Consider the following 55,364-nt stretch of genomic DNA (forward strand, 5'->3'; position numbering starts at 1 on the left):
TTGTGTCTGGTGGGCTGTTTTTTTTTTATAAGAGACGGGGCGACCACGGCCTGCGGGGGGGTCCCCCGGGCCGCCGGGCTCCCGCGCCCCGGGGCGCGGAAGCCGGGCGGTGACGGTTCAGGCGTCGCCCGGTGTGCCGGGGCCACCGCCCGTGTCACCGCCGTTGTCTCCTCCCCTCCCGTGTCGCCGCCGGTGCCGCCTCCGCTCGAGCCGCCGTCGGCGAGGTCCGGGGTCTGCCAGTCCCGCCAAGCGGAGAGGTCACCGAACCTGGCCGGGGAGATCCTGAACATCCCCGAGGAACTGCCAGACTTCAGCAGGAAATTCTGGATGTGCTGCCGCGGCGTGCGCCGCACCGGCCGGGTCGCGCAGTCGGCACCGTCGTCCTCGGCACCGGGTTCCGCCGCCGCGGGAACAAGGGTCTCGGCGGTACCCGGCTGCGGAAGGAGAGCGGCGACGGCCGGGCTCACGGCCACCGCGAGGACCGCGGCCGCCCAGGCCCAGGTCCGGTGTCGGGGGGAGCGCATCGGTACCCCCGAGGGGATGGGAGCACTCCCGGACTGGAAATACTTTCAGGGACATGACAATAACACCGACACGCCCGCTCGAGATTGACTCTTTCGAACTTCTACCGAAAGCCGGAAGCCGCGCGCGATCTGCCCCGATGCCGAAGACCTCGCCGCAGAACACCCCGTCCGTCCAGGGCGTCGCGAGCGAAACTTTCACTCGCCTTGCGACCGTGCTGTCGCCCCGACCCGCGGCAGGACACGGATCCGGTCACGGACGCACGCCTGCGGCACGGCCGAGCCGCGGCGCCGTCGCCCCGCCCCGGCCCCGGTCAGGCCACGCGGGCGCGTTCCCGTGCCGGGCGCACCGGCTCGGGCCGGGCGCGGGGGGCCGGTTCGGGACGTGCAGCCGGCTGGGCGCGGGCGGCGGGGCGGACGCGGTACGTCGTGCGGTTGGGGTCCACGACGGGATCGCCGAGGGTGATCCGCCCGGCCGCGTGCAACGCGTCGCATTCGGCGGTGGGCAGGGCGGCGTAACAGCCCCCCGTGCCGTTGGCCGAGTCGAGCGGGCGCCAGTAGCTGTACCTGCGGCGGCCGTTGGCGTACTCGGTGACGTACGTGGGAGTACGCGGGTCGGAGATGATGCGCAGCACGTCGGTGCGGGTGGTGTCGGCCGGGACGCGCGGCCGGGAAGGGACGGCCGGGGTGCGCGGCCGGGAGGGGGCGGCCGGGAACTCGGTCGTTATCGGTCCGCCACGACGGTGATCCGGTCGGCGGCGCGCGGTCGGCAGGGCGACCAGGGTGTTCGGACGGTCGACGGTGGCGAGCATCAGCAGAACCTTTCCGGAGCCGGGATACGAGACCGTCTACCCAGCGCGGCGCCGGAGTTGATCTCCTTTTCCGATCATTGTGCAACCTCGCACCGACAACGCGCAGACGCCACGCCCGGTTCCCGGCGGCATATTCACCCCGGCCGGTCAGACGCCCGGTCCCGGATCCGGGCGGACCGCCGCGTCGATGCCGGCGCGCGCCGCTTCGAGCTGGGCCGCGAAGGCGATGCCGAGCAAAAGGGCGACGGCGGTGAGGTAGGCCCACAGCAGCAGCGCGATGAAGGCGGTGAGCGGCCCGTACAGGGCGCCGAACGCCCCGCTGCCCTCGACGTACAGGGCGAGCAGCCACGTCGCCGCGACCCACAGCAGCAGATGCACGGCCGAGCCGAAGGCCAGCCAGGTGTAGCCGGGCTGGGCACGCCGGGGCGACCAGCGGAAAATCACCGCCGAGGCGATCCACGCCAGCGCCAGTCCCACCGGCAGCTCCAGCACGGTCCACCACCCCGCGCCGCCGCCGGATCCCCCGGCCACCCGGACCACCGCGTCGCTCACCGCGTCGCCGGCGACGAGCACGACGAACCCGAGGACCAGCGACAGGCCCGCGGTGAGCGCGAGGAGGACGGCCCGGCCGTACTTGCGGAGGAAGGGGCGGTCGCGTTCGATCCCGTAGATGCGGTTGGCGCCCCGCTCGATCTGGGCCATGGCCGAGGCGAGGTTCAGCAGGGCGAAGCCCAGGCCGAGCCAGAGCGCCAGCGCGCTGCCGAAGCCGTCGTGGGCGCTGTGCCGGGTCCCCTCGAAGGCGTCCTCGACGATGTCGGCACTGGCGCCGGGCACGATCCGGCCGAGGGTGAGTTCGATGACCCGGCTCACGCTCTCGGTGTGCACGGAGGTCGCCAGGCCGACCAGCGCCACGGTGAACGGCACCAGGCCGAGGACGACTTGAAAGGCGAGCGCCCTCGCGTTGGAGAAGCCGTCCGCGTAGCGGAAGCGGGCGAAGGAGTCGGTCAGCAGCCGCAGGCCCCCGTAGTGCCGCAGCGCGGCGAACGCCTCGTCTCCGGAGAGTTCCTCTCCGATCATGTCCCGGGTCTGCGGGACGTGGACGACGGTTCCCATACGCGGACACTCCTCGCGTCGAGTGGCTCTGCTCCACTCATTGATGGCCCGTTTCCCCGATGTCACACCTGCGGCGCTGCCGCTGCCCGCGGTGGTGGTCGTCGTGACGAGTGCGGTGAGGGCAACACGGCGACGGAACACGGTGGTTGTGCTCACCGGCCGGCCCCACCGGGACGGGTGTCGCGCGGGTGCGGGCCTCCCGGGGTTCCCCGGGAGGCCCGCCGGTGGTGGTGTCAGGAGCCGTCGCCGAGCGGGTCGTGTCCCCAGTTCATCAGCGAATGGCGCCAGCGGGTGTCGTGTACGTCGCCGGACGGGCGCTGGGCGAGGTGGCGGCGGATGTAGCCGACGACCTTGCGCATGTGCTCGTAGTCGTCGTCGGAGAGGTCCTTCCTGCCGGCGCGGAGGATGCCGGCGATGCGGCGGCCGGACGCGTGCCCGGTCGACTCGCCGCCGTCCCCGTGCTGCCCCGCGCTGCGGGACTCGTCGGTTTCCAGCCACTTCTCGAGGTCGGCCGGCTTCATGTTGACCAGCTCGCGGAACGCGTCCCAGGTCTCGTCCTTGCGGTCCGGTTCCACGGCGCTCACTCCTTCTTCTTCAGCGCGGAGGGCTTGTGGACCGCCGGCTTGCCCGACTTCTCGCTGCGCACCTCGTACTGCGGTTCCTCCTCCGAGGCGGCGACCGTGCGCCCGGCCGCCTCGGTACGCCCGGTGATCTTCTTCTCGACCTTGCCCGTCGTCTCGCTGCCGTGGCTGCTCCAGGCGACCTCGTCGCCCTTGTCGAGATCCTTGCCGCGGCCGGTGCCCTTGCTCATGTCCAGCGCCTCCTTCGGTGGCGGTCGGCTCGCTTCCACCCTGGTGGCACGGCGGCCCGCACGCATCTCAAAGGCGGCACACGTCCGGGCCGGCCCCGGAGGGCCGGCCCGGATCGGCGGGACGAAGGGATCAGACGAGGTCGAACCGGTCGAGGTTCATGACCTTGTCCCACGCCTTGACGAAGTCCTTCACGAACTTCTCCTTGGCGTCGTCGCTCGCGTAGACCTCCGCGAGCGCGCGCAGCTCGGAGTTCGATCCGAACACGAGGTCGGCACGGGTACCGGTCCACCTGACCTCGCCGGTGGCCGCGTCGCGGCCCTCGAACACGGCCTGGTCCCCGGACGTCGACTTCCACGTCGTGCCCAGGTCGAGCAGGTTGACGAAGAAGTCGTTGGTCAGGGTGCCGGGGGCCGTGGTGAACACGCCGAGCGGGGACTGCTGGTGGTTCGCGCCCAGGACCCGCAGGCCGCCGACGAGGACGGTCATCTCGGGGGCGCTCAGCGTCAGCAGGTTGGCCCTGTCCAGCAGCAGGAACTCGGCGGGCAGGCGGTTGCCCTTGCCCAGGTAGTTGCGGAAACCGTCGGCGGTCGGTTCGAGCGCGGCGAACGACTCCGTGTCCGTCTGCTCCTGCGAGGCGTCCACGCGGCCCGGCGTGAACGGGACCTCGATGTCGAAGCCGGCGTCCTTGGCGGCCTTCTCGACGCCCGCGGCACCGGCCAGCACGATCAGGTCGGCGAGCGAGACCTGCTTGCCGCCGGACTGCGCGGCGTTGAAGGACTCCTGGACGCCCTCCAGGGTGCGCAGCACCGTCGCCAGCCGGTCGGGGTCGTTGGCCTCCCAGCCGCGCTGCGGCTCCAGGCGGACGCGCGCGCCGTTGGCGCCGCCGCGCTTGTCGCTGCCGCGGAAGGACGAGGCCGACGCCCACGCCGTCGACACCAGCTCGGACACCGACAGGCCCGAGGCGAGGATCCGCTCCTTGAGAGCGGCGGCGTCCGCGGCGTCGATCAGGTCGTACGTGCGCTCCGGCAGCGGGTCCTGCCACAGCAGGGTCTCGGCGGGCACCTCCGGGCCGAGGTACAGCGACCTGGGGCCCATGTCGCGGTGGGTGAGCTTGAACCAGGCGCGGGCGAAGGCGTCCGCGAACTCGTCCGGGTTCTCCAGGAAGCGCCGGGAGATCGGGCCGTAGACGGGGTCGAAGCGGAGCGCGAGGTCGGTGGTCAGCATCGTCGGCTGGTGGCTCTTCGACGGATCGTGGGCGTCGGGCACGGTGCCCGCCCCCGCGCCGTCCTTCGGCCGCCACTGATGGGCGCCGGCGGGGCTCTTGAACAGCTCCCACTCATAGCCGAAGAGGATCTCGAAGAAGCTGTTGTCCCAGGTCGTCGGGGTGTTGGTCCACGTCACCTCGAGACCGCTGGTGATCGTGTCACCGCCCTTGCCGGTGCCGAAGGTGCTCTTCCAGCCCAGGCCCTGCTCCTCGAATCCGGCGGCCTCCGGGTCGGCGCCGACGTGGTCGGCCGGGCCCGCGCCGTGGGTCTTGCCGAAGGTGTGGCCGCCCGCGATCAGGGCGACGGTCTCCTCGTCGTTCATCGCCATGCGGCGGAACGTCTCGCGGATGTCGCGGGCCGAGGCGATCGGGTCCGGGTTGCCGCCCGGGCCCTCGGGGTTGACGTAGATGAGGCCCATCTGGACGGCGCCGAGCGGGTTCTCCAGCTCGCGGTCGCCGGTGTAGCGCTCGTCGCCGAGCCAGGTGGACTCGGGGCCCCAGTAGACGTCCTCCTCCGGCTCCCAGACGTCGGCGCGGCCGCCGGCGAAGCCGAAGGTCGTGAAGCCCATCGACTCCAGGGCGACGTTGCCGGAGAGGATCAGCAGGTCGGCCCAGGACAGGCTCTTGCCGTACTTCTTCTTGACCGGCCACAGCAGGCGGCGGGCCTTGTCGAGGTTGGCGTTGTCCGGCCAGCTGTTGAGCGGGGCGAAGCGCTGCTGGCCGGCCCCGGCGCCGCCGCGGCCGTCGCTGATGCGGTAGGTGCCCGCGCTGTGCCAGGCCATCCGGACGATGAGCGGGCCGTAGTGGCCGAAGTCGGCGGGCCACCAGTCCTGCGAGGTGGTCAGCACCTCGGCGATGTCCCGCTTCACCGCCGGAAGGTCCAGGGCCCCGAACGCCTCGGCGTAGTCGAAGTCCTCGCCGAGCGGGTTCGCCACGGCCGGGTTCTTGGCGAGGATCTTCAGGTTGAGGCGCTCGGGCCACCAGCGGTGGTTTCCGCCGCCCTGGGTGGGGTGCGGGGCGCGCCCGTGCGCGACCGGGCAGCCACCTGCCTCCTCCGTCTTGGGGTCGGTGACGATCGCGTCATGGTTCTCGGTCATGGGAGTCCTTCCGGGCGAAAATCTTCGCGCAGTTCAGATACTGCGGGAGGTGGAACAGTCGGGGCACAGGCCCCAGAAGACGACCTCGGCCTCGTCGATCACGAAGCCCTGGGCGTCGGACGCGGTCAGACAGGGCGCCTCACCGACCGCGCAGTCGACGTCGGCGACAACACCGCAGGAACGGCACACCAGATGGTGGTGGTTGTCCCCGACGCGCCCTCCGTAGCGGGCGGGGCCGCCGGCCGGTGCGATACGCCGCACCAGCCCTGCCTCGGTGAGCGCGTTGAGGGCCTCGTACACCGCCTGCAGGGAGACATGCCCTGTACGCCGGCGCACTTCGGAGGCGATCGCCTCGACTCCGAGGTGGCCGCCCTGGCGGACGGTGTCGAGGAGGGCGACGCGTGCGGCCGTCGCGCGCAGGCCCGCACCGCGGAGCTCCTCGGCGGTGGTCGACGGCCGGGATGCGGTCATGCGCCGAACCTATAGGCCCAGACACGAATAATTCCAGAGAACGAACCAGTCCAGTCTTGGGTCGTGTCCGGTAACTGCGGGTGACTCCCGGGTTGCGTGGCGCCGGCTACGCCGACGCGGCGGCGGTGTCGTCGTAGACGAGCAGTCCGTCGTCGCGCAGGCGTGCGCCGGGTGTGGGGCTGTGCCGTGTGTGGCGCCCGTCGTGCATCAGGTGACGTACCGGCACGTGGCGGGCGAGGAGGGCGAAGTCGGCGATGAGCCGCCGGTGGCACCGCCACCACACGGATTCGCCGCACATCACCGCGGTCGGCTCGCGGGCGACCTGCTCCAGCAGGGCGTCCATGGCGGCGCCGAACTCGGGGGTGCGGGTATGGGCGGCGTAGCCGCGGAAGGAGTCGTTGCGCCAGACGGTGTCGGGCGAGTCGGGCGGCGGTTTGCGGAAGCCCCCCAGGTCCCGTTCCCAGCGGTAGGCGATGCCCGCGTCGGGCAGCCATTCGGCCAGCCGTGCTCGCGCCAGGTCGGGATCGCGGCGGCTGCCGGGGCCGATCCGGACGTCCACGACGGCGGCGATCCCCGCGTCGCGCAGCAGCCGGGCCAGGGCGTCCCGGCCGGCGGTGCCGTGGCCGAAGGTCGACAACTCGCGCGGGGTCATGGCGCGCCTCCTCGTACCGGGGTCAGGCGGCGGGCTCCAGGCGGACGCAGCACCGGCCCGGTTCCGGCGCCGGACAGGCCTCGAGCCCCGTTTCGCCGAGTCCTTCGAGGACTCCGCGCATCAGGTGCAGGTTCATGCCGCACACCGTCCGCGCGTGCGCGCGGGCCAGTGCGTGGAAGGGGCAGTTGCCCAGGACGACGGACTCGCCGTCGTGCCGCGGCTCGAAGCCGTGCCGCTCCAGTAGGCGGAAGACCTCCGTCCCGTCGCCGTCCGTTCCCAGTCGTACGCCCAGTTCCCGCGCCCTGCGGTGCAGTACCTCGCGCACGGGTTCCCCGCCGGCGGCGGATTCCTCCACGGCCTGGGCGAGCAGCCGGCCGGCGAGTTCGTAGCGCCGGTCCGGCAGGCTGACGGCGATCTGCGCGGCCGAACGGCGGTAGAGCTTGGCCGGGCGGCCCGCGCCCGGTCCGGTGCGTCCGCTGCGCCGGACGTGGAGCACGTCGAGCAGGTTCTCCGCGGCCAGGCGGTCCAGGTGGAAGGCCGCGGTCTGCCGGGCCAGCCCCAGGGCCTCGGCCGCCTCGTCCCGGCCGACCGGGTGGCGCCGGCCCACCACGTAGTCGTAGAGCCGCCGGCGGGTGGGCTCGTCGAGGGCGGCGATGGCGGAGATCGCCGCGCTGCCCTTGTCGCGTACTTCTTCCGTGTCGTCCACGAACACCAGTGTAAAAGCAACAGCCATTGACTAAAGAACGGAACCGCGCTTCTATCATTAATGAGAGTTGTCGATAGAAGAAAGGTGCAGGCCATGGCCTCCACAACCACAAGCGGCACATCGGTCACGCCTCGGCGGGCTGCGCTCACCGACCCCGGATACCAGGCGTACGTCATCCTGCGCACCGGCTTCACCGTGGCGCCGGTCCTGTTCGGTCTGGACAAGTTCGCGAACCTCCTCGTCGACTGGCCCGCCTATCTCGCGCCGTGGATCGACGGCATCGTCCCGGGCGGCGCGCAGTCGGCGATGTACGCGGTGGGGGTGGTCGAGATCGTGGCCGGTGTCGTCGTGGGCATCGCGCCGCGCTTCGGGGGCTGGCTGGTCGCCGGCTGGCTCGCGGGCATCATCTTCAATCTGCTCACGCTGTCCGGCTACTACGACGTCGCGCTGCGCGACTTCGGACTGCTGCTCGGCGCGGTGGCGCTCGCCCGGCTGGCCCAGCGCTACCACGGCACCGAGTCCTGACCGGCGGTCAGTGCAGGACGCGCAGGGCTCCGGGCAGGACCCTGACCGTGACGGGGAGGACGGCGTCGACCTCCCCGTCGGTGCCGTAGGGGATCTCCCGGTCGGCCTCGATGCGGATCTCGCCGCCCCGCAGGATCCGCACCTGGGGCCGGCGCACGTGGGCGCCGGTCCTGAGCTCGTTCATCAGGGCGAAGAACAGCCGCCGGGGCGCCTCCTCGATCATCACGATGTCCAGCAGGCCGTCGTCGACGCGGGCGCCGGGGGCGATGGCGCGGCCGGAGCCGTAGAAGCCGGAGTTGGCGGCCACCACCGTGTACCCGGTGTGCGGGTGCTCGGCGCCGTCGACGGTGACACGGTAGCGGGCGGGCCGCCAGGTCGTGACGGCCCGCAGGCCGCCCGCGTAGTAGGACGCGGAGCCCTTCAGCAGCCGGGACCGGTTGGCGTGGCGGTTGGCCAGCGCGTCCACTCCGGCGTACACGCTGCCGAGGACGGCGGTGCGGTCGTGGACGGCCGAGGTGACCTCGATCGTGTCGACCCGCCGTGGCTCGGCGTGGAGCAGGATGCGGGCCAGGTCCGCCGGATCGCGGGGCAGTCCCAGCGCGCGGGCGAAGTCGTTGCCGCGGCCGGCCGGGACGATGCCGAGGGTCGCGCCGGTGCCGCTGAGGGCGCCGCCGACACCTCCCGCGATGCCGTCCCCGCCGACGGCGAGGACGATCCGCCCCCGCCGCCCGGCCTCGCGGGCCAGTTCCCGGGCGTGGGCCAGGCTGCGGCTGTACTCGGTCCGCAGATCGGCGCCCGCCTCGCGGAGGTGCCGGGCCAGGGCGAGCAGGGCCGCCGCTCCGTCGGCCGCGCCCGCGGTGGGGTTGACGACGGCGGTGAACTGTCGCATCGGGGTGCCTCCGGGCGGGCCGACGGGATGGGGACGAGCGGTTCAGGGGTTCCGGGTCAGTCGGCGGGCAGCAGGACACCGGGGTTGAGCAGCCCCGCCGGGTCCAGCCGCCGCTTCACGGCACGCAGGGCGTCGACGCCGAGCGGGCCCGCCTCGCGGACGTACCAGTCCCGGTGGTCGGTGCCGACCCCGTGGTGGTGGCTGATCGTGCCGCCGGCGGCGAGGATCGCCTCGCCCGCGGCGTGCTTGGCACGCGTCCAGTGCGCCACGGGATCCTCGCCCCGGGCGCAGACCACGGTGAAGTAGAGCGAGGCGCCGTTCTCGTAGACGTGCGAGATGTGGCACATGACCAGGGGCGGGGTGCCGGCCCCGGTGAGGGTGGCGGTGAGCGCGTCGCGGACGGAGGCGTACAGCGCGGGGACGCGGGACCAGAACGTCGCGGTCTCCAGCGTCTCCGCGAAGGCCCCGGCGTCGAGGAGCGCGTCGCGCAGGTACGGGGCCGAATAGCGGCCGTGTGCCCAGCGCCGGCCCGGCTCCTCGCCGAGCGGTGTGCCGCCGCACTCGCGCAGGACGGCCGCGGCGCGCTCCCTGCGGTACCCGGTGTCCTCGGCCGTGCCCTCGTAACCGGCGACGGCCGTGCAGCCGGCGGCCTGCCGCGCTCCGGAGCCGATCGCGCCGAGGTCCGCCAGGCCGATCAGCGTCTCGGTCTCGTCGGACAGGCGCAGCACGGTGGGCCGCGGTCCGTCCTGGGCGAGCCGGCGCAGGGCGGTGGTCCCCTCCTCGAAGGAGGGGAAGTGCCAGCCTTCGTAGCGGCGGGTCCGCGGGACGGGCCGGACGCGCACGGTCACGGAGGTGATGACGCCGAACGCGCCCTCCGATCCGAGGACCAGCTGGCGCAGGTCGGGTCCGGCGGCCGAGCGGGGGGCGCGGCCGGTGTCGAGGGTGCCCTCGGGGGTGGCGAGGGTGAGGGAGAGCACCATCTCGTCGAAGCGGCCGTATCCGGCGGACGCCTGGCCGCTGGAGCGGGTGGCGGCGAAGCCGCCGATGGTGGCCCACTCGTAGGACTGGGGGAAGTGGCCGAGGGTGAAGCCGTGTTCGGCGAGGAGCGCCTCCGCCCGCGGGGCACGCAGGCCGGGTTGCAGGGTGGCGGTGCGGGAGACCGGGTCGAGGCCGAGCAGGCCGTCCATGCGCCGCAGGTCGAGGGCGGCGAAGGCACCGCGCCGTTCGGGGGCGAGACCGCCGACGACGGAGGTGCCCCCGCCGAACGGCACCAGCGGCAGGCCGTGTTCGGCGCACACCCGCAGGACGGCGAGCACCTCGTCGTGACCGCCGGGCAGGAGCACGACGGCCGGGACGGCGGCGATGTCGCCCTCGCGGATGCGCAGCAGGTCGGGGGTGGACTTGCCGCGCGTGTGCCGGACGCGGGTCTCGGCGTCGGTGCGCACGTGGGCCTCGTCGCCCAGAGCGGCGGCCAGGGCGCGGTGCGCGGCCGGCGCCAGCGGGCTCTTGGGGACGGTCAGGTCCTCGAGGGCGAGGGGGCCGGCCTCGCGCGGCTCGACGCCGAGCAGATCGCGCAGCAGCCCGATCACCGTGTCGGGCAGCGGTGTCGCCTCGGCCGGGTCCCCCCAGCCGCTCCACAGCATGTCCATGACTGTCGTCCTCATCGGTCGGTCGGGAATGAACGGGGCCGTCGAGGTCGCCTGGCGGCCGCCATGGCGTTACACTGTGACACATGACGCCTATTCGTCACAACGGTTCCGGCGGTTCGGACAACGACGCGGTGCTCGACGCGGTGCGGGACTGCGTCCTGGCCGTCGGGGTCCGCCGCACCACGCTCACCGACGTGGCCCGCCGCGCCGGGGTCTCCCGGATGACGCTGTACCGGCGGTGGCCCGACGTGCGGACGCTGGTCGGCGACCTGATGACCCGGGAGTGGGTCGCGGTCGCCACCGGGGCGCTCCCCGAGCACCGGCCGGGCGTGCCCGCGCGTGCGGTGATCACCGAAGGGCTGGTGGCGGCGGTCCGCGCCTTCGGCGCCCATCCGCTCTTCCGGAAGATCCTCGACGTGGACCCCGAACTGCTCCTCCCCTACGTGCTGGACCGTCGCGGGGCGAGCCAGGAAGCCCTGCTGGAACTGCTGGCCGGCTCCCTGCGCGAGGGGCACGCCGACGGCTCGGTGCGCGCCGCCCACCCCGAACGGCAGGCACGGTCGGTGCTGCTGATCGTGCAGTCCTTCACCCTGTCCCTGCGGACCATGACCGACGAGGACGACCCCGAGCTCGCCCCCGAGGCGTTCCTCGGCGAGCTGCGCGGCATCCTGGAGAGGACCCTCACGCCATGAACTCCCCCGGTGGCCCCGCCTCCGCCTCGTCCCTGTCCGCCGGCCGGCGCGTGCGTGAGCTGGCCGATTCCGTCGGCGGCCCCGTCGTCGACGTGCTGGTCGTCGGTCTCGGCGCCACGGGCGCCGGGGCGGCGCTGGACGCCGCGGCGCGCGGGCTGGGCGTGGTCGCCGTCGACGCCCACGACCTGGCCTTCGGCACGTCCCGGTTCAGCAGCAAGCTCATCCACGGCGGGCTGCGCTATCTCGCCTCCGGACGACTGGGCGTCGCCCGTGAGAGCGCGGTCGAACGCGGGGTGCTGATGGAGCGCACCGCACCCCACCTCGTGGGGGCCCAGCCGTTCGTGCTGCCCCTCACCCCGCTGGTCTCGCGCGGTCAGGCCGCCCTGGCGCGGGCCGGGTTCCGGGCCGGCGACACGCTGCGCCTGGCCGCCCGCACGGCCCGGGCCACCCTGCCCCCGCCGCGCCGGCTCTCCGCGACGGAGACCCTCCACCTCGCCCCCGCGCTGCGGCGCGACGGTCTGCGCGGCGGTCTGCTGTCCTGGGACGGCCGGCTCACCGACGACGCCCGTCTGGTGACCGCCCTCGCCCGTACGGCCGCGGGGCGCGGGGCGCGGATCCTGACCCGGGTCCGGGCCCTGGAGCTGACCTCCACGGGCGCCCGCGTCCGTGACGAACTCACCGGCGAGGAGGGCGAGATCCGCGCCCGCGCGGTGATCAACGCGTCCGGTGTCTGGGCGGGCGGCCTCGTCGACGGCGTCCGGATACGGCCCTCCCGGGGCACCCACCTCGTCCTGCGCCCCGAGAGCCTCGGCCCCCTGACCACGGGCCTGCACATCCCGATCCCCGGGGAGAGCGACCGCTTCGTCCTCGTCCTGCCCCAGGACGACGGCCGGGTCTACGTCGGCCTCACCGACGAACCCGTGGCCGGCGACATCCCCGACGTCCCCCGGGCGCCCGAGACGGACATCGGCTTCCTCCTCGACGTCCTGTGCTCCGTCCTGGACGCGCCGGTCCGCCGTGCCGACGTGGCCGGCGCCTTCGCCGGGCTGCGGCCGCTGCTGGACACCGCGGGGGCGCACTCCGGTACGGCACTGCGGACCGCCGACCTCTCACGGCGGCACGCGGTGCTCATCTCGTCCGAAGGCGTCGTCACCGTCGTCGGCGGCAAGCTCACCACCTACCGGCGGATGGCCGAGGACGCCGTCGACACCGCCGTCCGCGTCCGGGGCCTGCCGGCCGGCCCGTCCCCCACCGCGTCCCTGCCCCTGGTGGGCGCCGCGCCGCCGCGCGTCCTCGCCGAACTGCCCGCGCCGCGCCGCCTCGTCCGGCTCTACGGCACCGAGGCCCCGGCCGTGCACGCGCTCGGCGCGCGGGACCCCCGGCTGGGCGAGCCGGTGCTGCCCGGGTATCCGGTCACCGGCGCCGAGCTGCTCTGGTCCCTGCGCCACGAGGGAGCGCTCGACGAGGAGGACGTGCTCGACCGCCGTACCCGCATCGGACTCGTCCCCGCCGACCGGGCCACGGCACTCGACGCGGTGCGCGCGCTCGTGAACGGGGCTTTGTCACAAGGGGGTTGAGCACGGGGTCAGCGCTCGTGGACGCCGACCTCGCGGAGCGAGTACCCCCACTCGGTCCCCCGGTCCAGGAACCGCACGCGCACGTGGCGGGTCGGTGAGGCGGCGAACGTGGCCGTGTCCAGCCCGCCGTCGCCGGAGGTGGTGGACCAGGCGGTGCGCCAGTTCGTGCCGTCGGTGGAGAGGTCGACGCGGTACGCCGTGCCGTACGCGCGTTCCCAGTCCAGGGTGACGCGCCCGACCCGGTGGGTGGCGCCGAGGTCGATGCGGAGCCACTGGTCGTCGCTCCAGTCGCTCGCCCAGCGGGTGCCCCGGTCGCCGTCCACGGCCCGGCCGGGCGCGTAGTCGGTGAACGGGTTCCATTCCGTCGAACCGGCCGTGGCGGGTGCGCCGGCGGCGAGGTTCACCCCGGCCCGGTGCCGCTCGGAGGCGCCCCAGGTGTCGAGGTAGGACTCGGCGCCCCTGAAGAGGTCGTCCACCACGTGCTGTCCGCCGACGCGCCGGATGTCCTCGATCCAGTCGGGGACGAGGCCGTAGTGCGCGGCTCCGTCGGTGTTCAGGTCCCAGGTGCGCTCGCCGGTGGTCTGCCGGTCGAGCACGGAGCCGCCGTCGACGCTGCGGAAGGGATAGGTGACGGCGTCGGGCGCGTCCGCGCCGCGCGGGGCCGGCCAGCCGCCGACGCCGTTCATGTCCGTGCCGTAGCCGTAGCCGACGCCGTACTCGTCGCGCAGTGCCCCGGTGCGGTCCGCCTCGGCGACGAAGCCCTCCGAGCCGTGCATGTACTGGGCGACGAACCCGCCGAGGCCGTAGACCCGCTCGGTCCAGTCCAGGTCCATCCAGCTGTGCGACGAGAGCACGCCGGGGTAGGACTCGGACTCGAAGATGTCGAGCACCCGGCCGGTGGCCCTGACGCTCATGTGGTCGATCTCGAGCATCATGTTGCGTTCCATCATGCCGCGCACGGCGTACTCGCCGAGTTCGGTGAGCCCGCGGACGTTGCACCGCGCGTCCTCGTCGTACGACGGGACCTCGACGCCCGCGGGGAGCTCCTTCTCGGCGCCGGGTGCGGAGGCGAGGCCGATGGGATTGTCGGCCTGCGGGCCGGTGCACTTCCCGGTCCGCCAGAAGGTACCGGTGGACAGGAACTGCCCGACGTTGATCGCGGTGCCGAGCGCGCCCTCGTCGAAGCGCACCCCGCACAGCGCGTTGTCGAACTTGTGGCACAGGAACATGCTGCGCACGCCGAGTGCGTACAGCTCGTCCAGTCCGGCGTCGATGTCGGCCCGGTCGCACTGCGCGACGTCCAGGACCTGTTTGCACCCGAACGGTTCGGAGGTCTCGACGCCGAGGACGACCGCGAGCTTGCCCTGTGCGACGACGTCGCGGGCCTGCGCACTGTCGGTGACGATCCGGAACCAGCCCTTGCCCGGCCCGCCGTACATCCCGTCGATGTGGGCCTGCAGGTCGTACGTCAGCTTCGCCTGCAGCCGGATGGACGTCATCTCGTCGCAGCCGCGGTCCTTGAAGAAGTACACGGAGCAGATCACGCCGTTGGTGACGAGGTCGTTGACCAGCACCCGCTGTCCGCCGCGCCAGGCGCGTTCGATCCAGGCGTAGTAGTTCTGCTGGTGGGTCAGGGAGTCGTGCGCGGGCCAGTCCCTGAAGGTGGGCCAGCCGACCGGATCGTGCCTGCCGTCACCGCCGCCCGTGATGAAGTCGAAGAGGGCGAGCGAACCGTCGGGGTAGTGCTCGGGGCAGTCCTTGAGCGCGTCGGCGATCCCCTTCGCGGAGAAGGCCTTACCGCAGATGAGCCGGCCGCCGAACGCCTCGTTGGACATGATGTGGTTGTGCGCGTCGACGAACCCGCGCACCTCGCCCGCGGCGTTCGTGCCCTTGAACGGCTCCCCGGTGACGCCGATCCCGGAGTCGGGCGCGGGCCGTGCGACCGGATCCCACCAGTCGCCGCCGGCGGCGGAACTGGACGTGGGCACGAGGGCCGCGGCCAGCACGAGGAGGAGCAGCGATACGACCCCGAGGTGTCGTCGGGTGCGGTACGTGGTCATTACGCACGTCCCTCCGTCACGGAGTTGTCATGACCGGTGCAAAGATATGGGGCGAGGATCGCTACTGGCGCGTACGGCGTCAAGGGCGCGCGCGTCACCCGTCCGCTTCGGGCCCCTCACGGGAAGCCGCGGGACCGCGGCATCGCCCTGTGGTTCCCGGCCTCTTCGCCGGCCTCCCGGCCGACGGCCACCCCGGTGCCCCGGTGTGGTGCGAGCGGCTGCCCGGTTCTCCCCCGGCCTGTGCGGCGAGTGACACCGAGGCCGTGTGGGAGCTCGCGGACCACCGGCCGGTCGTCGTGGAGCACCCTCCCGAGCACGCGGGTCACGCCCCGCGCACCGTCTTCGTCGACGACTTCGACGACCGGGTCGCCCGGATCGCCGCGCGAGGGCTCGAACCCGTACGGCGGGAGACCTGCGCGAACGGCGTCCGCAGGGCCACGTACCGGGACCCCGGCGGGAACGCGTCCGGCTCCGGCGGGGCACCCGCTCGAGCGCTGTCTCCCGGCACGGGACAGCCGGCCGGAACTACCCCTTGCCGCCCGTCTCGTAGTGCAGGGAGATGGAGCGCAGGACGTCGGTGGAGGAGACGTCGGTGCGGCCCTCGTCGTGGATCTCGGCGAGCTGGACGAAGGCGAGGGTGAGCGCGGAGGTGATCTGCACGATGGCGGGGCCCAGCTTCTCGGTGACGATGTCCGCCATCTCGCGCGCGCTCGCGTCGGCCGGCAGCTGGATCCGCGGCAGCATCTCCTCCAGGAGCTGGGCGACGGCTCCGCTCCCCGTCACATCGGCATCCGGGTTCGCGCGGAGCCGCCGCCGCATCTCGAGGGCCTCGGTCAGGATCCCCACACCCCGCTGCATGATCTCCCGCTGCTCCATGGGCACAGCCTAGACATGGACTGGCCCGGCCGAACCGCTTCTGACTATCATCCTTTGCATATACGAGGGAGAGTTTCGTCCAACGAGGGCGGCTGCTGTGCGCGGGTGTCCTCGCCCGAGTGAGTGATCCATGTCCCGCACCGGCTCCACGGACGACGGCGACGAGCTTCTGGTCAGGCTCGGAACGCTGACGGCACAGGCGCGTGCGCAGGCCGAGGTGCAACGCTCCCGGGTCGAACTGGCCATCGCCCTGCAGCGCGGCATGCTGCCGAGAGGGCTGCCCGTCGCCGACGGGGTGCGGCTGGCCGTGCGGTACGCGCCCGCGTACCGGGGTCTCAATGTCGGCGGTGACTGGTACGACGCCTTCACCATGTCCGACGGCCGGATCGGTCTGTCGATCGGTGACGTCCAGGGGCACAACATCGAGGCGGCCGCCTTCATGGGGCAGGTCCGGGTCGGGCTCCGGGCGCTCGCCTCCGTCGACAGCGAACCGGGCGAGCTCCTCGCCCGGACCAATGAACTGCTGTTGTCCCTCAGCTCGGACCTCTTCGCCACCTGCACCTTCATGCGGCTCGATCCGGCCACCCGGCTGCTGGAGAGCGCGCGGGCCGGGCATCTGCCGTGTGTGTGGGCCACCGCGGACGGCCGGTCCGGGGTGACCGAGGACGAGGGTGGTCCTCCGCTGGGCGTCCAGCACGGGGTGGTCTATCCCGTCACCCGCTACCGGCTCGACACGGGCGGTGTCTTCGTGATGCTCACCGACGGGGTCGTGGAGGGCCCGTCCATGCACCTCGACGAGGGACTGGACCAGGTGGTGCGGCTCGCGGGCGTCGCCGCGGTCGCACGCCTGGACACGGACGCGCTCGCCGCCGCCGTGATCAAGCAGGCCGAGCGGGTGGGACACGACGACGACGCGGCCGTCATGGTGATCGGGCACGACGGACTGGCCACTCGGCCATAGGGCCGCAGGCCCGCGCGTCTCACCTCGCCGACGCGGCGGCCTCGGTGTCTGATGGCTTGTGTGGTGGCTCGCCAGGATCTTCGCGCACCGGCCGTCTTCGTGCTGGAGACGCTGGCCGTCGCCGCCTGCTACTACGCGGGGGGACGACTGGGGCTGCTGCGCGAGCTCCACATCGACGATGCGGTGGTCTCGCCCGTCTGGTCGCCGACGGGCGTGGCCGTCGCCTGTCTGCTGATCTTCGGGCTGCGCTGCTGGGTGGGCATCGCACTCGGCTCCCTGCTGATCCTCATGCACCTCACCTCGCTGCGGCTGTCCTCGCTGGGCGTCCTCGTCGGCAGCACCGCCGCACCGGTGTGCGGCTACCTCCTGCTGCGCAAGGTGGGCTTCCGCACCGATCTCACCCGATTACGGGACTGTATCCATCTGGTGTTCCTCGGCGCCTTCGCGGCCATGCTCATCAGCTCGTCCGTAGGCGCCGGCCTTCTCGTCGCCACGGGCGACCTGCCGGCGCGCGACGTCTGGAGGGTGTGGCTGGCGTGGTGGGTGGGCGACGCGATGGGCGTGCTGCTCGTCGCCCCGCTGCTGCTCCTGCTGTACCGCCTGTACCGCGTGCGCGCACCGGTGCACTGGTCGAGGTGGAGGGAGGCGGTGGGTCTGGCGGTGATCGCGGGCGTCCTCGTACCGCTGGCGACGCACAACCGGGCCAGCCTGCTGTTCGTCATCTACCCGCTGCTGATCTGGGCGGCCCTGCGGTTCCAGCTCGGGGGCAGCATGGTGTGCGCCCTGTTCGCGTCCGTCATGGCCACCATCGCGGCGACCGACCGCGTCGGACCGTTCGAGCGCCTGACCGAAGTGGAGGTTCTGGTCAACCTTCATGCGTTCAACGGGGCGTTGGCCCTGACCGCGCTGCTGCTGTCCGCCGTGATCGCGGAGCAGCGCCATACCCGGCGCTCCGTGGAGCGGGCCTGTCAGGAGCTGGTCGAGGTGCTGGAGCATCTGACGGCGGGGGAGGCGGCGGCCCGGCCGCCGCGGGACGAGGGCGGACGGCCGTGGAACACGGACTGATTTTCCTCGCCCCCGCCCAGGGCCCCGCTCCTCGGATGCCGGACGGGCTGATTCCAGCCCGTCCGGCGTTCGAGGACGAGGCCCGTCCAGGCCCGGAAGGGCCGCTCACTCCCCCAGGGAGTCGGCGTCGCCCATGACGATCACCGGGTGCCGGTCGGGGTCGAGAGTGCGCAGGAGTTCCTCCATGTGGCGCTCCGAGAGACTGACGCAGCCCTGGGTGGGCCCCTGGTGGTCGACGTGCAGCCAGATGCCGCCGCCCCGGTCGGCACCGAGCGGGCGGGTCCGGTCCAACGGGGACGTGCCCGGTTCCCGGTTGTAGTCGATGGCGATGACGTAGTCGAAGGAGCCTTCCAGCGGTTCGCCCTCGAAGCCGGTGCCGCCGGCCGTGAACCCCTCCGACCGGTCGTACGGCAGCTCGGTGCCGGGATCGGGCAGCAGCCCCCCGGCGTCGGTGAGGGTGAACACGCCGATGGGTGAGCGGAGGTCGCCCGCCCGGTGGTCGTCGGTCCAGCCCTTGAGGGCGTTGTGCGCGGGCCATTCCGGTCCGCCCTCCCATCCGGAGCCGGTGTGCTGGTACAGCACCACCCGGGAGCGGTTGGCGTCCTTGTCCCGGCCGGTGACGACGACCACCTGGCGGGCGTTCGCCGGAATCCACGCCCGGGTCCGGGGGCCGAGGCCGGGGATCCGGGCGGGCGGGCGTGTCTCCGTTCCGGCGCCGGGCCGGCCCTGTGCGGTGTCGGCGGCGCCGGGCGCGGTGTGGACCGTGCCGGGCGCGCCGCCCGCCGGGACGTCCCTCGCCGCGGTTCCGGTGCCCGCCCCGCATCCGCTCAGGGTCGCCAGCACCACGAGGGCGACGGCCGCCGGCGCCACCCGGCCCCGCACGCGGGCGGAGGCACCGGCCCGCCGCCCGGCACGGTACGGAGCACGGTGACGCGGACGGGGCGGGCAGTCGATCGATGAAGCCATGTCCTCAGCCTGACTTCGACTTCCCGGAAACGCGTCAGCTCCCCGCGCGAGTCCGCCGAAGTCCCCCGTCTGCCCTGCCCGGGAAGAGCGCGGCGGGAGGTCCGTCCGGGTGACGGGCCCGCACCCCGAGTGGAGTACGGGCCCGCCGGACGGAGTAACGCGCGGGGGTGGCGCTACCGGTTGATCACGAACTGTGAGCCGGGTTCGATCAGCACGTCCCCTTCGGCCGAACCGGTGATGGTGACGTCCGTGAGCGTGGCGCTGCCGCGGGCGCCGCCCATGGCGAGGATGCCGGACCCGTTGTTGGACCTGTCGATGGTGACGCCCGAGATCCGGGCGTCCGGCACCGCTCCCCCGCCCGACTTGAACTGGATGCCGTCGTAGGTCGAGTCGTGGATGTCGGTGTCACGGATGACCACACCCGGGATGTCCGGTCCCTGGGCGAACAGGGTGATCGCCCCGAACTCCTGGTCCTCGTTCCAGAAGGCGCCGCCGGTGCGGTGGAGGCCGTTGTCGGCGATGAGGGTCTGTCCGGAGAAGGGCAGCGGGTCGTGGTCGGTCGCCAGCATGATGCCGGGGTAGTTCATCGTGTCGTAAATGAGGTTGTTCTCGATGGTGTTGCCGTAACCGCCGTAGACGGCGATGCCGTTGGCGCGCCAGGGCAGTTGGACGGTGTTGTTGCGGAAGTGGTTGTCATGGCCGATGTCGGCGGACGGGTCCTTGACGTACTTGCTGGCCCATACCGCGAGGGCGTCGTCGCCGGTGTTGCGGAACGACGAGTTCTCCACCTCGGAATTACGTGTTCCGTTGGCGAGGTTGATGCCGTCCGCGTAGGTGTTGCGGATCCGCATGCCGCTGAAGCGCAGTCCGTCGGCCGGGCCCCACAACTCGGGGATGTTGCTGTAGTCGCGGCCCGCCCAGACACCGACGTTGGCGTGTTCGATCCACACGTTACTGATCTTCGTGTTCTTGCCGAACCGGCCGTTGAGGCCGACCCCGCCCTCGGCTCCGCCGTCGCCGCCGCGGATGGTGCCCGAGCCGAAGATGGCGATGTCCGAGATCCGGGTGTTGTCGTCGATGTCGAAGCCGAAGTTTCCCTCGTGGGGGTGGTTGATGCCGCCCGCCTGGTGCGGTGGCGTCAGCGTGTGGAGCCGGGAGTGCCACATGCCGGCGCCGCGGACGGTGACGTCGCGGATGCCGACCTGGTTGTACTGGCCGCGGTTCTGCGGGTCGTCGGTGAGGATCTTCTGTTCCTGGCGCCACTGGCCCGGCGGGATCCACACGCAGTCGATCCGCCCGTTCTGGTCGGCGGTCACGGCGCGTTGGAGGGCGTCGGTGTCGTCGATGCCGTCGTTGGGGACGGCCCCGTACTCGGTGATGGAGACGCATCCGGCCGGCTTGTCGGCGGCCGGTGCCACCTGCTCCAGGTCGACCAGGTCGACGACGTAGAAGGCGGCGGTGTCACCGGCGTCGCGCTGGAGCCGGAAGACGGTGCCCGCCGGGTAGGTCGCGGCGAGCAGTGCGTGGGACTCGTCGAACAGGCGGCGGGCGTCGCTTCCCGGGGTGTTGGTGAGCCCCTCGGGGGCGTCGGTGTTGCCGTACAGCCAGCTGTGCCTGGAGCTGAGGCCGAGCTTCTGCACGAACTCGCCGTCGGCGTAGAGGCTGAGGGTGGCCTCGGTGCCGCCCCCGCCCGGCGCGTCCGGGATCGAGTTGCGCACGACGATCGAGTTGGTCGGGTTGTCGGAGGTGAACTGGACGTACTGACCGGTGGAGTCGAGGCGGACCGACTTGCGTCCGGAGGACTCGGTGGCGAAGTTGGTGTGGCCGAAGGTCCGCTTGGCGTCGGCGGTGAGGAGGGTGCCCCGGTACGTGCCGTCCTCCGCCTCGTACTCGGTGTACGGCACGGCGGCGCCGCGGCCGACCACGATCGAGCGGGTGAGGATGTTGTTGTTCTCGTCGGTCTCGTCGACGGTGTCCGTGGCGTCCGCGGTCGCGGTGAGGAGGCTCGCGCCGCCGGTGGCGGTCCAGGTGCCGTTGACGGCGACCTCGGCGGTGGCGCCCGCGGCGATCGTCCCGGTGGCCGCGTCGAGTGTTCTGCCGCCGACGGCGAGCCGGGTCACGGAGCCGGCGGGGGCCGCCGAGGTGCCCCGGTTGTGCACGGTGACGGTGAAGGACACCGACGCTCCCGTGGCGGGACTCGCCGGGTCGGTCCTGATGCTCCGGACCTCCAGGTCGGGGCCCGGGCTCCGGTCCACGGTCAGCTTGCCGGTGGCGATGCGGCTGTTGTTGGTGTCGTCCAGCTCGGGGACGGTGCCGGTGGGGTCGACCACGGCGGACACGGTGTAACTGCCCCGGGCTCGCTTGCCGACGTTCACGGAGACGGTGGTGGAGGCTCCCGCGGCGAGCGCTCCCACGGGGGCGCTGCCCGCGACGGTGCCCTCCAGGCTGATGTCGGCGGTGGCGGCGGCGGACGCGGCCGTCCCGGCGTTGCGCACGGTCGCGCGGACGGTGACGGCGTTCGTCTCGGTGGGTGACACGGGCGTCCACGAGAGGTCGGAGACGATCAGGTCCGGGTTTGGCGCGGCGGTTCCCATGACCTGCAACTCGGCGACCTGTGCGCCGTATCCGCTGGAGTTGTGCGTGAACCTCAGTCGCACGTCGGCGTAGCGGCCGGTGACCGGGATGGTGACGGTGTTGCCGCCCGCGCCGGGGTCGAAGGTGTAGTCGGCACGGGCCTTCAGCGAGGTGAAGGTGCCCGACGCCTGTTCGCGGCCGAGGACCTCGATGCTCTGCGTCCGTTTCGCCCAGACGGCGTCGGGGTCGAGCTTGACGACGACTCCGCCGAGGTCCGCGTTGGCGCCCAGCTCGACCGTGAGCGTGGCGGGGTGGCCGTTGGACTCCCAGTAGGTGCCCGGCTGCCCGTCGTTGGCGTTGGTCGCCACGAACGAGTGAATTGCGGAGGAGGCTTCGATCGGTTTGCCGAGCGCCAGGTCGGCGCCGTCGGCCGGTGGTTCCCCCGGGTCGCCGTCGTCGTCGCCGTAGACCTCGATCTCCGACAACTGGGCCGCGTTCCAGCCGGTGTTGGCGCTCACCCGGACGCGGATGTGGCGCACGTCGCGGGCGGGGAACTCGACGGTGACCGTGTTGCCTCCGTCGGGGTCGAAGCGGTGGGCGGCGGAACCGGACAGCGCGGTGAAGGCGGAGCCGTCGGTGCTGCCCTCCACGGAGAGGGTCTGGGTGCGGGCCTCCCAGCCGGTGGGCAGCTCGAGGACGACCTGCCCGGCCTCGACGGTGCCGCCGAGGTCGACGCGGACCCACTGCGGGAAGGCCCCTGCCGGGCCCTCCCAGTAGCTCAGCCGGCTGCCGTCGGTCACGTTGGCAGCGGGGTGACCGGCGTGGGAACCGCCGGCCGTGACGCTCTTGCCGAGCGCCATGTTGGGGCCACGGACCGCTTCCGACGCGGCGGTGGCCGTACCGGGCTGGAGGCCGAAGGCGACCAGCCCGGCCAGGAGCAGGCCGGTGATCGTCCGTAGGCCGAAACGCTTCCGTCTCATGAAGTCCTCGTTCCACGGCGGGTGCTGGGGCGGGTGGCCAACCAGGCAGTCGGTACTCCTGCCATGGATTGCCATGACCAAGTACGGGTTTTGCGTTGGAGAGTTCATTTCTTGCGACTTCCGGATTGAAGCTTCCGGCTCGCGCCCCTCTTGTCAATGACATGCACACAACGTCCCTGGGGGCGTGCCGTCCCCCGTGCCGCGTGAGAACGTCAACCGATGACCGCGCAGAAGAAACGGTCAACCGCGCTCGGCCGTACCATGGCTGGCCACCGGGGGAACCAACAGGCAGAAAGGGGCACCGCCATGTCCGAGAACTCGACCGCGGCCACCGACCTCACGTCCCAGTACTCCGCTCAGGTCGCGGGTGATCTGGAGCGCAACGTCAAGGAGCAGGAGCGGGTCACCGCGGAGATCGCCGCGCTGCAGGAGCAGTTGACCGTGCTTCAGCACGACCACACCCTTCTGGTGAACATGCGGCAGGCGCTGGGCCTCGCCTCCGCGCCCGCCGAGGCCGTGGGTACGTCCGAGGCCGTGGGCACGTCGCAGCCGGCTGGCACGCCGGAGGCCGTGGACGCGCCGGAGGCCGACACGGTGCCGGGCGGTGCGACCGTGCCGGCGCCGCGCAAGAGGGGCCGTGCCCAGTCAGGGGCCGAGTCGGGCGGAGCCGAGTCGGGCGTGGAGAAGCCGAAGCGGGCGAGGAAGACGGCCGCGCGCACCACGTCGGGGAAGTCCGCCCCGTCGGGGAAGTCCACGCGCAAGCCGCCCGCCGCGAAGACGGAAAGGCCCAAGGCGGACGGCCCCAAGCTGGTCGAACTCGTCCGCCGGCACCTGGGTGAGCAGAGCGAGCCCCGCTCGGCGGCGGAGGTCGCCGGCGCGCTCGGGCAGGCCCACCCCGAGCGCGCCGTCAAGACCACGGTCGTGCGCAGCACCCTGGAGGGCCTCGTCGCCCGCAACCAGGCCCAGCGCACCAAGCAGGGCTCGTCGGTCTTCTACACCACGCCTGACGGCACCGGGCAGGCCCCGAAGACCGACGCCGACGCGCGGTCCTGACGCCGTCCCGGCCGCTCACCGCTCCGTGTGACGCACCGCCACCGGCTCGAAGGTGATCCGGGTACGGGCCGTACCGCCGGCCCAGTCGACCTCGACCGTCCCGTCGTCCACCCGGACCTCTTCGACGGCCTCCGACAGGGGCGCGGCGTCCGCGTCCGCCGTGAGAGAAGCCAGACTGATGTGCACGGAGGTGCCCGCACAGCTGCCGGTGAGGCGCGGGACGTGGGCCCAGCGGGTCCAGGCCGTGCCCTGGGGGGCTCGGACCGGGCCGGGGGACGGGTCGTCCCAGCCGTGCAGGCCGTACAGGGCGGAGGTCAGCGGCTCCTCGGGGCCGGTGGCCCAGCCGGTGTGGGTGAGCCGGGCTCCCTCCGGCGCCCCCACGACGCGGTGCACGCGCAGCTCGTGGCGGCCGAGTGCCACCGTCACGCTCTCCACCCGCAGGCCCGGGACCATCGGCGGACCGCCGGTGAACACGGGCCGGTGCCACGACGCCGCCCAGCCCCAGCCGTCGCCGTGTCCCGCCCCCAGGGGGTGGATGCGGCGGCGCACACTGGGCCGGCCACCGGTCTCCACCGACAGGTGGTTGTCGGCGACGTTCCCGGGTGCGGTGGGGCCGGTGCGGGTGGAGTAGGCCTGGCGCCCGTAGTGCGGGTCGTCCTCGGCCGCCGTCTCGCCCTCGTGCGGGCGCACATGGTCGCTGCCGTGGTTGTGCAGCCGTACGATCCCGTCGGCCCGCGTCGCCTGGACGAGCAGTCCCGGCGCCGGCAGCGCCAGCACGCGGTCGGACTCCTCCACCGGTGCCGGCTCCTCGCGGGCCGTCCAGAAGTCGTGGCCGGCGGGGGCGAGCAGCGCGATGAAGGCCTTCGACGCCCAGTACGGTGACGCCGGGCCGGAGTAGCTCTGCGTACTGGCCTCGTGCGGGCCGTACCAGCCGCAGCCGAGCAGGCCGTCGGCGGTCAGTGCGCCCCGGTCCAGGAAGTGGCGCAGGCTGCCGCTGGCGATGCGGCGGGAGGCGCCCGGGGTCAGCGGGGTGTGGCCGGTGACGGCGCCCAGCGCGACGGCCGCCGAGGCGGCGAAGCGGTACGTCAGTGACCGGCCGAAGTGCAGCGGCGCCCCGTCCGCGCCGAACATCAGGGCGAAGCCCTCCAGATGGGTGCGCAGCCGTTCGCCATGGTGGGCCGACTCCTCCTTCTCGCCCGCGAGATGGGCGTCGAGGACCGGGTACAGGTGCAGGGCCCAGCCGTTGTAGTGGTCGAAGGCACGTCCGTCCCCGTCGGCGTACCAGCCGTCGCCCCGGTACCAGTTCTCCAGCAGTTCCAGCGCCCGCTGCCGGGCCGCCGCCGTCTCGGCGTCGCCGCGCCCGACGGACTCCAGGAAACCGGCGACCGTGTACGGGAAGAGGTACCAGTTGTTGGGTGCCGGGGTGTGCCGCAGCGCGCCCCGCAGCCACTCCTCCGCACGGTCCTGCACGCCGGGGTCGAGCCGCCTCCACAGCCAGGGCGCGGTCAGCCGCAGTCCGAGCGCGACCGACGCCGACTCGACCATCGGCTGGCCCTGCACGTCGTGGTCGAGGATCAGCGGCCACGACTCGGTGTCGTCGCGGCCCGGGGTGAGGGTGCCGGCGGCGAGTCCGTTCGCGTACCGCTCCAGCAGGCCGTGGGGGTCGTCCCCGCCCGCGCCCGCGACGCGGAAGGCGGCGGCGAGGAACGTCCTGGCATAGCCTTCGAGTCCGTCGGAGCGCACTCCCGAGCGGGAGGGGCGTCCCGGCAGGTCCAGCAGCGCGCAGCCGGGGGTGCTCCAACGCCAGGCCGCCGTGAGAAGCCCGTCCGCCACGGCTTCCCAGTGGGCGCGGGTGTAACCGGTGCGGGGGCTGATGTCGTGGTCGTCGGCGGGCAGTTCGAAGGGGTCGCTCATGCCAGGAAGGCCAGCCTTTCGCGTCGTACGGAGTGGAGGAAGCCCTCGCCGGAGGCCCAGCGCGCGATCTCGGAGAGGGCGAGATCGGCCAGCCGGCGCCACTCGTTGCCCTGGGAGCCGGCGAGGTGGGGGGTGAGGAGCACGTTGTCGCACTCCCACAACGGGTGCCCGGGCGGCAGGACTTCGGGATCGGTCACGTCGAGCACGGCGCGGATGCGGCCGGCCAGCACGGCGTCGGTGAGCGCGTCCTGGTCGAGGACCGCGCCGCGCGCGGTGTTGATCAGGACGGCGTCGGGGCGCATGGCGTCGATCAGTTCACGGCCGACCAGTGAGCGGGTCTCGGGCAGCAGCGGGGTGTGCACGCTGACCGTGTCGCTGCGCCGGAACAGCTCCGCCAACCCGACGCGCCGCACGCCGAGTTCCTTCGCCCCGGCCTCGTCGACGAACGGGTCGTACAGCAGCACGTCGACGTCGTGCGGGCGCAGCAGGTCGATGACCCGGCGGCCGATGAGGGAGGCCGACAGGACGCCGACGGTACGGCGGTGGCTGCCGACCGAACGGGCGGTGCGCAGCCAGTCCGGCCGGGTGCGGGAGGCGCGGTAGTCGCGCGCGCTCTCCAGGGCCCGCTTGGCGGTGAGCAGGATCATGGCGAGGGTGTACTCGGCGACCGGGACGGCGTTGGCCGCGGCGGCGGAGGACACCTCGATGCCGCGTTCCCAGCAGGCGTCGGTGACATGGCCGCGTACGCTGCCCGCGGTGTGCACGACGGCCCGCAGCCGGGGTGCCGCGCGCAGCACGTCCACGTCCAGGGGCGGGCAGCCCCAGCCGGTGACCAGCAGGTCGACGTCGGCGAGCACGGTGCGGGCGCGGGACGTGGTCAGGTCGTCCAGGACCGGGAGCGGTGCGAGGTCGCACAGCGTGGCGAGGGCCGCGAGCGACTCGGCGTCGAGGACCGCCGAGGCGACGTCCGGGGACATGGCCAGTGCGGCGCGGGGGCGGGGGCCGGGCGTGGACTCGGTCATGGTGGCGGCGGAACTCCTTGTGCGGGCGGGGTCACTTCACGGCGCCGGCGGTCAGACCGCTGCGCCAGAAGCGCTGGAGCAGGGTGAAGGCGAGGATGAGCGGCAGCACGGCGAGCAGTGACCCCATGATGACGACGGGGTAGTACTCCGGCGAGACCGACGCGGAGCTGTTCCACTGGTACAGGCCGAGGCTGACGGGATACAGGTCCTGGTCGGACAGCATCACCATGGGCAGGAAGAAGTTGTTCCAGATCGCGGTCAGCTGGAAGAGGAAGACGGTGATCAGGCCGGGGCCGAGCATCCTGAGCGCCACCCGGGCGTAGGTGGTCAGCTCTCCGGCCCCGTCCACCCGCGCCGCCTCCAGCACCTCGTCGGGCACATAGCCCCGGCTGAAGACGCGGCCGAGGTACACGCCGAACGGGTTGAACAGGACCGGGATGAACACCGCCCAGAAGGTGTTGACCAGGCCGGTCCCGGAGGCCATCAGGTACAGGGGCAGCGCGAGCACCGTCTGCGGCACCATGACCGCCGCGAGCACCAGGCCGAACAGCTTCTCCTTGTGCCGGAAGCGGTACTTGTCGAAGGCGTAGCCGCAGGCGACGCTCACCAGCGCGCCGAGGGCGGCGCCGAGGACCGCGTACAGCAGGCTGTTGACGTACCAGCGGCCGTACAGCCCGCCGTCCATGGCGAACAGGTCCTCGAGGTTCCGCAGGAAGGAGAAGTCGCTCAGGGACAGCAGGTCGCTGCTGAACAGCGCGTCGCGGTTCTTCGAGGCGGCCAGTACCAGCCACAGCACGGGCAGCAGCGTGTAGAGGACGGAGATCGCGACCACCGCGTTGACCGTGGCACGGCCCAGCAGCTTCGGGCGGAGCAGGGAGCTGTCGGCGGCGCTCATCGGGCCTCCTCCGAGACGTCGGCGCGGCTGGTGAAGCGGGTGACGCCGTAGGACAGGGCGATCGTGCAGACGAGCAGGACGACCGAGGCGGCCGCCGCGAGACTGTAGTTGTTGCGGGTGAAGGCCGCGTCGTAGATGTACATGCTCGGCGAGAACCGGGCGCTGATCATGGGCGAGGACTGGCTGAGCAGCATGGGCTCGGTGAAGAGCTGGAGCGCCCAGATCAGGGTGAAGATCGCGACCATCACGATGGAGGCGCGCACCAGCGGCGTCTTGACCTGGAGCGCCGTGCGCACCGGTCCCGCGCCGTCCACCACGGAGGCCTCGATCACCTCGCGGGGCACGGCCTGCAGCGCGGCGTAGAAGACCACCATGTTGTAGCCGAGGTTGCTCCACAGGGCGATGTTCACGATGGACGGGACGACCGTGTGGATGCCGAGGAAGTCGATGGTGACGTCCGCCTCGGCGAACAGTTCGATCACCGGGCTGATGCCGGGCGTGTAGAGGTACAGCCAGATCAGGGCCGCGATGATGCCGGGCACCGCGTGCGGCAGGAACAGGCCGAGCTGGGCGAAGGCGCGCAGCCGGACCGCACCGGAGTCCAGCAGCAGGGCGAGCGCGAGCGCGCCGACGACCATGAGCGGGATGTAGATCAGGCAGTACAGGGCGACGGTGCCGAGCCCGCCGAGGAAGGTGGGGTCGGTCAGGACGGCTGCGTAGGAGCGCAGTCCGACGAAGATCGTGCGCTCGGGGCCGAAGCCGAGGCCGGGCTGGTCGTCACTGAAGAAGCTGAGGTGGACGGCGGTGCCGACGGGGATCAGGAAGACGGTGACCAGCAGGGCGAAGAACGGCGTCATGAGGACGCCGCACGCGGTCAGTTGCCTGCGCTTGGCCGCTCTACGGGCGCGCAGGCCCGAGGCGGAGGGTGCCGGAGAGGTGGCGCGGGTCGCGCCGGCCGGCACCCGTGGGTGGGTGGTCGTGGTCATGGGGTGTCACCTGCCTTTCGTCGGCTCAGGTGCTGTGCTGGGTGGTGGACAGGCCCAGGGCCTTGAGGTCGGGCATGGTGCCCTCCTGGGCGGTGCGCAGGGAATCGACGAGGGTGCCCTGGCCGCCGCCGACACGGGCGAAGGAGTCCTGCATGACCTTCTGGGTCGCGCTCATCCGCGGTCCCCACAGCCAGTTCTCGCCGATCTTCTCGGCCTCCTGCTCGAACAGGGTGTAGATGTCCTGTCCGCCGTAGTACGACCGGTCGAACGCGTCGCGGCCCACCGCGACCAGGCCGGGCGCTGCCGGGTACTGGCTGCTGGTGCCGCTGGACAGGCGGGCGCGCAGGGCGTCGGGGTGGGAGACCTGCCATTCGATGAACTCCATGGCGGCCTCGGGGTGCCGGCTGTCCTTGGTGACCGCGAAGGTCGAGCCGCCGTGCGTACCGGCGGACGGGCCGCCGGTGTCCCACTGCGGCAGCGGCGCGATCCGCCATTGACCCTTCTGCCCGGGCCGCGCGTTCATCTGCGCGCCCGCGTCCCAGGCACCGCTGAGGCGGGTGAGGACGAGGCCGTTGCCGATCTGGGCGTCCGCCTGCCGGCTCTCGACGGCGTTCACGAAGACGTCGTCGCGGTCGATGAGCCGCTGCCAGTAGTCGGCGACCCGCCGGGAGGGCGCGTCCGCGAGGGAGACGTTCCAGGCGCCGCGCGAGGTGTCGAACCACTGGGCGCCGGCCTGCCAGGCGTACGCGGCGAACTGGGTCATGCCGTCGGTGGGGAACAGCACCAGCCGCCGGTCGGGCGCCTTGCGGCGGACGGTCGCGGCCTGTTCGGCGTACTCGTCCCAGGTGCGGGCGACCCGCAGCCCGTAGTGGTCGAACAGATCGGCGCGGTAGTGCATCACCATCGGCTCGACGTCCAGCGGCACGCTGAACACCCGGCCCTCGAAGGTGGTCAGCCCGAGCGCCTGCGGCAGCAGCTTGCGGCGCAGGCGCTCGCCGACCAGGTCGGTGATGTCGCGGGCGACGCCGTCGATGGCGTACCCGGGGACCTGCGGGTACTCGATGGTGGCGACGTCGGGGGCGTTGCCGGCCCGGGCGGCGTTGCTCAGCTTGGCGTAGCCGCCCTGCCCGCCGGAGGGGATCTGCTGGAACTCCACCCGGACGGTCCGGTGGGTGCGGTTGAACGCGTCGACCACCTCCTGGCTGCCGCGCAGGGCGGACCAGAAGGTGATGCGCGTGGTGGTGCCCGTGCGCGCCGACGAGGCACCGTTCTCCCCGCTGCAGGCGCTCACGGCTCCTGTCAGCGGTGCGGCGGCCATCGCGGCGAGCACGGACCGACGGCTGGGTCGTCCGGGCATGGTGCCTCCCGCGGCTCCTGCGTGTCCGGGGACACGGCTGTTCGGGACACGGGAATCCTCAACGCCCGACCGGCAAACGGTCAATAGATCGATCAGAAGAAAATAAAACGTTCAAACGCTCATGCGTGTTGTCCGGCGGTGCCGGCCCGTGCCCGGGTCGATCCGCGCACGCTCAGCGCCGGCAGCAGTTCGGTCCGCAGCACCGGTCCCCCGGCGCCGTGCGGTGCGGCGAGCCGCTGGAGCAGCAGCTCCGCCGCTGCCCGGCCGACGTCGGCCTTGGGCGGGGCGACGGCCGTCAGCGGCGTGGTCCCGAGTCCGGCCACCACGTCGTCGTACGCCACGACCGAGCAGTCCTCCGGCACGCGTACGCCGCTGTCCGCCAGCCGCTGTACGAGCATCAGCGCGTCCACGTCCCCGTGCAGCACCGCCGCCGTGGCCCCCACCTCGCGCAGCAGCGCGGGCAGCTCCGCCGTCTCCTGAGCCGTGTACGGCCCGTCGTGACCGGCCTCCGGGGCGCACAGCGTCCACGCCCACTTCTCCACCAGCGGATGCGCGTCGGCGATCCGCGCGCACGCGGACCGCAGGGTGCGCGCGGTGGGGCTGTCGTCGCGGGTGGCGAACACGATCCGCCGGTGACCGAGCCCCACCAGGTGCTGCACGGCGAGATGGACACCGTAGGCGTGGTCGGAGCAGACCGAGTCCATCGCGTGCAGCGCGCTGCCCGGCCGGGGGCGCCGCTCCATCAGCACCGCGGGCACGTCCAGCGCGGCGAGCCAGCCGTAGTCGCCCTCCTCGTCGGCCCGGGTGCGCCAGCGGGGGGCCAGCAGCAGACCCGCGGCGCCGTCCGCGAGGGCCCGCTCCACCAGCGGCCGCTCGGCGCCGGCCACCTGCGGCGCGATGTGCAGCGCGATCCGCTTGCCGGCCGCTTCGAGCACCGAGCGGGCGCCGTGCAGCGACTCGTACAGGTAGCTGTGCCGCTCCGGGACGACGACGGCCACCGCCTCGCCGTCCGGCGCCGGGGCCGTCGGCAGGTCCTGGGCGGCGAGGGCGGAGCGCACGACGCCGTGGCCGCGCCGCAGCCGGCCCTCCTGCGCCAGCTCCTCCACGTCCCGCCGTACCGTCACCACCGACACCTGGAGTTCGGCGGCGAGGTCACTCACCCGCGCCGACCCCCGGGACTCGACGGCCGCCAGGATCCGCTGCCTCCTGAGCTCGACCGGCTCCCGCATGAGGCCCCTCCCCGCACCTGAATGTTCGTTTGAACGATACGGGCATCATAACGATCGTCCGGGGCGGTGGGAGCCGGTCGAGCGGACCGGTGGCGGTCACGCGGCGCGGTCGACCACCGGGTTCTCCTGCTTGCCGCGCGAAGCGGCCCCGGCGAGGAAGGCATCGCGCGGATGCTGCACCGACGCCAGCGAGACGAGGTCCCGGCCGAAGAGGGCGGCGGTGAGCCACACCGTGAGGACGCGGATCTTCCGTTCCCAGGTGGGCACCGCCGGCACGTGGTAGCCGCGGTGCATCAGCCAGGCCGGGAAGCCCTTGACGACGATGCCCCGGAACTCGAAGACGCCCCGGCCGAGACCCAGTGTGGCCACCACGCCGAGACTGCCGTGCCGGTACGGACGCACCCGGCGCCCGCGCAGGTCGGCCACGAGGTTCTTCGCCAGCCGCTTGCCCTGCCGCACCGCGTGCTGGGCGTTCGGCACCGTTCGGGCGCCCGGCACGGGTGACGCCAGGTCGGGCACGGCGGCGTCGTCACCGGCCGCCCAGACGTCCGGCACCGGCGCCTCGTCCGTGCCGACCCGCAGATCGGACCGCACCACCAGCAGGCCGCGCTCGTCGACCGGCAGGTCGGTATGGTTGTGCACCACGGGGTTGGACGCGTTGCCGGCGGTCCAGACGATCAGTTCGGAGTCGTACTCCTCCCCGCTGGAGAGCACGACGTGTCCGTCGACGGCCGAGACGAGCCGGGTGTTCAGATGCAGCCGGGCCCCGCGCCTCTCCAGCTCGCGGACGACCCAGGCTCCGGGCCGGTCCGTCACCTCGGGCAGAATCCGGTCGCGTGCCTCGACCAGATGGAACGCGAGCTCGCCGAGGCTCAGTTCGGGATAGTGCTTGAGCATCGCGGTGGCCAGGAACAGCAGTTCGCCGAAGCCCTCCACCCCGGAGAAGCCGCCGCCCACGAACGTGACCGTGAGCAGCTTGCGCCGCCCGGGGTCGCCGGCGGGCAGGGAGGCCGCCTGGTCGAACGCGGTCAGCAGCCGGTCGCGGACGGCGACCGCCTCCTCCACGTGCTTGAGACCGATGGCCTGCCGGCCCAGGCCCGGCACGGGGAACGTACGGGTGACCGCACCCGCGGTGACCACCAGGACGTCGTACCGCAGTTCGTACTCGTCCCCGCGTGCCGACCGCACGGTGACCGTGCGGTCGGCGTTGCGGATGCCGGTCACGGCGCCCGCGACGAGGCGGGTGCGGCGCAGGTGCCGGCGCAGCGACACGGCCGCGTGCCGCGCCTCGACGGAGCCGGCCGTGACCTCCGGCAGGAACGGCTGGTACGTCATGTACGGACGCGGGTCGACGACCGTGACCCGCGCCTCGCCCTCGCGCAACGTCTTCTCCAGGCCCCACGCGGTGTAGAAGCCCGCGTAACCACCGCCGACGATCAGGATCTCTCGCATGGTGTCCTCTGTTCCTCGTCCGTCACCATGACGACCGGACAGGACACCGGGACGTGACATGCGCGGGACATCCGGTCGTGTGCGGCCGGTCACAGGGACCCGGGCCGGGCGCGTGCCACAGCGTCGGCTTGGCTTCCTCCCCGCCCGAAGGCGGGAGTGTCCACGGAACTCGGATGAGGAGGATGTACGGCCGTTCAGCCGAGGGCGGTCACCTCGACGGCGAGGTCGTTGTCGACGGTGTAGTAGGGGCGCACCGCGGACCCGCCCACGGTGACCCGCGGATACACGAACACCCCCTTGCGGTCCGCCACGTCGTCGAGGAGACGGCCGACCCTGGTCAGCGGCGCGTCGGCGGCGGGGCGGAGGAACACGTCCCAGACCCGGCTGCCGGAGGCCACGAGGTCCGCGCAGGCGACGGTGAAGGCGAGGCCGCCGTCCCGAGCGGGCCGTACCGGAACGCCGTGCAGGGTGTCCGTGGTGCCCCGCAACCGCAGCACCGCCTCCGCCCCTTCCTCGAGTCGCGCGCCGTGCAGACGGGCGCGGACCGTGATCGTCCCGTCGGCGATGTCGACGGGGCCCGCCTCCGCGTGGGCGGTGCGCAGCCAGGTCCGTATCGCGAGGAAGCCGTCCTTGGTGGCGTACGGCACCCGGACGGCCACCGGTGACGGCCGGCCGGGCGGGCCGCCGTCGACGAGCGCCCGCAGGTCCCGCAGGCCGGGGCGCAGCCGCTCCCGTCCGGCGTCCGGACCGGGCAGCAGATACGTGTCCCAGCGGCCCTCCTCCAGCCGGGGCAGCGGTTCCAGTACGGCGCGGAACTCGCCCTCCTCACCGTGGGGTTCGAGGTCGAGGGTGTGGGTGTGCTCCTCGGGCCGGCCCTTCTTGGGGCGCAGCACCAGCAGCAGCCGGGGCGGCATGGCCGTCGGCGGACGGAGCCGGAAGGTGATCCGGCCGTCGGTGTCGAGGGAGCAGTGGGCGCGCGGGGCCGTGTTCATCGGCGTCCCTTCCGTACGGTGCGCAGCGCGTTCGACGCGGCGGCGCGGGCGAGGTCGCGGGCGGCGTGGCCCCGGCTGACGAGGGTGTGGTGCGCCCCGCCGTGCTCCGGGATGCCGCGCGGTCCGCCGCTCCTGGCCCCGATCGCCTCCTGGAGCAGGCGTTCGGCGTGGGCGACGACCGGGCCGGGGGCGAACCGGCGCGCGTTGGCCACGGCCGCCTCGCCCATGCGGCGCCGGCGCTCGTCGTCGCGTACCAGGTCGAGGAGGGCGGCGCCGAAGGCCGCGCCGTCCCCGACCGGCACCAGCCGGCCGTCCTCGCCGTCCTTGATGATCTCGCCGGGCCCGTAGGGGCAGTCGGTGCTCACCACGGGCAGTCCGCAGCGCATCGCCTCGACGAGGGTCATGCCGAACGGCTCGAAGTTCGACGCCGCCGCGCCGATCGAGCCCTTGACCCACTCGGCTTCCATGGGGGTCGCCGCGCCCATGAGGAAGACGTTGTTCCACAGGCCGAGCGTCTCGATCAGGGCGCGCAGCCGGTCCTGTTCCTCGCCCTTGCCGTAGATGCGCAGCTGCCAGTCGGGATGTTCGGCGACCACCCGGGCGAACGCCTCGATGATCAGGTCGAACCGCTTGACGGGGACCAGCCTGCCGGCCGCCACCACGACCTTGGCGGTGCCGTCGGCGGTGGGGAGCGCGGGGTCGGGGACGCTGTTCGGGAGGGCCTCCACCCGCACTCCGGGCAGCCGCATCTTGCGCCGGTAGGAGTCGGCGTCGGCCTCCGTGACGGCGGTGAGCACGTCGAGCCGGCGGTAGGCGCGGCGCAGCGCGGCGCGCAGCGCGGGCGGATGGTTGTCCAGGGTGAGGTGTTCCTGGCCGACGCGTGCGACGTGCTCGGGGGCCTGGAGGGCGAGGTGCACGTTGAGCCCCGGCCGGGTGCCGATGACGACGTCGGCGTCGGTGTCCGCCAGGCACTCGGCGATCCGCTCGTCCGTCAGCTCGCTGTACTGGTGGTGGCGGTACTCGGCGGCGGGGAACACCTTGGCGGGTCTGCCGTGCAGCGGGTGGTCCTTCTCCCGCCGCAGATCCACCAGCGCCCGCAGCCGCACTCCGGGGTGCGGAGTGAGGTTGGGATGCTCCCGGTGCCGTAACACCGAGACGATCTCCACGTCGTGCCGTTCGGCCAGCGCGGCCGCCAGGTTGAACGTGGTGGTGATCGTGCCTCCGATCCCGTAGGCGTTGTGGATCAGGAAAGAGATCTTCATAGCGGTCCAGACCGCATAAGGCGCTCAGGAGTTGTCCGTTGTTATCAGTTTGTGGCCGCGATGATCACTGTTGTTGAACTGCCGGATTCCCGCGCTGGATGCGCATGCCGGGCCGGCGGCGGTGGACGGTGAGGTAGGTCAGGCCCTCGGGGCCGGCGGTGAGGCTTCGGGTGGAGCCGTGCGGGAGCCAGGTCAGGGCGCCGGCGGGAAGGGGGTGGGGGCCGTCGGGGGCGGTGAGCGTGCCGTGGCCGGCGAGGACCAGCAGGAGGACGTCGAGGTCGGGCTCGCGGTGGGTGTCGACCCCGTGTCCGGGCGGGATGTGTACGACGTTGGCGTCGAGTTGGCGGCCCGGCTCGGCGAGCCGCCACAGGGCGCCGGCGGACGCGTCGTCGAGGGCGGCCAGGGCGGCCGTGTCGCACAGGACCCGCGGGAGCGGGACGTCCTCGCCGGGGGTGCCGCCGCTTTCTGACGTCATGAGATGTCACCGTCCCGGGTGCGTGGACGCGTCGGCCGTCCGTGGTCGCCTTTCAAATGCGAACCTAGCATGCAGATTTGGTCGGCGCCGGTCACGGTCCGCCGTCCACCGTCCACCCGAGCGGGTACGGCTGCGGTTCGGCGGCGGGGGGTTCGCCGCCGGCCTCGTTGAACGCGGTGAGGGCGCCGACCAGCGCCGCCCGCTGTGGTGGGGCCAGCCGCTCGACGATCGCGGCGATCTCGGCGCGGCGCCGTGCGGTGACGTCCTCGACCGTGCGCCGGCCCTCGCCGGTGAGCCGCAGCAGGGTCTCCCGGCGGTTGGCGGGGTTGGTCTGCCGGTCGGCGAGGCCGGCCGCGATCAGCCGGTCGACCATGCGCATCGCGGTGGACGGGGCGACGTGGAGCAGGTCGGCGAGCGTGACCAGCTTGGTGGCACCGCGGGTGGAGAGCACCATCAGCATCCGGAACTGCGGCAGCGTCACCCGGTCCTCGACCGCGGCGAGGGACCGCGCGGACACCGCCACCAGCAGCCGCGAGGCGGCCAGCACCGCACGGGTGACCGCCTCGACGTCGTCCCTGGCCCCGCCGGAGGGCTCGTCCCGATGCATGGGTCCTTTGTACCTCGCGGTGATCGCCGCCCGCTCACCCGGCGGGGGCGGACTCCGTGTCCTGGTGGCGGTGGTAGCGCAGGAGGAGCATCGCGGCGTCGTCGCCCGGCGGTCCTCCCGCGTGCTGGACCAGGTCCTCGCGCAGGGCCTCCAGGGCACGGTGCGCGTCGGGTTCCTTCAGCAGGTGCGTGCGCTCGCCCAGCGGGTAGAAGCGCCCGTCCCGGTCACGGGCCTCGGTGACGCCGTCGGTGTAGAGCAGCAGTTGCTCGCCCGGGGCGAACGCCACCCGGTGGGGCTCCGGTCCCCCGGCGCCGTGCCCGGACAGCCCCAGCGGCAGCGCGAACGACGGCGGCTCAGGGAAGTCGGTGCCGCCGTCGCGGCGCAGCAGCAGCGGGGCCGGATGGCCGTAGTTGAGGAGGACGACCTCCTGGCCTGCGCCGATCTCCGCGAGGATCGCGGTGACGAACCGCTCGTCCTCCAGCTCCCGGGCCACGCTGCGCTCCACCCGCTCGCCCAGCTTGACGAGGTCCGGCTCGTCGTAGGCTGCCTCCCGGAAGGCACCGAGGACCACGGCGGCCGTCTCCACGGCGGCCAGGCCCTTGCCCTGCACATCGCCCAGGATGACCCGGACGCCGTGCGGCGAGGCCACCACCTCGTAGAGGTCACCGCCGATCCGCGCCTCGGCGACGGCGGACGTGTAGGACACGGCCACCTGCACGGGTCCTGCGGTCAGCGGCACCGGCCGCAGCAGCACCCGCTGGGCGACCTCGGCGATCGACCGCACACTGGCCAGTTCCGCCTCCCGGCGCGAACGCGTCACCGCGGCGACGATGCCGACGCCGGTGACCCCGGCGACCGACGCCATGGCGGTGTAGCCGCGGCGTGCCGGGAACAGCTCGTTGTACAGGCCCAGCCCGACGCAGAGCAGCAGCGCCAGTACGCCGATCACCGCCGTGCGGCGCCAGTCGCCGACCAGGCCGGCGAAGGCGGGCCCCAGCGACACCAGCGGAAGCAGTCCGACTCCCGGACCGGCCACGACGTCGACGACCGCGATCACCGCCATCACCACGATCGGCATCCAGGACAGCGCGGACAGCGTCCATGGCCTCGATGGCGGTTTCTCGTCGGTCATGTCCTGCTCCAGCGGTGTCGAGGGCATTCGAGAGCCGCCCGATTCCTCCGCGGACGCCCCTCCCCCACCTTTAGACTATGCAAAGGTCGGCCGCTTCCCGCTCCCCCGGGCGGACCTTTATCCGATCGAGTCCGCACCCGGGCCGCACCGCGCCCCAGCCGCATGTTCGGTTCCGCGGGCCGCTGTTCATCCGATTTTGCGCTGTGCAATGATCCTGGCGGAATCCTCGAAGGGAATGAACGGACGTGACCGCGCAGAGGCCGGACGACGGCGGAACGCCCAAGGAGCGGGACGGTACGCCGTCGCTGCCCGAGGACGTCTGGCAGCGGTTCCTCACCGACGACGAGCGCGCCATCCGGGCCACCGCCCCCAAGGAGCTCTCCGCGCTGCAGCGAACCCGGCCGCGCACCGGCGGCGGTGTGCCGCGGGAGGACGCCGGCGTCGAGGCGGTCGGTGATCTGTGGCACCCGGACGATCCGTGGGAGGGCCCGTCCTGGCGGGAGCTGGACCGGCGTGCCAGGCTCCGCCGCGTCGGCCGCGTGGTGGGCACGGCCGCCGCGATCGCCCTGGCGCTGGGCGCCTGGTCGCAGCTGTCCACCGGCGCGGGCACACCGCACGAGGGGCCCGGCGACACCGTTCTGCAGCAGTCGGAGGAGGCGCCGGCGGAGCTGCCCACGGCGACGTCCCTGCCGCCGGAACTCACCTCTCCGCCCCCGTCCGCCCCCGGCCTCCGGGCCGGCTGACGCGCCCCGGCCACCGCGGCGGGTGACCGGGGCGTGCCCCCACGAGGTGCGGCTCAGTCGCCCAGTGCCGCGAGGACCACCGCCTTGGCCTCCTCCTGCACCCGGCGGAGGTGGTCGGCGCCCTGGAACGACTCGGCGTAGATCTTGTAGACGTCCTCGGTGCCGGAGGGGCGGGCGGCGAACCAGGCGCTGTCCGTGGTCACCTTGATGCCGCCGATGGACGCGCCGTTGCCCGGTGCCTCGGTGAGCACGTCGGTGACCGCCTCCCCGGCCAGGGTCTCCGCGGTGACCTGGGCGGGGGACAGCTTCGCGAGGCGGGCCTTCTCCTCACGGGTCGCCGGGGCGTCGATCCGTTCGTAGGCGGGCTCGCCGAAGCGGGAGGTGAGCGCGGCGTAGTGCGCGGAGGGCGTCTTCCCGGTGACGGCCGTGATCTCGGAGGCGAGCAGCGCCAGGATGATGCCGTCCTTGTCGGTGGTCCACACCGAGCCGTCCCGGCGCAGGAAGGAGGCGCCGGCCGACTCCTCGCCGCCGAAGCCGAGGGTGCCGCCGGCCAGTCCGTCCACGAACCACTTGAAACCGACGGGTACTTCGACGAGTTCGCGCTTCAGGTCGGCGGCGACCCGGTCGATCATCGCGGAGGACACCAGGGTCTTGCCGACACCGGCGGCGGACGGCCACTGCCCACGGTGCGCGTAGAGGTAGCCGATCGCCGTGGCGAGGTAGTGGTTGGGGTTCATCAGCCCGGCGTCCGGGGTGACGATGCCGTGCCGGTCGGCGTCCGCGTCGTTGCCGGTGGCGATGTCGAAGCGGTCCCGCTGCGCGATGAGCGACGCCATGGCGTGCGGCGAGGAGCAGTCCATCCGGATCTTCCCGTCCCAGTCCAGCGTCATGAACCGCCAGGTGGGGTCGGTGAGCGGGTTGACCACGGTGAGGTCGAGGCGGTGCTGTTCGGCGATCCGGCCCCAGTAGGCGACGGACGCCCCGCCCAGCGGGTCGGCGCCGATCCGCACGCCGGCCGCGCGGATCGCGTCCAGGTCCAGCACGTTCGGCAGGTCCGCGACGTAGGTGCCGAGGAAGTCGTGACGGCCGGTGCCGGGGGCGGTCAGGGCGCGGGCGTACGGAATGCGGCGGACGTCCTTGAGGCCGCCCCGGATGATGTCGTTGGCCCGGTCCTGGATCCAGCCGGTGGCGTCCGAACCCGCGGGGCCGCCGCTCGGCGGGTTGTACTTGAACCCGCCGTCGGCGGGCGGATTGTGGGACGGGGTGACGACGACGCCGTCCGCGAGGCCCGCGGCGCGGCCCCGGTTGTGGGTGAGGATCGCGTGCGAGACCGCCGGGGTCGGGGTGTAGCCGTCGGCGCTGTCGATGAGCACCGTGACCCCGTTGGCCGCGAACACCTCCAGGGCGGTGACCCGCGCGGGTTCGGACAGCGCGTGGGTGTCGGCGCCGAGGAAGAGGGGCCCGTCGGTGCCCTGGCCGGCGCGGTACTCGCAGATGGCCTGGCTGGTCGCGGCGATGTGGTCCTCGTTGAACGCGGCCGTCAGGGACGAGCCGCGGTGCCCCGACGTCCCGAAGGCGACGCGCTGCCCCGGATCGTCGGGGTCGGGGTGCAGTGCGTAGTACGCCGTGACCAGCCGAGCGACGTCGACGAGATCCTCGGGGCCGGCCGGGCCGCCCGCTCGCTCGTGCTGCATGTGCCCACTCCTCCGCAGGGGTTGATTCTTCGCTTGCGGAGACATCTTTCCCCTTCGGGGCCGCACCGCGCGAGTGGGGCCCGGCTCCGCGCCGCCCCGCCCCGCCGCCCTCGGTGTCAGATCCGGCCGCCGGTCATCCGGGTGAGGGGGCCGTGGGTGTGGCGTTCGGCACGGCGGCCCACCGCGTAGGAGGCGGCGGTCAGCGCGGTCAGGCCGGCCGCGGCACCGGCGGCGACGAGCCTGCGCTGGGCGATGACCGTCCAGGCGGTCTTGGCACCGGCGGCGACCTGGCCCGAGGTGGAGACGACCGCGCGGCGGCCCGCCTCGACCCCCTTGGCCGCGGTCTGCGCGGCGCCGCTCGCCACCTGCGCCGCGCGCCCGGCGCCCGACGCGGCACCTGACGCCGCGTCACCCGCCTTGCCGGCGGCCTTGCCGGCCGCCCGCTCGGCGGGGGCGGTCGCCTTCTCCGTGGTCTCCCGCGCCTTGGTCGCGGCGGACCGGGGGGACGTGGCCTTCTGATTCGAGTTCGTGTTCTTGTTCTGTTCGCTCATGGACACCGACTTGCCGCTGACTCCCGCGGCAAACACGGCTCCGCGCGGGCCGCTGTCCGGCCGGGGCCGGTATCCGTTCCAGCACACCGCCCGCGAACACGTCGTACAGCGGCAGCGTTTCGAGGTGGACGTAGCCGATGTGACAGTCGCAGGTGGCCAGGGGGCAGGGACGGGGGCGCAGAGCCTGCCGGTAGCTGCCGTCGTAGAGGTTGCCGAGTTCGGCGCGGACGAAGTGGCAGCGGCGGACCGTGCCCTCGCCGTCGACCGAGATCACGGACTCCCCCGTGCGGCAGGGCAGGCCGGCGCTGGCGTGGGGGCGGCGGCTGTAGGGGAAGAGGGGGTCCAGCGCGGTCCACACGCCGGCCTCGGCGTCGTCGTAGGTGTGCCCCTCGGCGGCGTTGACCCACAGGTACACCCGCTCGGGCAGGTCGGCCCGCAGCCGCCGGGCCGCGTCGAGGTGCCCGGGCAGTCCGACGATGCCGACGCTGAACCGGACGCCCAGACGGTCCAGTTCGCGGCACTTGGCCAGGAAGCGGTCGTAGGGGGTCTGGCCCGGGTGGTACGTGCACCACAGGGCGAGGGTGTCCGGGTCGGCGTCGGCGAGCCAGTCGGTGCGGCAGCTGAGGTTGGTCTGGACGGCGACGCGGCGGATGTGCGGCCGGTGGGACAGGCGGGTCAGGGTGTTCCGGTACCAGGAGCGGACCAGGCCCTCGCCCCAGGGGGTGAAGAGCAGGGAGAGCCGGTCGGCGGTCTGCGCTTCGGCCCAGTCGGCGAAGCGCTCCAGGCAGGCGCGGTCCGCGCGGAGCTGCTCGCGGCTGTCGCGGCGCTTGGCGAAGGGGCAGTACGGACAGTCGTAGTCGCAGGAGGCCAGCGGGCCCCGGTAGAGGAGGGTCAGGTCCATCGGGCGGGTCTCACTTCCGCTCGTAGGCGGCCATGGCGGCCCGCACGGCCGGGGAGAACAGCTCCGGGCCGACGGCGTCCGAGTGGGCCAGGCCCTCGGGCGTCAGGCGCAGGCGCGTGGCGCCGGGACCGGTGTCCTCCTCCAGCCAGCCGCGGCCGGCGAAGCGGGACAGCTCGGCCGGGAAGTCGTCCGCCGGGGTGCGGCCGTCGAACCGGGCGCGGTAGTCGGCGAGGTCGAGGCCTTCCGCCTGGAGCAGGGACTGCAGCAGGTGCCGGCGGCGGGCCTCGCCGGTGTCGATGCGGCGGCCGTACTCGGCGTGGGCGAAGTCGGCGGCCGGGCGGGAGACGTAGTCGTCGACGATGCCGCGGATCTCGTGCATGCCGACGGCGTAGTCGAAGGAGTAGTGCAGGCCGGCGGTGTAGGAGCGGGCGCCGCAACCGAGTCCGATCATGCCGTCGGTCTGGCAGGCGTGGTCGTCCGCGCCCTGCGGCGGGGCGTCCGCGCGGCGGAACATGCGCATGGACCGCTGCGTGTAGCCGTGGGCGAGGAGGTGGTCGCGGCCCAGGCGGTACAGGCGCAGCCGCTGTTCGTCCCAGGCCGGGTCCGCCTCGCCGGCACGGCGGCCGAGGCCGGTCAGGGGGCGTATGTAGAGGGGGTAGAGGTAGAGCTCCTCGGGGTGCCAGGCGAGGGCGGCGTCCAGGGAGCGCAGCCAGGTGCGTTCCGTCTGTCCGTCGATGCCGTAGATCAGGTCGATGTTGAGGACGGGGATCCGGGCGTCGCGGACGCGGCCGAGGGCCGCCTCGACGTCGGTGCGGCGCTGCGGGCGTACGGCGGCGCGGGCCTCGGTGTCGTCGAAGCTCTGCACGCCCAGGCTGAGGCGGGTGGCGCCGCGCGCGGCCAGGACCTCGAGGCGGTCGGCGGTGGCCGTGGCGGGCGAGGCCTCCACGGACAGCGGGACCGCGCGCAGGTCGGCGCCCATGCGGTGCTCCGCGATGTCGCACAGCCGCTGCAGTTCGGCGGCGGTGAGGAAGGTGGGGGTGCCGCCGCCGAAGGCCGCGGTCGCGAACCGCACCGGTGCCCGCTCCCCCAGCGCCTCGCGCACCGCCGTCGCCTGGCGGTCCAGGGCGTCCAGATAGGCGCCGGTCAGGCCGTCGGGGGCGCCGATGCGGGTGAACAGGTTGCAGAAGCCGCAGCGGACCTCGCAGAACGGGATGTGCAGGTAGAGGGAGAGGGCGTCCTTGGGTTCGCCGGCCCAGAGGGTGTCGAGGCGGGGGCGGTCGGCGAGCCTGCGGTAGGCGGTCTTGTGCGGGTAGGCGTAGACGTAGCTCTGGTACGGGCCCGCCGGGACGTCGGTGCCGGTCCGGGCGGGGGTGGCGGTGGTCATCGGGCGGCCTCGGCGGGGGTGCGGTCCAGGAAGAAGTGGGCGTAGGGCACGGTCCACACGGACGCGTGACCGATGCGGTGGCCGGTGTAGCCGTCGTCGCCGTAGGCGGTGCCGTGGTCGGAGCAGACGACGGCGAAGCAGCGGCGCCGGCTGCTCGCGGCGGCGAACAGCCGGCCGATGTGCCGGTCCACGTACTCCAGGGCGGCGGCGTGGGTGGCGCGGGTGTCGCCGTCCTCGCGGGTGGCGCCGGGCCGGTGGAACCAGTTGGGCTGATGCAGGGCGGCGACGTTGACGAAGAGGAACAGGCGCTGATCGTGCGGGAGTTCGCGTACGACGTGTTCCGCGCGGACCACCTGGGCCTCGAACGACGTGGGCGAGGCGACGCCGAACTCCGGTTCCCAGTGGGACTCCTGGAACAGGCCGGGCAGCACCGAGCCGAGCGGGCCCCGCTTGTTGAAGAAGCCGGTCCCGCCGACGCACACCGTGCGATAGCCCTCCTGCGCGAGGCCGGACACCAGGTCGGGGGTGTCGTACACGAAGGTGCGCCCGGCCGTGGTCTCGCTGCCGGCGAAGCGGGCGGCGAACAGCCGCGGGTGCGGGCCGGGTTCGGCGGGCGTCGGGAGGAATCCGGCGAAGATCGCCTGGTGGGAGGCGTAGGTGAAGCTGCCGGGGGCGTGCCGCCGCTCCCAGCGGCCGCCGGGCAGATGGCGGGTCAGGTTCGGGATGCGTCCCTCGGCGGCGAGTTCGGCGGCGACGTCGAAGCGGAGGGTGTCGAGGGTGACGAGGAGGATGTCGTGGCTGCCGACGATCTCGTTCATGTCCGGGTGGTCCGGTGCGGCGGCCCCGTGGGGGCCGGGCGCGGGCGTCGGTTCAGGCGCTGACATGGGTGGTTCCCGTTCTGTACTGGTGGTGCGGGTGGGACGGTCCGGTGGGGCGGCGCAGGACCGCCGCGACCTGGGCCGCGTAGGTGTCGAGGCCCTCCGCTCCGCTGCCCGGCAGTCCGGTGAGACGGGGCAGCAGGTCACCGAAGGCGTTGACCTCGCCGACGGCGAACCGGCGCCAGCCGACGGCCGGGAGCAGGTCGACGCCGACGCACAGGGTGCGCGGGAAACAGGCCGCCGCGCGCTCGCACACGGCGAGGACGTCCGCCCACCGGCCGCCGGCCGCCCCGACGGCGTCGCGCACCGCGTCGAGGTCGCCGCGGACGCCGCCGAGGTGGAGGTTGGTCAGGGGGGAGGCGCTGGTGCGCACGACGGCGTGGGTGGCACGGCCGGCCACCACCACGACCCGCAGATCGGCGGCGCGGCCCCGCTGGGAGGCCTTGGGCAGCCAGCGCTCCAGGTGGAGGCCGTCGGGGGCGAGGGCGTCCACGACGGCGGCGATGTCCGCCTCCCGCTCGTAGCGGCGCACCGTCAGGGAGTTGAACAGCCGGCCGTCCCCGGTGCGTTCGACGGAGGTGGTGGCCCGGATACGGCCGCCGCCCGACGTCTCGACGGCGAGCACGCCGGAGGCCGAGGAACCGTGCGCGAGCTTGACGAAGAGTCTCGGCATGCGGTGCTCGCGCATCACGGTGCGTACGTCGTCCCAGCCGGCCACCCGTACGGCGTCCGGGCCGGAGGTGGGTGACCAGGGCACGGGGACGTCCGCCGCGTCGAGGACGGCGTGACAGCGCCGTTTGTCGAACAGGACGGCCAGTTCACCGGCGTCGTCGAGCCGGATGCCGCCCCTCAGTCCACGGACGGCCTCGGTGAACCGCGCGTACCAGCGTGCCGAACCCTCCACGCGGGTGGGGTCCGGCACACCCCGCAGCAGCCGGTCGACGTCGGGGTTCTCACCGGGTGAGTCGAGCCGGACGGTCTCGTCGGCGGCGAATTCGGCCCCGCCCTCGCGCAGGACCCGCTCCCAGGGCACGACCCGCGGTGCGGGCAGTCCGGCCGCGCGGGCGGCGTCGGCGAAGAGGGCCGTCCTGCGGTTCTCGGGGTTGCCCACGACGGCGAGGCGCACCGGTGCGCCGGCCCGCCCCGGTTCATTCCCCGACCGCGACATAACGCTCCTCCGGCCGGTACTCGCTGCGGCGGGCGGGCGTGAGACCGAGGTCCTGGATGTGCGGTCCCAGCGCTTCGCGCACGCGGCGGGTCATCTCCTCGCTCATGAAGTGGTGCCCGAGATCGAGCGCCCGCAGATGGGTCAGCGGCTGCCCCGAGAGCAGCGCGGCTCCCCCGTCGTCGCTGAGCGTGCCCATGCTCAGGTCCAGGGAGTCCAGACCCGCGACGACGGGCGCGGCCGCCACGGCGGCGGCGATCTCGTCCTGGATGTCGCTGTTGCGCAGGGCCAGGTGCCGCAGCCGGGGCAGCCGGGCGCCGGACAGGATCGGCGCCAGGTCGGCGGCCTCGCTGTCCGCGCCGTACCAGGAGGTGCCGAGCCACAGGTCGAGGTGTTCCAGCGCGGGCAGTTCGCCGGCCGCGACACCGCGGACCACGCCCACCGGGAGGCCGCCGGTCTCCACGACCAGCTTGCGCAGGCTGTCGTGGCGCAGGGCGGGGAACTCCAGCCCCTGGCCGCCGCGCACACCGATCTCCTCCAGCGCCGGGAAGGCCGACAGCAGCGGCGTCACGTCGCTCTGAGTGATCCAGGAGATCTCCGCCTCCTCGTACACCATGTCCCCGAGGAACAGCGACCGCAGGCCGGGCAGCCGGTCGCGTGCGGCCACCAGCGCCTCGACGACGTCACCGGAACTCCTTTCGTACGCGTCCTCCCAGGCGCCGACGACCAGGGCGCGGACCCGGGTGGTGTCGACCGCGGAGCAGAAGCGGGCGAACGCCTCGGTCCACCGCTCGTCGGCGTCGTAGGTGTCGGCGGTGATCCGCCAGGCCACCGCGTCGGGTTCGGGCAGCTCACGCGGTGTCTCGCCGGGCCCGGGAAAGGTGAGGGCGGGAAGGCCGTACAGCTCCTCGAGGTGGCCACCGATGGTCATACGGGCTGCTCCTGTCGTGCGACGCGTGAAGGAAGGCGGTGCGTGGGCGAGGCCGTCACGGGCACGGGGTGCGGGCCGTCCGGCGATGCGTGCAGCAGTTCTACCAACAGGGACTGACAACGCCCGTCGGCGGGTCCGGTGACGGTCCGTCAGTCAGTGCCCGGGCCACGACCACCGGAACCCGAGTATCAGCATCAATGTCAGTGCCGGCTCGTACTGTCTGCGCATGGACTCCGGAGCGCCGTGCGCCGGAGCGGAGGGGAGAGCCATGTACCGGCAGGGAGACGTGCTGATCGTGCCCGTCGCGGACGAGGCGGTGCCGCCCCACGTCCCGGACGCGCCCAAGGAGCCGCGCGACGCCAGGGGCCGGCTGGTGCTGGCCCTGGGCGAGGTCACCGGACACGCGCACGCGGTGCTCGGCCGGGGCGAACTCGTCCGTGAGCCGGGCCCCTTCGGGCCGTTCCTGCTGCACCTGCCCGAGGGCGGCCGGGTCGTCCACGAGGAGCACGCCGCGATCGCGCTGCCGGAGGGCTGGTTCCGGGTGATCCGGCAGCGGGAGTACGTCCCCGGCTCGGTGCGGCTGGTGGCCGACTGACGGTGACGGCGACGGTACGGGGCACCACACCACAGCAGGGAACAGGGGACGTTGACGATGACGATCACACAGGAGAGCGGCAAGGCGGCCGCGGTGGCGATGAGCACCGGGGAGACGGCGCGCTGGCGTGCGTGGGCCTCGGCCGCCGTGCCCGCCGACCGTGCCGCCGCGGAGGAGGGCATCCGGCTGGCCTACCGGAGCGCCGGGCTGAGCGAGCCGGAGCGCGTGATCTGGGCCGGGTCGCCGCGTGAGGGCGTGACGCTGGTCCGGCAGGGCGCGGACTTCGGGGCGAGCGTGCGCGAGGCGGTGCGCACCGCGCCATGGGCGGCCGAACGCGACCGCCGGTACGAGAAGTTGGGTGCGGTGGGCTGGTCCCGGCACTGGTCGGTGACCGGCGGCGCGCTGTGGCACACCACGCAGGCGCTGGTCGACCGGATCCGCGCCGGGGTGCTCGAGGAACTCGCCGCCGACGACCCGGCCGCCCGCACGGAGATACGGCTGATCCTGCTGGACGCGCTCCTCGGGCAGCACGACGCGCCGTGGCTGTCCGCCCTGCGCACCGAGGGGACGGCGCTCGCCGGGCCGGCCCAGGTGTGCCGCAGCGCCGGCTGGTGGTGGCCGTTCGAGAAGGTGGCGGTGGTGTGCGAGCGTCCCGTCGCCCTGCACCGGGACGAGGCCGGCCGGCTCGACCACGGCGAGGGGCCCGCCCTGGAGTTCCCCGACGGCTTCGCCCTGTGCGCCTGGCGCGGCATGCCGGTGACGCGCGCCTTCCTGGAGGAGCTGCGCACCCTCACCCCGGAGCGGATCCGGGGTGAGGACAACGCCGAACTGCGGCGGGTGATGCTCGAGCACTACGGCTACGACCGCTACCTCGCCGACTCGGGGGCGCGGCCCCTGCACCGGGACGGCACGGGCAGGCTCTGGCGCATCGACCTGGACGGCGACGAGCCGGTCGTCATGGTCGAGGTCCTCAACTCCACGCCCGAACCGGACGGCACCCACCGCACGTACTGGCTCCGTGTGCCGCCGACGACCCGGACGGCCCGGGAGGGGGTGGCGTGGACGTTCGGTCTGGGAGCGGAGGTGTACGAGCCGCTGAAGGAGACGTGAGCCCTCGCCCGGCCGCCCGCAGGGCTGACTCCGTCCGCAGGGGGTAGCCGGAAGACAGCAAGGACGAACGCGACCCACGGAAGGGAGCACCCATGCCGAGCATGGTCGAGCGCATCAAGCGGTTCGCCAGGAGCCCACAGGGGCGGCGTACCACCGAGCAGGTGCGGCGGGCGGCGGCCGACCCCCGGCGCCGGGCCCAGGCACAGCGTCTGCTGGGCCGGCTCCGCGGTGGCCACCGCTGAGCCGTTCCTCTTCCGCTTCCGCGCGGTCCGGCACGTATCCGTCCGGGCCGCGTGGCGATGACCGGGAAGGACCTCCATGAACGAGTCTTCGGTCCGGACGGTGGGCTGGGCGCGCTCACTGCCGATGGACGAGGGGGTGAAGGCGGCCCGCGACTGGGCGCGCGAGCACCTCGTCGCGCTGGGCTGGGACAAGACCGCTCCCGAGACGGCGGACGCCGTGCTGCTGACCGTCTCGGAACTGGTCACCAACGCGCACGTCCACGCCCGCAGCACCGCGCAGCTGGTCATGTCGTGGGACGGCCAGTGCCTGCACATCTCGGTGCACGACAGGTCCGCGACCCTGCCCGCGCCCCGGGAACCGAGCACCGAACGCCTCGGCGGACGCGGCATGCTGCTGGTCGACGCGCTGGCCGACACCTGGGAGGCCCGCCCCTGCCCCCACGGCAAGACCGTCACGGCCTGCTTCCGGCTGCCGGAGGGCACACGGCACTGACCCGCCCCGTGCGGGGCAGGCGGCAGGCGGCAGGCGGCAGGCCCTAGGATCGGTCGGTCCGCCCCCGCAAGGAGCCCTGCCCCGTGACCGCCGTTCTCCCCCAGCCCCGCACCACCCCCGCCCTGCCGTCCCCGCGGTGCCTGACCCGTGTCGAGAACGGCGAACGGCTGCACGCGCTGCTGTGGACCGCGGGGCCCGGCCGGCGGATGATCAGCAGCGCGGTGCTGGGCGGCGGCATCGGTGAGCGGACCTGGGTCCTCAACGCCCAGGTCTCCCACGGCTACCGGCGCACCGACCCCGACCGGCACCTCGCCGGCCTCGCCGCCGCCGCGGGTGCGCGGGGGCCGGGGGTGGGGCTGATGACGGCGGCGGACGTCTCGGCGTTCGCGCGCGCTCAGGACGCCGGTGCGCAGGCCTACGTCACGGCGGGCGTCGACGTGCGCGGCTGGGCCGCACGGCCCGGGGAGGGCACGAGCGGGCCCCAGGACCCGGGCACGATCAACATCGTCGTCGCCCTGCCGGTGCCGCTGAGCGACGCCGCCCTGGTCAACGCGGTGACCACGGCGACCGAGGCGAAGGTGCAGGCCCTCCTCGAGGCGGGCCTCGACTGTTCGGGCACGCCCACCGACGCGGTGTGCGTCGCCGCCCGCACGCCCGGCCCGGGCGAGGAGGAGCACGCCTTCGCCGGGCCCCGTTCCCTGTGGGGGGCACGGCTGGCGCGCGCCGTCCACCGTGCCGTGCGCGACGCCGTGACCGCCCCCTGACACCGGCCGCCGCCCCACGCGCGGCATGGAATGGTCCGCCGGGGTACGCGACGGCCGGCCCGATCCCGCCGTCCTCGACACCACCGCAGGAGTGAGCGCACCGCCCGGTCAGGCCGGAAACCGCCGTTCGGCCCACTCGGTCAGTCCCCGCAGGACGGCGCTCCGTCCCCGGCCGGGCACGGTCCACAGCGTCTGGCCGCGTACCCCCCAGCGTTCCAGCAGGGCGTTCGCGGCCAGGAACCCGGTCGTCGCCGCGCGTTCCATCAGCGCGACGGGCAGATCGGTGCGCACCAGGTCGCCGGCCATCATCACGCCGGGCTCCGGGGTGCGCACCGTCGGCCGGTCGGCGTAGCCGCCCACGGGGAACAGGGGGCAGTCGGCCCGCCACTCGTGCCGGGCGTCGACGATCGTGGCCGCCCGTGTCTCCGGGTAGACGCGGTGCAGTTGTCCGATCAGCCGCTTCTGCTCGACGTCCCGGGACGCGTCCGGGGGCAGGGCGTACGCGTGGAGTTCGACCACGGAACCCCCGGTACGGGCGGCCCAGCGGGCCGCTTCGTCCTCGTAGCGGTCCAGCACGCTGATGTTGTCGAGGCCGGCGTATCCGCTCGTGCCCAGGAAGGCGGGCCGGTCGGGTGCGACGGGCCGGTCCAGCCACAGTCGGGTGACCAGGAACGGCGGGGCGTTGCGCAGGCGTGCGACCCGTTCCCGCCACGGGCCGTCGCCCAGCCGGTCGGAGCGGGCGACCAGCGAGCGCAGTCCCGCGGCGTCGAGGGCGAGGACGACGGTCTCGTGACGGCTCTCCTCCCCGGTGGTGGCGACCTCGTAGCCGCCGCCTTCGGTGGGGGCGATGTGTTCGACGGCCGTGGCGGTGCGGATCCGGGCGCCGTGCCGGCGCAGGTAGCCGGCCAGTGGTTCCCACAGGGCGGCGGGAAAGGGCGCGTCGGGCACGTCGAACAGCAGCCCTTCGGCGGAGCCGAGGAAGTAGATGTGGAACATCAGGACCATCTCGGCGGCCGACAACTGCCGGGGGTCGGCGAAGAAACTGCGGGAGAACACCTCGAAGGCCAGGTGGCGGGCGCTGTGCGGGAAGCGCACGGCGTCGAGGAAGTCGTGGGCGCTGATGCCGTCCAGGCGTTCGTACACCCCGGGCACGCGCACGTCGAGCAGCGGGAGGGCCGCGAGCGGTTTCATGCGGCGCAGGTCGCGCACGCGGAAGGACGGGCTGAGGGCCACGAAGCCGAGCGCACTCCACGGCGGGGTGCGCGGGACGTGGCGGAAGCCGTCCCGCAGTCCGTCGCTGTGACGCAGTGGGTAGTCCGGCAGGCCGGTGAGCCGCTCCAGGCCGGGGTCGGTGCGGCGCAGCAGGCCCCGCAGGTTGTAGTACTGGCGGAAGAAGGCGTGGAAGCCCCGGCTCATGGTCGCCGGGGTGCCGTCCGCCAGGCCGGTCGGCCACCCGCCGACCCGTCCGCCCAGGAAGGGTTCGCGCTCGTAGAGCGTCACGGCCACGCCGCGCTCGGCCAGCGCGGTCGCCGCGGCCAGGCCGGCGATGCCGCCGCCGACGACGGCGGTCGTCGGGCGGGCGCCCTCGATCCGGCGCGCCCCGGGCGGGGCCGCGAGCACACGGGCGCGGCGGTCCCGGCCGTGACGGGTGGCGTCCGGGTGGCGGGAGGGCGTCATCCCTCGTCCTCGCTCTCCGTGCGGGGCCGTCGGCCGACGAAGGTGTGGGTGATGCCCGTCTGCCAACCCGGCAGGGGCAGGGCGCGCACCGCTTCGAAGCCGGCCGCGCGCAGCCGGCCGGCGAAACGGCCGGCGGTGTCGAACTCCACGACGCTGCGCCGCAGGTGGCGGTAGAGCCCGGCGTCCCCGAGCACGGTGGCCGCCGGCTGGACGATGCCGCGGCACACCAGGTTCCACATCACGCGGTCCACGCGGCGGCCGCCGAGCGTGTACTCGTGCACGCCCAGTCTCCCGCCGGGGGCCAGCAGATCGCGCACGGTGGCGAGCACGGCGTCGGGATCGGGGACGTTGCGGAAGAGGTAGGCCGCGAACACCGCGTCGAACGGCCCTTCCACCCCGGCCTCCGACAGTCCTTCCGCCGGTGCCCGTACGAACGTCACCCCGTCCGGCCAGACTTTGGCGGTGGCCCGTTCGAGCATGCCGGCGGAGGCGTCCACGCCGGTGATCCGCGCGTCCGGCAGCACGACGGCGAGTGCGGCGGTCGACGCGCCGGTGCCGCAGCCGAGGTCCAGGACGCGCAGTCCCTCGCCCCGCCGCGGCAGTCCCAGGCGGCGTGCCGAGCGGCGGAGGTGGGAGTGGTAGCCGGGGTTGGCGGCCACCAGGGCGTCGTAGCCACGGGCGGCGTGGTCGAACGCGGCGGCGAGACTCTCGTCGCGCAACAGGGTCATGCGGTCTCCTGGAACAGACGGGGCAGAAGGGTCGGGGCGAGGGCGGGCGGCCCGGGTCAGGGGCCGTCGAACGGGCGGCGGGGCAGGGTGGTCAGTTCCATCGCCGAGCGGAGCATGGGGCCGATCGGGGCGTGCAGGCCGACGGCGAGGTCCTCGTGGAGCCGGGTGCGGCCGTCCAGGAAACGCAGCAGGCGCCGCATGGGCACGTGGGTGAAGAGCCGGGAGAACAGCGCGGGTCCGTCGGCCCGGCCGCTGTCCAGGGCGCGCAGCAGGACGGCGTCCATGGCCCGGGAGCGGGCGGAGTGGGCGGGTGGCGGCACCGGGGTGCGGCCCCGGCGCAGGGCGTCGGCGACGGCGCGCGTCTGCCGCTGGATGCCGGCGAAGGTGTAGCCGGTCGAGGGGCGGGTGGCGCCGCCCGCGGCACCGATGCGGAAGACGGAGGCGCCGACCCGACGGGGGATCGCGGCGTCGGTCATCGGGATGACGCCCGTCTCGGTGGACAGGATCCGCAGTTCGCCCAGTCGGAGTACCTCCTCGGTGTACTGCCGTACCGCCGACCCGTAGCCGTCGGCGGTGAGGGGGCGCCGGGAGAACTCGGTGTACTCCACCAGCGCCTCACTGCGGCCCACGGGCAGGACGTAGCCGAAGGACAGTCCGTCGGCGGGCTGGGGGGTGCGGAAGTCCATCAGGTCGGCGGTCCGCGGGTCGAAGACCGGGCGGGCGGTGCGGACGAACCAGCCGTGGAAGTGCTGCAGCAGTGTGGTGCGGGCGGCCGGCAGGCTGCCCGGGGGACGTGAGTCGAACACCCAGCGGACCCGCAGGGAGCGGGCGCGGCCGTCGGTGTCCCGCAGCCGGACCAGGGCTCCTCCGGGCACGTCCTCCACGGTTTCGACGGTCGCCTCCAGCCGGCGGACGACCGGGCTGCCGGCCAGGTCGTGGCCGACCAGGTGCTCGAAGTCGTCGGACCGGATCATCTTGTAACGCAGCGGCGCGATGTCCCCCTCGACCGCCCGGCCGGAAGGGGGACGCATCCGCAGGTGCCGCCAGTCCGCCGTGACGGCTGCGTCGAAGCGGCCCGCGCCCTCTTCCCAGAAGCACCAGGTGCGGCGCGGGGGCCGCAGCGGTCCGGGCGGGGCGTCCACCAGGACGACCGACGGTGCCCGGGACTCCGGCACGGTCCGCGACAGCCGGTGGGCCAGGGACAGTCCGGCGGCGCCCGCCCCGACGATCGCCACCTCGGCGTCCAGCACGACGTCACTCTCCTCCCGCTCCTCGGCACCCGCGCCTCGTCAGCATTCCTGCTTGTGTGCCCGATCGGATTCAGGTCACTCGAATGTGTGACGAACCGCCACCGGTGAGACGGGGCGCACAAGGGGGAAGGCATGCGGCGGCAGTCCGTCGGACCGTTCCGGCTCGTACCGCATCCGCGCGTGGTGCGCGAGCGGAAGGACATCGGGCACGCGACGATCGGTGTTCAGGACGAGAGGAACCGGGATGGGCCGTACGCAGACGGAGGATCACGACACGGCGGGGCCTCGGCTCGTCGGAGGCCGGGCGTCGCCACGGGCCCGGCCCGACGACGCGCGGTACGACGCGGCGCGCCCGCCGTGGGACGAGGACGCGTCCGCCGTGGACCGGGACGTGGCCGGCGCGGTCGGACGCGTGCTCGACCACGTGCTGGCCGACCGGGTGGAGCGCGCACACGACCTGGACCCCCTGTTCGGCGACGACGTGGCCGGACGCGTCGCGCACTTCACCCGGTCGGGCGGCAAGCGCACCCGCTCGCGTTTCCTGTGGTGGACGCTGCGCGCCTGTGGCGGGGAGGGTGCCGTCCCGGTCGCGGCGGCCCTGCGGATCGGCGCGGCTCTCGAACTGCTGCAGACCTGTGCGCTCGTCCACGACGACGTGATGGACGGCTCCGTACTGCGCCGGGCGCGGCCCGCCGTCCACGTCGATGTCGCCGCCCAGTACGCGGACGCGGCACCGGCCGGGCGCGCCGAGCGCCTCGGCGACGGCACCGCCGTCCTCACCGGCGACCTGGCGCTCGCCTGGGCGGACGATCTCCTTGCCGAGGTGATGCCGGAGGGCGGCACCGCGCGGACGGTGCGCCGGCTCTGGAGCGACATGCGCACCGAGATGGTGGCCGGCCAGTACCTGGACCTGCACGGACAGGCGACCGGGTCGCGGTCCCTGCCGCGCGCGCTGCGCACCGCCCGCCTCAAGAGCGCCCTGTACTCGGTCGAACGGCCGATCGCCCTCGGGGCCGCGCTCGCGGGTGCGGACGACGGCACCACGGCGGCCCTGTGCGCGGCCGGGCGCTGTGTGGGCACGGCGTTCCAGCTCCGCGACGATCTCGGCGACGTGTTCGGTGATCCCCGGGACACCGGCAAACCGGCGGGCGGGGACATCCGCGAGGGAAAACCGACCTGTCTGGTCGCGCTCGCCCACACGCGTGCCACGGCCGCCGGCGACCGCCGGGCCCTGGACGTGCTCGAGCGCTCGCTCGGCCACGAGGCGCTCACCGGGGAAGGGCTGGAGGAGGTGCGGGAGGTCCTGGCCGGCACCGGGGCGCGGACCGCGGTCGAGGCGATGATCGACCGGCTGGTGGCCCAGGGGCTGCGGCACGTCGACGGTGCCCTCCTCGATCCGCACGGCGGGGAGCGGCTGCGGCTGCTGCTGGCCTCCGCGGCGGGTGAGGGGCCTCCGCGGGACACACACCCCTGTGGCACCCGGCCGCGTCCCGCGCGGGCGGCCGGCGGACAGGAGGCCGGCCGGTGATCCGCACCGTGACGGGCCCTACGGACCATGTCGTCGTCGTGGGGGCCGGACTGGCCGGGCTGTCGGCGGCGCTGCATCTGCTGGGCGCGGGCCGGCGGGTCACCGTCGTCGAGCGGGACGCGTCGCCCGGCGGGCGGGCCGGGCGGACGGTGCTCGACGGGTACCGGATCGACACCGGTCCCACCGTGCTGACCATGCCCGACCTGGCCGACGAGCCGTTCGCCGCCGTCGGCGACAGTCTGCGCGAACGCGTGGAGCTGGTCCCGCTGCACCCGGCGTACCGGGCCCGCTTCGCCGACGGCAGCAGCCTCGACGTGCACACCGGGGCCGACGCGATGGCCGCGGAGGTCGAGCGGTTCGCCGGTGCCCGTGAGGCCGCGGGCTATCTGCGGCTGCGCGACTGGCTGGAGCGGCTGTACCGGGTGCAGACGCGCCGCTTCATCGACGCCAACTTCGACTCGCCGCTCGGCCTGCTGGGCGCCGACCTCGTACGGCTGGCCGCGCTGGGCGGCTTCGGACGGCTCGACGCGCGCATCGGGCGCTTCCTGCGGGACGAGCGGCTGCGCCGGGTCTTCTCCTTCCAGGCCCTGTACGCGGGCGTCCCGCCGGCCCGGGCGCTGGCCGCGTACGCGGTCATCGCCTACATGGACACCGTCGCCGGTGTGTACTTCCCGCGCGGCGGGATGCACGCGCTGCCCCGGGCCATGGCGGACGCCGCCGCCGACGCGGGCGCCGACCTGCGGTTCGGCCACGGGGTGACCCGGCTGGAACGCTCCGGCGAGCGGATCACCGCCGTCGTCACCGACCAGGGCCGCATCCCCTGCGACGCGGTCGTCCTCACCCCCGACCTGCCCGTCGCCTACGCGCTCCTCGGCCGCCGGCCACGGCGTCCCGTACGGCTGCGGCACTCCCCCTCCGCGGTCGTGCTGCACCTCGGCACCGACCGGACCTGGCCACAACTGGCGCACCACACCCTGTCCTTCGGCGCCGCCTGGCACACCACCTTCGACGAACTCACCCGCACCGGCCGGCTGATGAGCGACCCGTCGCTGCTCATCACCCGGCCCACCGCCACCGACCCGTCCCTCGCCCCGCCGGGACGCCATCTGCACTACGTCCTCGCTCCGTGCCCCAACACCGACATCGGGCCGGGCGCCGCCGCCTGGACGGATCTGGCGCCGGGCTACCGGGACGCGCTGCTGCGGGAACTGGAGCGGCGCGGGCTGGCCGGGCTGGGGTCCGCCGTCGAGACGGAGTGCGTGGTGACGCCCGCCGACTGGCACGCGCAGGGGCACGCGGCCGGTACGCCGTTCGCCACGGCCCACACCTTCGCCCAGACGGGGCCGTTCCGGCCCCGCAACCTGGTCCGCGGCACCGGGAACGCCGTGCTGGCCGGCTGCGGCACCACCCCCGGTGTCGGCGTGCCGACCGTGCTGCTGTCCGGGAAGCTGGCCGCGGCACGGATCACCGGCGGCCCGCGACGGCCGCGTCTCCCCCTCACCCCCACGCAGGAGGCCTCCGTATGACCGACCGTGAACTCGACGCGGCCGGCGTCACCGATCCGGTGCTGCGCGAGGCGTACCGCCACTGCCGGGGCCTCAACGCCCGGCACGGCAGGACGTACTTCCTCGCCACCCGGCTGCTGCCCGTCGGGCGGCGCCCCGCCGTGCACGCCCTGTACGGCTTCGCCCGCTGGGCCGACGACATCGTCGACGCGCTCGGCACCGGGGCGGACACCGCACGCCGTGACGCCGAACTCTCCGCGCTCCAGCGGGAACTGGACAGGGGCCTGCGGGACGGGAACAGCACCGAACCCGTGGTGCGGGCGGTCGCCGACACGGCGCGCCGGTACGGCGTCGACCACGGGCACTTCGCCGACTTCATGACCGCCATGCGTGCCGACCTGGTGGTCACCGACTACGCCGACTACGCGGCCCTGCGCCGGTACATGCACGGCTCGGCGGCGGTCATCGGGCTGCAGATGCTGCCGGTGCTCGGCACGGTCGCCCCGCGCGAGGCGGCCGCGCCGCACGCCGCGGCCCTGGGGATCGCCTTCCAGCTGACCAACTTCCTGCGGGACGTGGGCGAGGAC

Annotated in this window: 50 protein-coding genes and 1 pseudogene (1 of these 51 running past the window's edge); 15 read left to right on the forward strand and 36 right to left on the reverse strand. The window is 73.4% G+C overall.

The window, feature by feature from the left end:
- Nucleotides 1-835: 835 nt before the first annotated feature.
- The 8 genes from ACFXAE_RS13285 to ACFXAE_RS13320 all read right to left on the reverse strand — a co-directional run bounded on the left by ACFXAE_RS13285 (nt 836) and on the right by ACFXAE_RS13320 (nt 7,454).
- Nucleotides 836-1,333 (reverse strand): hypothetical protein, encoded by a 498-nt coding sequence (locus ACFXAE_RS13285; RefSeq protein WP_384712629.1) that lies wholly within the window; start codon nt 1,331-1,333, stop codon nt 836-838.
- Nucleotides 1,334-1,480: 147 nt separating this feature from the next.
- Nucleotides 1,481-2,446, reverse strand: a complete 966-nt coding sequence (locus ACFXAE_RS13290; protein ID WP_384712632.1) for a YihY/virulence factor BrkB family protein — start codon at nt 2,444-2,446, stop codon at nt 1,481-1,483.
- 233 nt (nt 2,447-2,679) lie between these two features.
- A complete protein-coding gene (locus tag ACFXAE_RS13295) occupies nt 2,680-3,030 on the reverse strand; it encodes a DUF3140 domain-containing protein (protein ID WP_384712635.1) in 351 nt (116 codons plus the stop codon).
- Nucleotides 3,027-3,257, reverse strand: a complete 231-nt coding sequence (locus ACFXAE_RS13300) for a DUF2945 domain-containing protein (protein ID WP_384712638.1) — start codon at nt 3,255-3,257, stop codon at nt 3,027-3,029. Before ACFXAE_RS13300 ends, ACFXAE_RS13295 begins: the two co-directional genes overlap by 4 nt.
- A gap of 130 nt (nt 3,258-3,387) precedes the next feature.
- Nucleotides 3,388-5,619, reverse strand: a complete 2,232-nt coding sequence (gene katG / locus ACFXAE_RS13305) for a catalase/peroxidase HPI (RefSeq protein WP_384712641.1) — start codon at nt 5,617-5,619, stop codon at nt 3,388-3,390.
- Between the two features lie 33 nt (nt 5,620-5,652).
- The gene (locus ACFXAE_RS13310; protein ID WP_384712644.1) at nt 5,653-6,090 is read right to left on the reverse strand and encodes a Fur family transcriptional regulator; all 438 of its coding nucleotides are present in this window, start codon (nt 6,088-6,090) and stop codon (nt 5,653-5,655) included.
- 106 nt (nt 6,091-6,196) lie between these two features.
- Complete coding sequence (locus ACFXAE_RS13315; RefSeq protein WP_384712647.1) at nt 6,197-6,742, reverse strand: DUF488 family protein; 546 nt, start codon at nt 6,740-6,742, stop codon at nt 6,197-6,199.
- A gap of 22 nt (nt 6,743-6,764) precedes the next feature.
- Nucleotides 6,765-7,454 (reverse strand): helix-turn-helix transcriptional regulator, encoded by a 690-nt coding sequence (locus ACFXAE_RS13320; protein ID WP_384712947.1) that lies wholly within the window; start codon nt 7,452-7,454, stop codon nt 6,765-6,767.
- An 87-nt stretch (nt 7,455-7,541) separates the two neighbouring features.
- Between ACFXAE_RS13320 and ACFXAE_RS13325 the strand changes: the two genes are divergently transcribed.
- The gene (locus ACFXAE_RS13325) at nt 7,542-7,973 is read left to right on the forward strand and encodes a hypothetical protein (protein WP_384712649.1); all 432 of its coding nucleotides are present in this window, start codon (nt 7,542-7,544) and stop codon (nt 7,971-7,973) included.
- 7 nt (nt 7,974-7,980) lie between these two features.
- Here ACFXAE_RS13325 and ACFXAE_RS13330 read toward each other — a convergent pair whose 3' ends face one another.
- Entirely contained in the window at nt 7,981-8,862 is an 882-nt protein-coding gene (locus ACFXAE_RS13330; protein WP_384712652.1) for a YegS/Rv2252/BmrU family lipid kinase, read from the reverse strand.
- 56 nt (nt 8,863-8,918) lie between these two features.
- A complete protein-coding gene (locus ACFXAE_RS13335; RefSeq protein WP_384712949.1) occupies nt 8,919-10,511 on the reverse strand; it encodes an FAD-binding oxidoreductase in 1,593 nt (530 codons plus the stop codon).
- Between the two features lie 83 nt (nt 10,512-10,594).
- On the opposite strand from ACFXAE_RS13335, the gene ACFXAE_RS13340 reads away from it, so the two are divergent.
- Both ACFXAE_RS13340 and ACFXAE_RS13345 read left to right on the forward strand, forming a co-directional pair.
- Entirely contained in the window at nt 10,595-11,203 is a 609-nt protein-coding gene (locus ACFXAE_RS13340; RefSeq protein ID WP_384712655.1) for a TetR/AcrR family transcriptional regulator, read from the forward strand.
- Complete coding sequence (locus ACFXAE_RS13345; RefSeq protein WP_384712658.1) at nt 11,200-12,780, forward strand: glycerol-3-phosphate dehydrogenase/oxidase; 1,581 nt, start codon at nt 11,200-11,202, stop codon at nt 12,778-12,780. The genes ACFXAE_RS13340 and ACFXAE_RS13345 overlap by 4 nt, the downstream gene beginning before the upstream one ends.
- Before the next feature lie 8 nt (nt 12,781-12,788).
- On the opposite strand, the gene ACFXAE_RS13350 is transcribed toward ACFXAE_RS13345, so the two are convergent.
- On the reverse strand, nt 12,789-14,840 hold the full coding sequence (locus ACFXAE_RS13350; protein ID WP_384712661.1) for a discoidin domain-containing protein: 2,052 nt from the start codon (nt 14,838-14,840) through the stop codon (nt 12,789-12,791).
- A gap of 525 nt (nt 14,841-15,365) precedes the next feature.
- Nucleotides 15,366-15,716 (reverse strand): hypothetical protein, encoded by a 351-nt coding sequence (locus ACFXAE_RS13355; protein ID WP_384712664.1) that lies wholly within the window; start codon nt 15,714-15,716, stop codon nt 15,366-15,368.
- Nucleotides 15,717-15,846: 130 nt separating this feature from the next.
- Between ACFXAE_RS13355 and ACFXAE_RS13360 the strand changes: the two genes are divergently transcribed.
- Nucleotides 15,847-16,677: a PP2C family protein-serine/threonine phosphatase gene (locus tag ACFXAE_RS13360; RefSeq protein WP_384712666.1), complete on the forward strand. Its 831-nt coding sequence runs from the start codon at nt 15,847-15,849 to the stop codon at nt 16,675-16,677.
- A gap of 51 nt (nt 16,678-16,728) precedes the next feature.
- A complete protein-coding gene (locus ACFXAE_RS13365; protein ID WP_384712669.1) occupies nt 16,729-17,742 on the forward strand; it encodes an MASE1 domain-containing protein in 1,014 nt (337 codons plus the stop codon).
- Nucleotides 17,743-17,847: 105 nt separating this feature from the next.
- Here ACFXAE_RS13365 and ACFXAE_RS13370 read toward each other — a convergent pair whose 3' ends face one another.
- On the reverse strand, nt 17,848-18,708 hold the full coding sequence (locus tag ACFXAE_RS13370; RefSeq protein WP_384712672.1) for a L,D-transpeptidase family protein: 861 nt from the start codon (nt 18,706-18,708) through the stop codon (nt 17,848-17,850).
- Nucleotides 18,709-18,881: 173 nt separating this feature from the next.
- Nucleotides 18,882-22,262: a CARDB domain-containing protein gene (locus ACFXAE_RS13375; RefSeq protein ID WP_384712675.1), complete on the reverse strand. Its 3,381-nt coding sequence runs from the start codon at nt 22,260-22,262 to the stop codon at nt 18,882-18,884.
- 306 nt (nt 22,263-22,568) lie between these two features.
- Between ACFXAE_RS13375 and ACFXAE_RS13380 the strand changes: the two genes are divergently transcribed.
- The gene (locus tag ACFXAE_RS13380; protein WP_384712677.1) at nt 22,569-23,315 is read left to right on the forward strand and encodes a hypothetical protein; all 747 of its coding nucleotides are present in this window, start codon (nt 22,569-22,571) and stop codon (nt 23,313-23,315) included.
- Nucleotides 23,316-23,330: 15 nt separating this feature from the next.
- Here ACFXAE_RS13380 and ACFXAE_RS13385 read toward each other — a convergent pair whose 3' ends face one another.
- The 12 genes from ACFXAE_RS13385 to ACFXAE_RS13440 all read right to left on the reverse strand — a co-directional run bounded on the left by ACFXAE_RS13385 (nt 23,331) and on the right by ACFXAE_RS13440 (nt 36,638).
- Nucleotides 23,331-25,229: a DUF2264 domain-containing protein gene (locus ACFXAE_RS13385; protein WP_384712679.1), complete on the reverse strand. Its 1,899-nt coding sequence runs from the start codon at nt 25,227-25,229 to the stop codon at nt 23,331-23,333.
- Nucleotides 25,226-26,251: a hydroxyacid dehydrogenase gene (locus ACFXAE_RS13390; RefSeq protein WP_384712682.1), complete on the reverse strand. Its 1,026-nt coding sequence runs from the start codon at nt 26,249-26,251 to the stop codon at nt 25,226-25,228. The genes ACFXAE_RS13385 and ACFXAE_RS13390 overlap by 4 nt, the downstream gene beginning before the upstream one ends.
- 31 nt (nt 26,252-26,282) lie before the next feature.
- Nucleotides 26,283-27,146: a carbohydrate ABC transporter permease gene (locus tag ACFXAE_RS13395; RefSeq protein ID WP_384712685.1), complete on the reverse strand. Its 864-nt coding sequence runs from the start codon at nt 27,144-27,146 to the stop codon at nt 26,283-26,285.
- Entirely contained in the window at nt 27,143-28,132 is a 990-nt protein-coding gene (locus tag ACFXAE_RS13400) for a carbohydrate ABC transporter permease (protein WP_384712688.1), read from the reverse strand. Before ACFXAE_RS13400 ends, ACFXAE_RS13395 begins: the two co-directional genes overlap by 4 nt.
- Nucleotides 28,133-28,157: 25 nt before the next feature.
- Nucleotides 28,158-29,489, reverse strand: a complete 1,332-nt coding sequence (locus ACFXAE_RS13405) for an extracellular solute-binding protein (protein ID WP_384712691.1) — start codon at nt 29,487-29,489, stop codon at nt 28,158-28,160.
- A 119-nt stretch (nt 29,490-29,608) separates the two neighbouring features.
- Entirely contained in the window at nt 29,609-30,718 is a 1,110-nt protein-coding gene (locus ACFXAE_RS13410; RefSeq protein WP_384712694.1) for a substrate-binding domain-containing protein, read from the reverse strand.
- A gap of 96 nt (nt 30,719-30,814) precedes the next feature.
- Nucleotides 30,815-32,170 (reverse strand): NAD(P)/FAD-dependent oxidoreductase, encoded by a 1,356-nt coding sequence (locus ACFXAE_RS13415; protein ID WP_384712697.1) that lies wholly within the window; start codon nt 32,168-32,170, stop codon nt 30,815-30,817.
- Nucleotides 32,171-32,364: 194 nt separating this feature from the next.
- Complete coding sequence (locus ACFXAE_RS13420) at nt 32,365-33,162, reverse strand: transferase (protein ID WP_384712700.1); 798 nt, start codon at nt 33,160-33,162, stop codon at nt 32,365-32,367.
- Nucleotides 33,159-34,424 (reverse strand): glycosyltransferase family 4 protein, encoded by a 1,266-nt coding sequence (locus tag ACFXAE_RS13425; protein WP_384712703.1) that lies wholly within the window; start codon nt 34,422-34,424, stop codon nt 33,159-33,161. Before ACFXAE_RS13425 ends, ACFXAE_RS13420 begins: the two co-directional genes overlap by 4 nt.
- 64 nt (nt 34,425-34,488) lie before the next feature.
- Nucleotides 34,489-34,899 (reverse strand): hypothetical protein, encoded by a 411-nt coding sequence (locus ACFXAE_RS13430; RefSeq protein ID WP_384712706.1) that lies wholly within the window; start codon nt 34,897-34,899, stop codon nt 34,489-34,491.
- 91 nt (nt 34,900-34,990) lie between these two features.
- On the reverse strand, nt 34,991-35,506 hold the full coding sequence (locus ACFXAE_RS13435) for a MarR family winged helix-turn-helix transcriptional regulator (RefSeq protein ID WP_384712709.1): 516 nt from the start codon (nt 35,504-35,506) through the stop codon (nt 34,991-34,993).
- A gap of 34 nt (nt 35,507-35,540) precedes the next feature.
- Nucleotides 35,541-36,638 (reverse strand): PP2C family protein-serine/threonine phosphatase, encoded by a 1,098-nt coding sequence (locus ACFXAE_RS13440; RefSeq protein WP_384712712.1) that lies wholly within the window; start codon nt 36,636-36,638, stop codon nt 35,541-35,543.
- Nucleotides 36,639-36,883: 245 nt separating this feature from the next.
- Between ACFXAE_RS13440 and ACFXAE_RS13445 the strand changes: the two genes are divergently transcribed.
- On the forward strand, nt 36,884-37,381 hold the full coding sequence (locus ACFXAE_RS13445) for a hypothetical protein (RefSeq protein ID WP_384712715.1): 498 nt from the start codon (nt 36,884-36,886) through the stop codon (nt 37,379-37,381).
- A 53-nt stretch (nt 37,382-37,434) separates the two neighbouring features.
- Here the strand turns inward: ACFXAE_RS13445 and pgm are convergent, their stop codons facing one another.
- The 7 genes and pseudogenes from pgm to ACFXAE_RS13480 all read right to left on the reverse strand — a co-directional run bounded on the left by pgm (nt 37,435) and on the right by ACFXAE_RS13480 (nt 44,885).
- Nucleotides 37,435-39,075, reverse strand: a complete 1,641-nt coding sequence (gene pgm, locus ACFXAE_RS13450) for a phosphoglucomutase (alpha-D-glucose-1,6-bisphosphate-dependent) (protein WP_384712718.1) — start codon at nt 39,073-39,075, stop codon at nt 37,435-37,437.
- Between the two features lie 116 nt (nt 39,076-39,191).
- Nucleotides 39,192-39,626 (reverse strand): hypothetical protein, encoded by a 435-nt coding sequence (locus tag ACFXAE_RS13455; RefSeq protein WP_384712721.1) that lies wholly within the window; start codon nt 39,624-39,626, stop codon nt 39,192-39,194.
- 58 nt (nt 39,627-39,684) lie between these two features.
- Nucleotides 39,685-40,527: pseudogene (locus ACFXAE_RS13460) on the reverse strand (STM4011 family radical SAM protein); the annotation flags it as partial.
- A 10-nt stretch (nt 40,528-40,537) separates the two neighbouring features.
- The gene (locus ACFXAE_RS13465; protein ID WP_384712724.1) at nt 40,538-41,911 is read right to left on the reverse strand and encodes an STM4012 family radical SAM protein; all 1,374 of its coding nucleotides are present in this window, start codon (nt 41,909-41,911) and stop codon (nt 40,538-40,540) included.
- On the reverse strand, nt 41,908-42,729 hold the full coding sequence (locus ACFXAE_RS13470) for an STM4013/SEN3800 family hydrolase (protein WP_384712952.1): 822 nt from the start codon (nt 42,727-42,729) through the stop codon (nt 41,908-41,910). The genes ACFXAE_RS13465 and ACFXAE_RS13470 overlap by 4 nt, the downstream gene beginning before the upstream one ends.
- A 52-nt stretch (nt 42,730-42,781) precedes the next feature.
- Nucleotides 42,782-43,957, reverse strand: coding sequence for an STM4014 family protein (locus tag ACFXAE_RS13475; RefSeq protein WP_384712727.1), 1,176 nt, complete (start codon nt 43,955-43,957; stop codon nt 42,782-42,784).
- Nucleotides 43,938-44,885: an STM4015 family protein gene (locus ACFXAE_RS13480; RefSeq protein ID WP_384712730.1), complete on the reverse strand. Its 948-nt coding sequence runs from the start codon at nt 44,883-44,885 to the stop codon at nt 43,938-43,940. Before ACFXAE_RS13480 ends, ACFXAE_RS13475 begins: the two co-directional genes overlap by 20 nt.
- A gap of 268 nt (nt 44,886-45,153) precedes the next feature.
- Here ACFXAE_RS13480 and ACFXAE_RS13485 point away from each other — a divergent pair, with 268 nt between their 5' ends.
- From ACFXAE_RS13485 to ACFXAE_RS13505, 5 genes are all read left to right on the forward strand, one after another.
- On the forward strand, nt 45,154-45,480 hold the full coding sequence (locus tag ACFXAE_RS13485; RefSeq protein WP_384712733.1) for a hypothetical protein: 327 nt from the start codon (nt 45,154-45,156) through the stop codon (nt 45,478-45,480).
- A 57-nt stretch (nt 45,481-45,537) separates the two neighbouring features.
- Nucleotides 45,538-46,590 carry a DUF6745 domain-containing protein gene (locus ACFXAE_RS13490; RefSeq protein WP_384712736.1) on the forward strand — a complete coding sequence of 351 codons (1,053 nt, stop codon included), beginning with the start codon at nt 45,538-45,540 and terminating at the stop codon, nt 46,588-46,590.
- 92 nt (nt 46,591-46,682) lie between these two features.
- Nucleotides 46,683-46,832, forward strand: a complete 150-nt coding sequence (locus ACFXAE_RS13495) for a hypothetical protein (protein WP_384712739.1) — start codon at nt 46,683-46,685, stop codon at nt 46,830-46,832.
- 76 nt (nt 46,833-46,908) lie between these two features.
- Nucleotides 46,909-47,325, forward strand: a complete 417-nt coding sequence (locus tag ACFXAE_RS13500) for an ATP-binding protein (protein WP_384712742.1) — start codon at nt 46,909-46,911, stop codon at nt 47,323-47,325.
- Between the two features lie 83 nt (nt 47,326-47,408).
- Nucleotides 47,409-48,089, forward strand: coding sequence for an adenosylcobinamide amidohydrolase (locus ACFXAE_RS13505; RefSeq protein ID WP_384712745.1), 681 nt, complete (start codon nt 47,409-47,411; stop codon nt 48,087-48,089).
- Between the two features lie 108 nt (nt 48,090-48,197).
- On the opposite strand, the gene ACFXAE_RS13510 is transcribed toward ACFXAE_RS13505, so the two are convergent.
- The 3 genes from ACFXAE_RS13510 to ACFXAE_RS13520 are packed head-to-tail and all read right to left on the reverse strand — an operon-like array spanning nt 48,198 to nt 51,744.
- Nucleotides 48,198-49,766: an FAD-dependent oxidoreductase gene (locus ACFXAE_RS13510; RefSeq protein WP_384712748.1), complete on the reverse strand. Its 1,569-nt coding sequence runs from the start codon at nt 49,764-49,766 to the stop codon at nt 48,198-48,200.
- Nucleotides 49,763-50,494 carry a class I SAM-dependent methyltransferase gene (locus ACFXAE_RS13515; protein ID WP_384712751.1) on the reverse strand — a complete coding sequence of 244 codons (732 nt, stop codon included), beginning with the start codon at nt 50,492-50,494 and terminating at the stop codon, nt 49,763-49,765. Before ACFXAE_RS13515 ends, ACFXAE_RS13510 begins: the two co-directional genes overlap by 4 nt.
- Before the next feature lie 56 nt (nt 50,495-50,550).
- The gene (locus ACFXAE_RS13520) at nt 50,551-51,744 is read right to left on the reverse strand and encodes a lycopene cyclase family protein (protein ID WP_384712754.1); all 1,194 of its coding nucleotides are present in this window, start codon (nt 51,742-51,744) and stop codon (nt 50,551-50,553) included.
- Between the two features lie 244 nt (nt 51,745-51,988).
- On the opposite strand from ACFXAE_RS13520, the gene ACFXAE_RS13525 reads away from it, so the two are divergent.
- The 3 genes in view from ACFXAE_RS13525 to ACFXAE_RS13535 are tightly spaced (each overlapping or abutting the next) and all read left to right on the forward strand, a layout consistent with a single transcriptional unit that may run on beyond the window.
- The gene (locus tag ACFXAE_RS13525; protein ID WP_384712757.1) at nt 51,989-53,272 is read left to right on the forward strand and encodes a polyprenyl synthetase family protein; all 1,284 of its coding nucleotides are present in this window, start codon (nt 51,989-51,991) and stop codon (nt 53,270-53,272) included.
- Nucleotides 53,269-54,798, forward strand: a complete 1,530-nt coding sequence (gene crtI / locus ACFXAE_RS13530) for a phytoene desaturase family protein (RefSeq protein ID WP_384712760.1) — start codon at nt 53,269-53,271, stop codon at nt 54,796-54,798. Before ACFXAE_RS13525 ends, crtI begins: the two co-directional genes overlap by 4 nt.
- Nucleotides 54,795-55,364, forward strand: the 5' portion of a protein-coding gene (locus ACFXAE_RS13535) for a phytoene/squalene synthase family protein (protein ID WP_384712763.1). 432 nt of this gene lie beyond the right edge of the window; the window shows 570 of its 1,002 coding nt (coding positions 1-570); it begins with the start codon at nt 54,795-54,797; its stop codon lies beyond the right edge, outside the window. Before crtI ends, ACFXAE_RS13535 begins: the two co-directional genes overlap by 4 nt.

This window comes from Streptomyces sp. NPDC059454 (assembly GCF_042749965.1).
Classification (GTDB): Bacteria; Actinomycetota; Actinomycetes; order Streptomycetales; family Streptomycetaceae; genus Streptomyces.

What these genes read in the sequence shown, in the direction of transcription:
- ACFXAE_RS13285 (WP_384712629.1), bottom strand. Translation starts at nt 1,333, where the DNA reads ATGCTCGCCACCGTCGACCGTCCGAACACCCTGGTCGCCCTGCCGACC.
- ACFXAE_RS13290 (WP_384712632.1), bottom strand. Translation starts at nt 2,446, where the DNA reads ATGGGAACCGTCGTCCACGTCCCGCAGACCCGGGACATGATCGGAGAG.
- ACFXAE_RS13300 (WP_384712638.1), bottom strand. Translation starts at nt 3,257, where the DNA reads ATGAGCAAGGGCACCGGCCGCGGCAAGGATCTCGACAAGGGCGACGAG.
- katG (WP_384712641.1), bottom strand. Translation starts at nt 5,619, where the DNA reads ATGACCGAGAACCATGACGCGATCGTCACCGACCCCAAGACGGAGGAG.
- ACFXAE_RS13310 (WP_384712644.1), bottom strand. Translation starts at nt 6,090, where the DNA reads ATGACCGCATCCCGGCCGTCGACCACCGCCGAGGAGCTCCGCGGTGCG.
- ACFXAE_RS13315 (WP_384712647.1), bottom strand. Translation starts at nt 6,742, where the DNA reads ATGACCCCGCGCGAGTTGTCGACCTTCGGCCACGGCACCGCCGGCCGG.
- ACFXAE_RS13325 (WP_384712649.1), top strand. Translation starts at nt 7,542, where the DNA reads ATGGCCTCCACAACCACAAGCGGCACATCGGTCACGCCTCGGCGGGCT.
- ACFXAE_RS13330 (WP_384712652.1), bottom strand. Translation starts at nt 8,862, where the DNA reads ATGCGACAGTTCACCGCCGTCGTCAACCCCACCGCGGGCGCGGCCGAC.
- ACFXAE_RS13335 (WP_384712949.1), bottom strand. Translation starts at nt 10,511, where the DNA reads ATGGACATGCTGTGGAGCGGCTGGGGGGACCCGGCCGAGGCGACACCG.
- ACFXAE_RS13340 (WP_384712655.1), top strand. Translation starts at nt 10,595, where the DNA reads ATGACGCCTATTCGTCACAACGGTTCCGGCGGTTCGGACAACGACGCG.
- ACFXAE_RS13345 (WP_384712658.1), top strand. Translation starts at nt 11,200, where the DNA reads ATGAACTCCCCCGGTGGCCCCGCCTCCGCCTCGTCCCTGTCCGCCGGC.
- ACFXAE_RS13350 (WP_384712661.1), bottom strand. Translation starts at nt 14,840, where the DNA reads ATGACCACGTACCGCACCCGACGACACCTCGGGGTCGTATCGCTGCTC.
- ACFXAE_RS13355 (WP_384712664.1), bottom strand. Translation starts at nt 15,716, where the DNA reads ATGGAGCAGCGGGAGATCATGCAGCGGGGTGTGGGGATCCTGACCGAG.
- ACFXAE_RS13360 (WP_384712666.1), top strand. Translation starts at nt 15,847, where the DNA reads ATGTCCCGCACCGGCTCCACGGACGACGGCGACGAGCTTCTGGTCAGG.
- ACFXAE_RS13365 (WP_384712669.1), top strand. Translation starts at nt 16,729, where the DNA reads ATGGCTTGTGTGGTGGCTCGCCAGGATCTTCGCGCACCGGCCGTCTTC.
- ACFXAE_RS13370 (WP_384712672.1), bottom strand. Translation starts at nt 18,708, where the DNA reads ATGGCTTCATCGATCGACTGCCCGCCCCGTCCGCGTCACCGTGCTCCG.
- ACFXAE_RS13375 (WP_384712675.1), bottom strand. Translation starts at nt 22,262, where the DNA reads ATGAGACGGAAGCGTTTCGGCCTACGGACGATCACCGGCCTGCTCCTG.
- ACFXAE_RS13380 (WP_384712677.1), top strand. Translation starts at nt 22,569, where the DNA reads ATGTCCGAGAACTCGACCGCGGCCACCGACCTCACGTCCCAGTACTCC.
- ACFXAE_RS13385 (WP_384712679.1), bottom strand. Translation starts at nt 25,229, where the DNA reads ATGAGCGACCCCTTCGAACTGCCCGCCGACGACCACGACATCAGCCCC.
- ACFXAE_RS13390 (WP_384712682.1), bottom strand. Translation starts at nt 26,251, where the DNA reads ATGACCGAGTCCACGCCCGGCCCCCGCCCCCGCGCCGCACTGGCCATG.
- ACFXAE_RS13395 (WP_384712685.1), bottom strand. Translation starts at nt 27,146, where the DNA reads ATGAGCGCCGCCGACAGCTCCCTGCTCCGCCCGAAGCTGCTGGGCCGT.
- ACFXAE_RS13400 (WP_384712688.1), bottom strand. Translation starts at nt 28,132, where the DNA reads ATGACCACGACCACCCACCCACGGGTGCCGGCCGGCGCGACCCGCGCC.
- ACFXAE_RS13405 (WP_384712691.1), bottom strand. Translation starts at nt 29,489, where the DNA reads ATGCCCGGACGACCCAGCCGTCGGTCCGTGCTCGCCGCGATGGCCGCC.
- ACFXAE_RS13410 (WP_384712694.1), bottom strand. Translation starts at nt 30,718, where the DNA reads ATGCGGGAGCCGGTCGAGCTCAGGAGGCAGCGGATCCTGGCGGCCGTC.
- ACFXAE_RS13415 (WP_384712697.1), bottom strand. Translation starts at nt 32,170, where the DNA reads ATGCGAGAGATCCTGATCGTCGGCGGTGGTTACGCGGGCTTCTACACC.
- ACFXAE_RS13420 (WP_384712700.1), bottom strand. Translation starts at nt 33,162, where the DNA reads ATGAACACGGCCCCGCGCGCCCACTGCTCCCTCGACACCGACGGCCGG.
- ACFXAE_RS13425 (WP_384712703.1), bottom strand. Translation starts at nt 34,424, where the DNA reads ATGAAGATCTCTTTCCTGATCCACAACGCCTACGGGATCGGAGGCACG.
- ACFXAE_RS13430 (WP_384712706.1), bottom strand. Translation starts at nt 34,899, where the DNA reads ATGACGTCAGAAAGCGGCGGCACCCCCGGCGAGGACGTCCCGCTCCCG.
- ACFXAE_RS13435 (WP_384712709.1), bottom strand. Translation starts at nt 35,506, where the DNA reads ATGCATCGGGACGAGCCCTCCGGCGGGGCCAGGGACGACGTCGAGGCG.
- ACFXAE_RS13440 (WP_384712712.1), bottom strand. Translation starts at nt 36,638, where the DNA reads ATGACCGACGAGAAACCGCCATCGAGGCCATGGACGCTGTCCGCGCTG.
- pgm (WP_384712718.1), bottom strand. Translation starts at nt 39,075, where the DNA reads ATGCAGCACGAGCGAGCGGGCGGCCCGGCCGGCCCCGAGGATCTCGTC.
- ACFXAE_RS13455 (WP_384712721.1), bottom strand. Translation starts at nt 39,626, where the DNA reads ATGAGCGAACAGAACAAGAACACGAACTCGAATCAGAAGGCCACGTCC.
- ACFXAE_RS13465 (WP_384712724.1), bottom strand. Translation starts at nt 41,911, where the DNA reads ATGACCACCGCCACCCCCGCCCGGACCGGCACCGACGTCCCGGCGGGC.
- ACFXAE_RS13470 (WP_384712952.1), bottom strand. Translation starts at nt 42,729, where the DNA reads ATGAACGAGATCGTCGGCAGCCACGACATCCTCCTCGTCACCCTCGAC.
- ACFXAE_RS13475 (WP_384712727.1), bottom strand. Translation starts at nt 43,957, where the DNA reads ATGTCGCGGTCGGGGAATGAACCGGGGCGGGCCGGCGCACCGGTGCGC.
- ACFXAE_RS13480 (WP_384712730.1), bottom strand. Translation starts at nt 44,885, where the DNA reads ATGACCATCGGTGGCCACCTCGAGGAGCTGTACGGCCTTCCCGCCCTC.
- ACFXAE_RS13485 (WP_384712733.1), top strand. Translation starts at nt 45,154, where the DNA reads ATGTACCGGCAGGGAGACGTGCTGATCGTGCCCGTCGCGGACGAGGCG.
- ACFXAE_RS13490 (WP_384712736.1), top strand. Translation starts at nt 45,538, where the DNA reads ATGACGATCACACAGGAGAGCGGCAAGGCGGCCGCGGTGGCGATGAGC.
- ACFXAE_RS13495 (WP_384712739.1), top strand. Translation starts at nt 46,683, where the DNA reads ATGCCGAGCATGGTCGAGCGCATCAAGCGGTTCGCCAGGAGCCCACAG.
- ACFXAE_RS13500 (WP_384712742.1), top strand. Translation starts at nt 46,909, where the DNA reads ATGAACGAGTCTTCGGTCCGGACGGTGGGCTGGGCGCGCTCACTGCCG.
- ACFXAE_RS13510 (WP_384712748.1), bottom strand. Translation starts at nt 49,766, where the DNA reads ATGACGCCCTCCCGCCACCCGGACGCCACCCGTCACGGCCGGGACCGC.
- ACFXAE_RS13515 (WP_384712751.1), bottom strand. Translation starts at nt 50,494, where the DNA reads ATGACCCTGTTGCGCGACGAGAGTCTCGCCGCCGCGTTCGACCACGCC.
- ACFXAE_RS13525 (WP_384712757.1), top strand. Translation starts at nt 51,989, where the DNA reads ATGGGCCGTACGCAGACGGAGGATCACGACACGGCGGGGCCTCGGCTC.